This is a genomic window from Ensifer sp. ENS02 (assembly GCF_014851885.1).
GTDB lineage: Bacteria > Pseudomonadota > Alphaproteobacteria > Rhizobiales > Rhizobiaceae > Ensifer > Ensifer adhaerens.
Genome location: NZ_JACVAO010000005.1, coordinates 57672 through 115342, shown reverse-complemented (window position 1 = coordinate 115342; position 57671 = coordinate 57672). Strand labels below are relative to the sequence as shown.

44 protein-coding genes and 2 pseudogenes (2 of these 46 cut by a window edge) are annotated in these 57671 nt (G+C 60.8%); 21 read left to right on the top strand and 25 right to left on the bottom strand.

The genetic code is table 11. The annotated features are described in order from the left end of the window. Together IB262_RS12225 and IB262_RS12220 are read left to right on the top strand one after the other, a co-directional pair. A protein-coding gene (locus tag IB262_RS12225; RefSeq protein ID WP_192493608.1) for an ornithine cyclodeaminase crosses the window boundary here: on the top strand, positions 1–37 show its end. 1040 nt of this gene lie to the left of the window's left edge; 37 of the gene's 1077 nt are visible here — the last part of the coding sequence; the start codon falls outside the window, past its left edge; the stop codon is at positions 35–37. A 33-nt stretch (positions 38–70) separates the two neighbouring features. Then, the gene (locus IB262_RS12220) at positions 71–1420 is read left to right on the top strand and encodes an MmgE/PrpD family protein (RefSeq protein ID WP_192339712.1); all 1350 of its coding nucleotides are present in this window, start codon (positions 71–73) and stop codon (positions 1418–1420) included. Between the two features lie 71 nt (positions 1421–1491). Here the strand turns inward: IB262_RS12220 and IB262_RS12215 are convergent, their stop codons facing one another. Genes IB262_RS12215 through traI form a run of 3 tightly spaced genes read right to left on the bottom strand, consistent with a single transcriptional unit; the run spans position 1492 to position 4384 of the window. Then, positions 1492–2838, bottom strand: a complete 1347-nt coding sequence (locus IB262_RS12215; RefSeq protein WP_113136164.1) for an amidohydrolase family protein — start codon at positions 2836–2838, stop codon at positions 1492–1494. Between the two features lie 34 nt (positions 2839–2872). Next, a complete protein-coding gene (locus IB262_RS12210) occupies positions 2873–3634 on the bottom strand; it encodes a response regulator transcription factor (protein ID WP_177235740.1) in 762 nt (253 codons plus the stop codon). A 24-nt stretch (positions 3635–3658) separates the two neighbouring features. Beyond that, the gene (gene traI / locus IB262_RS12205) at positions 3659–4384 is read right to left on the bottom strand and encodes an acyl-homoserine-lactone synthase TraI (protein WP_082572933.1); all 726 of its coding nucleotides are present in this window, start codon (positions 4382–4384) and stop codon (positions 3659–3661) included. Positions 4385–4628: 244 nt separating this feature from the next. Here traI and IB262_RS12200 point away from each other — a divergent pair, with 244 nt between their 5' ends. After that, on the top strand, positions 4629–4976 hold the full coding sequence (locus IB262_RS12200) for a hypothetical protein (protein ID WP_060529699.1): 348 nt from the start codon (positions 4629–4631) through the stop codon (positions 4974–4976). Between the two features lie 162 nt (positions 4977–5138). Here the strand turns inward: IB262_RS12200 and traA are convergent, their stop codons facing one another. After that, positions 5139–9758 carry a Ti-type conjugative transfer relaxase TraA gene (traA, locus tag IB262_RS12195; protein WP_192493607.1) on the bottom strand — a complete coding sequence of 1540 codons (4620 nt, stop codon included), beginning with the start codon at positions 9756–9758 and terminating at the stop codon, positions 5139–5141. A gap of 219 nt (positions 9759–9977) precedes the next feature. On the opposite strand from traA, the gene IB262_RS12190 reads away from it, so the two are divergent. The 3 genes from IB262_RS12190 to traG are packed head-to-tail and all read left to right on the top strand — an operon-like array spanning position 9978 to position 12398. Further along, a complete protein-coding gene (locus tag IB262_RS12190) occupies positions 9978–10265 on the top strand; it encodes a TraC family protein (RefSeq protein ID WP_192493606.1) in 288 nt (95 codons plus the stop codon). Further along, on the top strand, positions 10255–10494 hold the full coding sequence (locus IB262_RS12185; protein WP_192493605.1) for a conjugal transfer protein TraD: 240 nt from the start codon (positions 10255–10257) through the stop codon (positions 10492–10494). The genes IB262_RS12190 and IB262_RS12185 overlap by 11 nt, the downstream gene beginning before the upstream one ends. Beyond that, on the top strand, positions 10485–12398 hold the full coding sequence (gene traG / locus IB262_RS12180) for a Ti-type conjugative transfer system protein TraG (RefSeq protein ID WP_192493604.1): 1914 nt from the start codon (positions 10485–10487) through the stop codon (positions 12396–12398). Before IB262_RS12185 ends, traG begins: the two co-directional genes overlap by 10 nt. Positions 12399–12820: 422 nt before the next feature. Here traG and IB262_RS35910 read toward each other — a convergent pair. The 3 genes and pseudogenes from IB262_RS35910 to IB262_RS12170 all read right to left on the bottom strand — a co-directional run. Then, a pseudogene (locus IB262_RS35910) lies at positions 12821–13056 on the bottom strand (prevent-host-death family protein); the annotation flags it as partial. 49 nt (positions 13057–13105) lie between these two features. After that, positions 13106–13273 (bottom strand): hypothetical protein, encoded by a 168-nt coding sequence (locus tag IB262_RS12175; protein WP_167550717.1) that lies wholly within the window; start codon positions 13271–13273, stop codon positions 13106–13108. A gap of 340 nt (positions 13274–13613) precedes the next feature. Continuing rightward, the gene (locus tag IB262_RS12170) at positions 13614–13937 is read right to left on the bottom strand and encodes a DUF736 family protein (RefSeq protein ID WP_034800240.1); all 324 of its coding nucleotides are present in this window, start codon (positions 13935–13937) and stop codon (positions 13614–13616) included. Between the two features lie 1318 nt (positions 13938–15255). Between IB262_RS12170 and IB262_RS12165 the strand changes: the two genes are divergently transcribed. Further along, positions 15256–16446, top strand: coding sequence for a DUF1173 domain-containing protein (locus IB262_RS12165; RefSeq protein WP_112772579.1), 1191 nt, complete (start codon positions 15256–15258; stop codon positions 16444–16446). Positions 16447–16854: 408 nt separating this feature from the next. Here the strand turns inward: IB262_RS12165 and IB262_RS12160 are convergent, their stop codons facing one another. Together IB262_RS12160 and IB262_RS12155 are read right to left on the bottom strand one after the other, a co-directional pair. Continuing rightward, positions 16855–17769, bottom strand: a complete 915-nt coding sequence (locus tag IB262_RS12160) for a zincin-like metallopeptidase domain-containing protein (RefSeq protein WP_192493603.1) — start codon at positions 17767–17769, stop codon at positions 16855–16857. A gap of 1385 nt (positions 17770–19154) precedes the next feature. Further along, a complete protein-coding gene (locus IB262_RS12155; RefSeq protein ID WP_034800249.1) occupies positions 19155–20255 on the bottom strand; it encodes a DUF475 domain-containing protein in 1101 nt (366 codons plus the stop codon). A 456-nt stretch (positions 20256–20711) separates the two neighbouring features. On the opposite strand from IB262_RS12155, the gene IB262_RS12150 reads away from it, so the two are divergent. The 3 genes from IB262_RS12150 to IB262_RS12140 all read left to right on the top strand — a co-directional run bounded on the left by IB262_RS12150 (position 20712) and on the right by IB262_RS12140 (position 22998). After that, on the top strand, positions 20712–21620 hold the full coding sequence (locus IB262_RS12150; protein WP_192493602.1) for a DMT family transporter: 909 nt from the start codon (positions 20712–20714) through the stop codon (positions 21618–21620). 75 nt (positions 21621–21695) lie between these two features. Continuing rightward, positions 21696–22091 carry a VOC family protein gene (locus IB262_RS12145; RefSeq protein WP_192493601.1) on the top strand — a complete coding sequence of 132 codons (396 nt, stop codon included), beginning with the start codon at positions 21696–21698 and terminating at the stop codon, positions 22089–22091. Between the two features lie 127 nt (positions 22092–22218). Then, positions 22219–22998: an ABC transporter substrate-binding protein gene (locus IB262_RS12140; protein ID WP_192493600.1), complete on the top strand. Its 780-nt coding sequence runs from the start codon at positions 22219–22221 to the stop codon at positions 22996–22998. 73 nt (positions 22999–23071) lie between these two features. On the opposite strand, the pseudogene IB262_RS12135 reads toward IB262_RS12140, so the two are convergent. Both IB262_RS12135 and IB262_RS12130 read right to left on the bottom strand, forming a co-directional pair. After that, a pseudogene (locus tag IB262_RS12135) lies at positions 23072–23650 on the bottom strand (GNAT family N-acetyltransferase); the annotation flags it as partial. A 15-nt stretch (positions 23651–23665) separates the two neighbouring features. Beyond that, positions 23666–24130: a hypothetical protein gene (locus IB262_RS12130; RefSeq protein WP_113136156.1), complete on the bottom strand. Its 465-nt coding sequence runs from the start codon at positions 24128–24130 to the stop codon at positions 23666–23668. 350 nt (positions 24131–24480) lie between these two features. Between IB262_RS12130 and IB262_RS12125 the strand changes: the two genes are divergently transcribed. Then, complete coding sequence (locus IB262_RS12125) at positions 24481–25230, top strand: SDR family oxidoreductase (protein WP_127890610.1); 750 nt, start codon at positions 24481–24483, stop codon at positions 25228–25230. Between the two features lie 125 nt (positions 25231–25355). On the opposite strand, the gene IB262_RS12120 is transcribed toward IB262_RS12125, so the two are convergent. Then, entirely contained in the window at positions 25356–26219 is an 864-nt protein-coding gene (locus IB262_RS12120; protein WP_192493598.1) for a LysR substrate-binding domain-containing protein, read from the bottom strand. A 110-nt stretch (positions 26220–26329) separates the two neighbouring features. On the opposite strand from IB262_RS12120, the gene IB262_RS12115 reads away from it, so the two are divergent. Next, on the top strand, positions 26330–26740 hold the full coding sequence (locus IB262_RS12115) for a 4-oxalocrotonate tautomerase family protein (protein ID WP_060610274.1): 411 nt from the start codon (positions 26330–26332) through the stop codon (positions 26738–26740). Positions 26741–26972: 232 nt separating this feature from the next. Here the strand turns inward: IB262_RS12115 and IB262_RS12110 are convergent, their stop codons facing one another. After that, the gene (locus IB262_RS12110; RefSeq protein ID WP_192493597.1) at positions 26973–33488 is read right to left on the bottom strand and encodes a putative Ig domain-containing protein; all 6516 of its coding nucleotides are present in this window, start codon (positions 33486–33488) and stop codon (positions 26973–26975) included. Positions 33489–33729: 241 nt separating this feature from the next. On the opposite strand from IB262_RS12110, the gene IB262_RS12105 reads away from it, so the two are divergent. From IB262_RS12105 to IB262_RS12090, 4 genes are all read left to right on the top strand, one after another. After that, positions 33730–34251, top strand: coding sequence for a tail fiber protein (locus IB262_RS12105; RefSeq protein ID WP_060643771.1), 522 nt, complete (start codon positions 33730–33732; stop codon positions 34249–34251). Positions 34252–34272: 21 nt separating this feature from the next. Continuing rightward, on the top strand, positions 34273–34803 hold the full coding sequence (locus IB262_RS12100) for a tail fiber protein (RefSeq protein WP_192493596.1): 531 nt from the start codon (positions 34273–34275) through the stop codon (positions 34801–34803). A 33-nt stretch (positions 34804–34836) separates the two neighbouring features. Next, complete coding sequence (locus IB262_RS12095) at positions 34837–35373, top strand: tail fiber protein (RefSeq protein ID WP_192493595.1); 537 nt, start codon at positions 34837–34839, stop codon at positions 35371–35373. 62 nt (positions 35374–35435) lie between these two features. After that, positions 35436–35936 (top strand): GNAT family N-acetyltransferase, encoded by a 501-nt coding sequence (locus tag IB262_RS12090; RefSeq protein ID WP_162728859.1) that lies wholly within the window; start codon positions 35436–35438, stop codon positions 35934–35936. 15 nt (positions 35937–35951) lie between these two features. On the opposite strand, the gene IB262_RS12085 is transcribed toward IB262_RS12090, so the two are convergent. From IB262_RS12085 to IB262_RS12050, 8 genes are all read right to left on the bottom strand, one after another. Then, a complete protein-coding gene (locus IB262_RS12085; RefSeq protein WP_112976856.1) occupies positions 35952–36245 on the bottom strand; it encodes a hypothetical protein in 294 nt (97 codons plus the stop codon). Between the two features lie 184 nt (positions 36246–36429). Then, on the bottom strand, positions 36430–37341 hold the full coding sequence (locus tag IB262_RS12080; RefSeq protein ID WP_112976855.1) for an NAD-dependent epimerase/dehydratase family protein: 912 nt from the start codon (positions 37339–37341) through the stop codon (positions 36430–36432). Positions 37342–37598: 257 nt separating this feature from the next. Then, positions 37599–38450, bottom strand: a complete 852-nt coding sequence (locus IB262_RS12075) for an ATP-binding protein (RefSeq protein ID WP_112976854.1) — start codon at positions 38448–38450, stop codon at positions 37599–37601. Positions 38451–38793: 343 nt separating this feature from the next. Continuing rightward, positions 38794–39924 carry a glycosyltransferase gene (locus IB262_RS12070; RefSeq protein ID WP_192372676.1) on the bottom strand — a complete coding sequence of 377 codons (1131 nt, stop codon included), beginning with the start codon at positions 39922–39924 and terminating at the stop codon, positions 38794–38796. A 215-nt stretch (positions 39925–40139) separates the two neighbouring features. Then, complete coding sequence (locus IB262_RS12065) at positions 40140–41363, bottom strand: glycosyltransferase family 4 protein (protein ID WP_192493594.1); 1224 nt, start codon at positions 41361–41363, stop codon at positions 40140–40142. A gap of 40 nt (positions 41364–41403) precedes the next feature. Then, positions 41404–43422 (bottom strand): nucleoside-diphosphate sugar epimerase/dehydratase, encoded by a 2019-nt coding sequence (locus IB262_RS12060; protein ID WP_234824586.1) that lies wholly within the window; start codon positions 43420–43422, stop codon positions 41404–41406. A gap of 892 nt (positions 43423–44314) precedes the next feature. Next, positions 44315–45595 carry an HlyD family type I secretion periplasmic adaptor subunit gene (locus IB262_RS12055; RefSeq protein WP_226020765.1) on the bottom strand — a complete coding sequence of 427 codons (1281 nt, stop codon included), beginning with the start codon at positions 45593–45595 and terminating at the stop codon, positions 44315–44317. Positions 45596–45633: 38 nt separating this feature from the next. Then, positions 45634–47415, bottom strand: coding sequence for a type I secretion system permease/ATPase (locus IB262_RS12050; protein ID WP_113080380.1), 1782 nt, complete (start codon positions 47413–47415; stop codon positions 45634–45636). Positions 47416–47666: 251 nt separating this feature from the next. Between IB262_RS12050 and IB262_RS12045 the strand changes: the two genes are divergently transcribed. Next, positions 47667–48857, top strand: a complete 1191-nt coding sequence (locus tag IB262_RS12045; RefSeq protein ID WP_112976851.1) for a calcium-binding protein — start codon at positions 47667–47669, stop codon at positions 48855–48857. Between the two features lie 90 nt (positions 48858–48947). Here the strand turns inward: IB262_RS12045 and IB262_RS12040 are convergent, their stop codons facing one another. The 3 genes from IB262_RS12040 to IB262_RS12030 form a co-directional block, all read right to left on the bottom strand. Further along, positions 48948–49646 (bottom strand): HAD family hydrolase, encoded by a 699-nt coding sequence (locus IB262_RS12040; RefSeq protein ID WP_112976850.1) that lies wholly within the window; start codon positions 49644–49646, stop codon positions 48948–48950. A gap of 4 nt (positions 49647–49650) precedes the next feature. Continuing rightward, a complete protein-coding gene (locus IB262_RS12035) occupies positions 49651–50622 on the bottom strand; it encodes an ATP-grasp domain-containing protein (RefSeq protein WP_192441873.1) in 972 nt (323 codons plus the stop codon). Between the two features lie 86 nt (positions 50623–50708). Then, positions 50709–51614: a formyltransferase family protein gene (locus IB262_RS12030; RefSeq protein WP_192493593.1), complete on the bottom strand. Its 906-nt coding sequence runs from the start codon at positions 51612–51614 to the stop codon at positions 50709–50711. 426 nt (positions 51615–52040) lie between these two features. Here IB262_RS12030 and IB262_RS12025 point away from each other — a divergent pair, with 426 nt between their 5' ends. The 3 genes from IB262_RS12025 to IB262_RS12015 all read left to right on the top strand — a co-directional run bounded on the left by IB262_RS12025 (position 52041) and on the right by IB262_RS12015 (position 55088). After that, positions 52041–53126 (top strand): glycosyltransferase, encoded by a 1086-nt coding sequence (locus IB262_RS12025; RefSeq protein WP_090427483.1) that lies wholly within the window; start codon positions 52041–52043, stop codon positions 53124–53126. Positions 53127–53255: 129 nt separating this feature from the next. Next, complete coding sequence (locus tag IB262_RS12020; protein WP_090427330.1) at positions 53256–53915, top strand: response regulator transcription factor; 660 nt, start codon at positions 53256–53258, stop codon at positions 53913–53915. A gap of 69 nt (positions 53916–53984) precedes the next feature. Further along, positions 53985–55088, top strand: a complete 1104-nt coding sequence (locus IB262_RS12015; protein WP_348646913.1) for a glycosyltransferase family 4 protein — start codon at positions 53985–53987, stop codon at positions 55086–55088. A gap of 38 nt (positions 55089–55126) precedes the next feature. Here IB262_RS12015 and IB262_RS12010 read toward each other — a convergent pair whose 3' ends face one another. Next, entirely contained in the window at positions 55127–56764 is a 1638-nt protein-coding gene (locus IB262_RS12010) for a glycosyltransferase family 39 protein (protein WP_192493591.1), read from the bottom strand. A 403-nt stretch (positions 56765–57167) separates the two neighbouring features. Between IB262_RS12010 and rfbF the strand changes: the two genes are divergently transcribed. Beyond that, on the top strand, positions 57168–57671 hold the 5' portion of the coding sequence (gene rfbF / locus IB262_RS12005) for a glucose-1-phosphate cytidylyltransferase (RefSeq protein ID WP_051659417.1). 321 nt of this gene lie beyond the right edge of the window; the window shows 504 of its 825 coding nt (coding positions 1–504); the start codon lies at positions 57168–57170; the stop codon falls past the right edge of the window.

The following is a 57671-nucleotide window of genomic DNA, read 5'->3' as shown; positions in this document are numbered from 1 at the left end:
CGCGGGGTCATCCGTCCACTCATCTAGCAGGAACTGACGCCAGGCAGCCGAAGCTTTACGGAGAAGGCTGATGTATGTCACCGAGATCCTTGCAGATTATCTGGCGAATTATCCTTCCGATGCTCTGCCGCCCGAACTGAGGCTAGGTGCCGCCTGCTGTATTGTGGATGCAGTCACCGCTTACGTCGTCGGCTGCGATGTTCCGAGTGCCCGCGCAATGCGCGCGGTCGCCCGGCAAGATTTTGGAAGCGGCCGGGCTTCAGTCTGGTTTACGGGTGAATGTCTCGGGGTCACTGCTGCGGCAGTCTGTAACGCCGCGTCAGCCTCCGCACTCGATTTCGACGACGGCCATCGCGCCGCGCGCGGTCATCCCGGTGCGGCTGTGATACCCGTAGCACTCTCCGTGGCATCTACGAATGGTTCATCCGCCGATGATCTCCTGACCGCAATCGCTCTCGGATACGAGACCGGAATTCGCATCGCGGTGGCGCAGAACCCGCAAGCTATCAAAAGCCGACAATCGGGACGTTGGACCGGCTATGCTGCCGCGGCCACGGCCGGCCGCCTCTACAGAACCGATCCCCCGGCACTCGCACACGCACTCGCTGTAGCCGGGGTCCTCGCGCCAAACCAGGAGGCAAACGGCAGCTCCGGCTATGCCAATCTCACCGGGAACGACGTCAAGGAGGGTATTCCCTGGAGTGTCCTGACGGGCCTGACCGCCTTGCGTCTTGCGGAGCGGGGATTTACCGGGCCGCAGGATCTGCTCGATCATGCGTCGCACTTCGACCGGCCGAGCATCATAGCGGACTTGGGTGATCCAACTGAGATCTCGAGGGTCTATTTCAAACCCTATTCCTGCTGCCGCTACATCCATCCCGCTCTTGATGCCTTCGCGGCGCTTTCGTCAGGTGCTGACATCAGGACCGAACAAATCGCATCAATCGAAGTACAGACCTTTCAATGGGCTCTCCGACTTTCAAACACCGTGTCTCCCAATACATTGACGGAGATCCAATACAGTCTGCCTTATTGCATAGCGATTGCTGTTGTCGATGGAGCTGCGGCGCTGGCGCCGGTCGGTGGTGCGCAGCTGGGCAGGCCGGACCTCATCGAATTCGCCCGCAAGGTTCGTCTCTCGGTTAATCCTGAGATCGACGCCCGTTTTCCGGGTGAGACCCTTGCGCAGATATGCCTGCGAATGACCGATGGCAAATCGATCACATCCAAGGTGACCTCGCCACGCGGGGACAAGGCGCGTCCCTTAGACTGGGAGGATCTCATCAATAAGTTCTCGGCAGCGACGCGGGGCAAGCTTTCTCCCAGGGCGCAAAATACTGTCCTGGAGGCTTTTGAGACGCTTAAGAATGGAGATGCGGTCCCCCTCCTCCAGCGCCTAAGGATGCGATTGATCGACTGACCTCGACCACTACTGCACTTTGTGTCAATCGGATCGTATCCGGCGCCGACATCTCGCAACTGCAGCCGCGGTCAGATAAGCCGGCCATTCCTGACGACTATACGGCCTGCGATCACGACATGCCTGACCCGGCTCAGATTAACGTGGTCGACAACGATCAGGTCTGCGCGCTTGCCTTTTTCAATCAGTCCGCGGTCACCGGCCATTTGAGTGAAGACACGCGCGACATTCCCGGTCGCAAGGGCCACCGCTTCGGCCGCAGACAATTGCTTCTTTCTGACCATTCGCTGGATCGCTTCAAGAATTCCATCCCAATGCCCGCCGGCAAAATCGGTCGAAATCGTATCGACACAGCCCGCATCGATCAGTGCGTCAAGGTTGGATGGATCGTTGCGCCAGCGCGTCCCTATACAATCCAGTGTCGAAACATCGATGATGGCCCCTTTCCCTCTCAGGTTCTGGGCGTTCGAGACTGCCTCCTCCGGGAGAAAGCTCGGGTGATTGCTATGACCGGCGACGAGACGTGCTTTCGGGTGCTTCTCGACCGCGGCAATCAGACGCTTCGCAGATGGTGCCGCATTGTGGAAGATCGCGGGATATCCTAACCGCTCGGCTTCGCGTGCGATTTCATCGAATCCGGCCAACGAGAGGGCAACCGAAGGCATCACCGATCGCGTAATGATATCGCGAACGCGATCCGCATCGGCGAGCCCGGAAAGACCGCAACACTCCAACTCGTTAGTCAGCTTTAAATTCGACAGGCCTTCCGCCGGATCGAGATAGCGGCCAAGAACCGCGTTCTTCAAGCGCCTCGCGGCTGCGGGTGTCACTTCGACCCCGAACTCTTGCAGAAAGGCTTGCGGGATGAACCTGTATTCTTGCGCGCCGCCACCCAGTGTCTGCCCACCACCTGCCTCGCCAAGGGCGACCGCGCCGCAGGCCAACAGGTCATCTGTCGTCGCGCTCAGGTGTCGTGCTGAAAGTCCCTTGCCGTCGACCACAAGCGCCGCCGCGATGTTTTTCGGAGTGTGAGCCGTGGAAACGCGGATATCCATGGCATGACGTTCTACGTTGTCGACATCTATTTCGTCGGCCATGGCCAGACCGCAGACGTTCAAAAGGGTGGTTGTTCCCTGAAGAAGATGACGGTTCCGGAAATAGGCAACATCATCGCCTGCAAATGGCTTCGAGCCGCTCGGCATGGAAGGCCCCCGAATACAGCCGTGCGCATGTGCATTGATGAGACCTGGCATAACGATGCCGCCGGCCGCATCGATGGTTTCTCGCGCCGCGATTTCAGCGCCTGCGGCGGCGTCGACACCTATGATCCGTCCCTTCCGGACATATACGGCAGCCCGCTTGTGAAACGTCTTGCCGTCGCCAGTGATGAGACCTCCATTTCGGATTACCAGATCCATGACAGCTGTTCCTTTCGTCAACCAGGGGGCTGTCCTAGTCGCCAGTCCCTTCGCCCGGCCGAGCCGGGTTGTACTGCGATCGTTCCTGACTGGAACCATCGAGCATGTAGCCGGACGATCGAACCGTGCGGATGAGATCAGGGCCGCAGGTCACGCTCAGCGCCTTGCGCAGTCGACCGATATGAACATTCACCGTCTTGACGTCGACGAAACGGCGCTCCGGCCAACCAGCTTCAATGAGTTGTGCGCGACTGCACGCCTGCTCGTGGTTCTCCATCAGAAACTGCAGCAGCCGGAATTCGATCGGTCCCAAGTGGACGTTGATGCCGAGACGCCTGACGCTGTGCCTGTTGGTATTCAGTTCAATCCCTGCATAGACGAGGATATGACCGTCGTTCGCCATCGGATCCGACACTTGCGGAAGGAGGATACGGTCGCGCAGGAAGCTGAGCAGCTTAGAGGGAGTGATCGGTCTTACGAAATTCTCGTCAATCCCGGCTTTCAGCAGATCGATAAACCGACTTTCCGCACCGGGGCCAATCAACCCGACCGTCGTAATCCCGAATGTCCGCGGCTCCTGCTTCAGCTTTACACAGGCTGCGGGAGCCCAATTTTCTCCCGATCGACAATCAAGAAGAATGGCTGCGACATCGTACTCGCCTGCAAAATGGACGATCTCCTCGACCCCGGAACCAAGAATGACCTGATATCCCTCGGATTCCAGGATGTGGACGAGTAGCAGATAGTAATCCGCATCGGTCGAACCGATCAGGATCTGCGGTCGCGCGGAATTCAAAGACCTCTCCTCTATTGCGCAGCGTCAGTTGTGATCTGATCCCTCGTGAGGACCTGCATCATCCTCTGTGGGTGTGGCCGCTTGCGCTAAATCGGCAGAAGGCGCCGTTCCACGCCGTGCCACCTCAAGCAGCGAAGTTGTGGTGCACATGTGTTCCTGGCGACAGGCAGCAGCGCGAATCCGATTAAGGCTCGCGGCGTCGGCAGGAAGCACGCCTGCTACGGCCATCGTGCTGCCGATGGGACACGGCTGACCAAGACGTTGCATCGGCCAGCCGGCGCGTTTCAAAATGCGCTCGAACCGCAGGTCCGTTGCCGTGACGATTTCATAATAGCCGTTCGCCATCGACCACTCGATGATGCCGGCGAACATCTCAAGCGTCATCCCATGGAGAACTCCCCCTGTCCTGCCCTCGTCGAGCACCGTGTCAACGCAAAAGCGCGAGCTTTCGACCATGCCTGCATGGGCGTCGAGCCGTCGCGATGAGAGGAGCTGCGGAAACGTATTGGCGAGCATCGTCGGCCCGGTAGCGGGGAGAAGCCTCGCGCAGCCCGCCACTGCACCTGTGGTAGAAACGGCCAAGATATAGGTGGGATTGAGTTGATCGTAAGCATCGGCCTCACGATCGTCCCTTATGTCTACATCCCAGTCCAGTCTGTCGCCAAAGACTCGCGCACGCAGCCGATGCATCGAGTCGATCAAGTCAGCAAATTCTCCGCGCGCTGCAGCCGGCACAGCTAGTATCTCCATCTCCATTCTCCGAAGAAAACCTGCTTCAGACCACTGGACACGAGTTTCCGCCCTTAGGCGACTAATAGAATTAGTAGTCGAGCGCTCGACCAAGGCGTGCATGAATATGACACGCATGAGTTGTCATACATCAGCGATCTGTATCGAAAACCGTGCCACGAGCGTGCAGGACCAAGGTGGCGAAGCAGCCGAGAGCCGAAATTGATAATTCAATGCACGCGAGGATTTGCAGCAAGGAGTGCCGATGTACAAGCATACCGCAGAAGCGTTCGTAGCAGTCCAGAATGCGGAACAGGGCGTAAGCGAGGTCTTCGCCCGTTACCGCGAATACTGGAGCCCGATCGGCGCCACGGGGGTCGATCGGTCGCTGGACTTTGGTGACGCACGCGTGACGCTGAGGCCGACGGACGAGGGCTTGCATTTTCGGATAGACGCGCAGGACACCCTCGCCTTTTACGGTATCTGGACGCTTTTGCAGGTAGCCTTGGCCGCGCTACCGGAATTTACAGGTAAAGACGTTGGGTGGCACCCGGCCGACCGGTTCCCGTGTCTGTCAAAGGTTTTTTTTCGTAGAATTCTATCGCCTGATTGATAAACCGGAGCGTGTACTTGCACCGGATTGATGCCAAAGGAGAAACGTCATCGGATTCCAACCCCGTTCTTCGGTTCGGTCTGCGGAGCAACTCGCTGCCGCGCCGTGCAGCAAGGACCGGCTGCCGAGACACCTGAGTGAATGAAGCTCTTTGAATTGCCTCTACCGCTCGACACCAGGACCCCGATTGACCGCCTGTCGTTGGCGCTCGGAAACGATCTTCTGGCCGCTATCTGCCCGCACGATCTGCTGAAGAAGCTTCAACTTCTCCTGCATTGCCTCGAATGCATTCCGTTGCGCTGTCGACACAAAGTTGAAAACGTCCCTGTTCCCACGCAGGAACGCGTTGCGGCCGAAGCGCTCGTCGAGCGCCCGGCTGACGGCGACGAATTCTTGGGCGACGGTCGGATCGGTCAAACCCGCAGCAACGTCGAGCCCGCCACTCTTCTTCTTCATTCTTGCCGTCAACTGCCGCAGCGTATCCTCAGCCTTCCGCGATAGGCCGGGAATGGCGACCCCCATACGCCGGCGCTCTGCGGCGATAGCCTTGGTCTCGGCCTCAAACGCCGCGGCATAAGACGCTCCGAGAGAACGGACACAGCTTGCTGCTTCCGACACGCCCTGAAGCGCAGCCTTCCGCTCCCGGCCGGGAGCAAGCAACTTGTCCATTAGGCGACCGGAGCCGCGCAGCCCCCCATAGGCGGCCGGATCGTTGGTGACCGCTGCGGCAATCCGCTCGCCGGCAAAACCCTTTGCGACAAGCTCCTCGATCTTGGCGACCGCGCCGGCCGGATCGCGCCAAATGCGTGTCGCCGCATCCATGAGCGCGGCGCGATGATGATTGTAATGGGGAACGGCAAGCGCTCTTTCCCGCGCTTCATCGGCGACAGGTGTCTTGAACTCAGTGACGGCGGCAAGCATGGGCAACACGGGCACTGCTTCATTTCCGAACTCGATGCTTGCGCCGGCAACGATTTTCGAGCGATCCTGCTTTTCTGCGAGATGCTGCTCGTCGCTAAAACGCCTGATCACCTCGAACAGGCGCACCAGTTTTTGACGGTGCTCAGGGGCGAGATTTTCCGGCATCCGCTCTTCAACATTTCGCTCGGCGATCGGATCGGTCCTGGCGGTGAATGCAGACCAGCCGAAGCGCGAGGTCACCGCCTCGTTGACCGCCTTTACCTCCTGCACCAGCAAACGGTCCTCAGCGGCATAGGCGAAGGCCGTCTTGTAGGCATCAACCCCGCCGCGCTCCCGGACCGCCTCGACTTCGACGAGACGCGCCATCGCCTTTTTCGAAAGCGCGGGAATGGACAATGCCATATGGACGCGCCGCTGTTGCTCGCGGCTGGCGAAGCGCTCCGCCTGCCTGCGGAACGCGGTTGCTTGCGCGCGCGCCAAAGTCAGCAGCTCCGATAATGTGGCCACAGCTTCGTTGCGCTCGTTTCGAGCGGCGCGGCCATCGACCATGCGGTCAGAGCCGCGCAATCGGCCAAGGCGTTCGGGTGCAAGGCCAAGATCTTCGGCAATCTTGCGCGGCTCGACGTCTGCGCCTGATACCAGAGCGTTGAGCGCCGACAGCGCGCCACTCGGGTCGCGATAGATTTTCTGCAGCACCGGCCGGAGTATTTCCTCGCGCTCCTTCCACGGTTGCGAGGCGAGCTGCGCGAGACGCGCATCCTCTTCAACGCTGTGGGCGAACTCAGTGGCCGGTGGAATCAAATAGTTTCCGCCCAACGGGATGCCGGCAACCAAGGATACTCTGCGCTCCTCGCTGTACGAGACGCTCCGCTCCCGATCGATCGCAAAATCGAGCGCTATGCTCGCTCGCTCCCAGAGCTTCGCCAACCGCGACCGCTTCTCCGCAAGCCACGCCAGCCGCCGCGCCGCGCCCTCCTCCAATTCCGCAGCGGCCCGGGCGAGCGTGTCGATGCCACGCCGCTGGGCAAAATCAAGGACATGCTCCCGATAGCCTTCCTTGCTTTCGAAATCGAGCGTCGTTGTCTTGGCGCCGGATCGTCCGAGGCGCTCAACAAGCTGTTTGAACACAGGCGGCCGCCGGCTTTCCCGTTCGATCCTCGCCTTGCGCGCATCGACAGTTTCGATTTGGGTTGCAGTCCAAACGTTGCGTTCGACCTGACGTTCCTCGAGACGCTTCTTGCCGGTCTTTTCATCAGTGACGGGCACCCTTACCGTGACCGTTTCGACGCCATCCTTGCGGAGCCTCACAGTATCGCCTGTCGAGATTCCACCCTCCTCAAGTGCCTTTGGCAGGCTCACGCCCCAAAGTCGATGAATGGTACCGTGGTCCGTCCTCACATCGGCGTAGGGGCTGTGTTTGGCATTTTCATCTTGCGGCCGGAACTTGGCCGACCCGGTCTCCACCAATTCACCGGTGACGCCGGCTGCATGATCGACACGTGCGCTACGCCCCCATTGCGGCTTCGGTTCAAAGTTCTCGCGCGCCACGTAGAGATCGGCGCGGTTACGATGCCTGGTCATCGCCACATAGGTCAGATGCTGGTCCATCATCCCGGTGGCGAGCACGAAGGTTCGGTCGATGGTCGAGCCTTGACATTTGTGGATGGTCGCGGCGTAGCCGTGATCGACATTGCTGTAGCTATCCTCACTGAACACGACGTCCCGGCCATTGTCGAGATGTACCGTCAACAGCGCGTCTGCGCGTTTGTCGCCGGATGAAACAACCGTGCCAAGCATGCCGTTCTTGACATATTGGGGAGCAAGCCGCTTTGCTCGTGGTTCAAGGAAGCGGGCGTTTTCGAGGAAGATCACCCGGTCGCCCGCGGCAAACTCACGAAGCCCACGTGCCGTCCGGAATTGGCGCGCACCTGTCAGCGCGCCCTCGTCGATCATGACCTTGCGCAAGGCCTCATTCAGCTTTCTGACGTCATCGTTGGTGTGAGCAAGCACAAGCAGTTCGTCGCCGCGAAGACGTCCCGGATGCTCGCCCACGGCAGATTTCTGAAGCAGGTCCCGGCGGGCGTCGGCCCAATCGGCAACGAGGCGGTCTATGATCTCGGCCCTGGTTTCGGTCTCGACAATGCAGCCCCTCTGCGCGTAGGCATCAAGGCCCTCTTCGACCTTGCCGCGCGCAAGGAGACGGGAAGCATCGCGCGCCCAGACATCACGCTGCCGCCGCACGCCGGCAAGTTCCGCGAAGCCGATCCGTTCGGTGATTGCCCGGAACGCCGCACCCGCCTGGATCGGCTGCAGTTGCATCGCGTCGCCGACCAGCACGGCTTTTGCGCCTGCGTCCTCCACAGCCCTGAGGATACGCGCCATCTGCTGCGATGACACCATGCCGGCCTCATCGATGACGAGCACATCGCCGCGCTCCATTGTTTCGCGCCCCCCGGCCCAAGCAAGCTCCCAGGACGCCAGCGTGCGCGACCGGATCCCGGAACTGTCCTCCAGCCCTTCCGCAGCCTTGCCGGCTAGGGCCGCGCCGATCACCCGTCGGCCGTCGCTTTCCCATGCGACGCGGGCCGCCGAAAGCAGTGTCGACTTACCGGCGCCGGCAAGCCCCACGACCGCCGCAATGGCATTATCGCGCGTGACATGACGTACCGCATCGACCTGTTCCGCATCGAGCCTGAAGGATTTTTTCGGATCGGCCGTTTCGACGCTTCGGACGGCGGCGGCGGCCTTGGCACCGGAGACGCCGAAGCCCTTTCGCATCGACAGAACCTCGGCTGACTGCGCCATGTCATATTCGATGCGCAGGATCCCCCGCGTTGTGAACACCGCCGGCTCTGTCACCTTGCCCGTTTGGGTGTCGATCTGCTGCGCCTTCAGCAGCACGAGGTCGTCCGAAGCCATGAGCCGCGCGCGGATATTGGCGAAGTCCACTGGATCATCGACATAGCGGTGCAGCGTCTTGGCGATTTCGCGCTCGTCAAAGGTGGAACGTTCGTTGCCGAGCTGCTTGAGGAGAAGCGCAGGATCCGCGAGTAGCCGGTCGGCCATCGCCTGCCGCCGCGCTAGATCGGCGGGCGCGAAATACATCTCGACACCCTTGCGCGAGAGCGCCGCCTTCTCCGGGCCGAGGTGTTTCTGCGCGATCCCATCGAGGCCTTGCTCAGCATAGGAGCGGCCGTCGAGACGGAGCTCATGGCCGGCCAGCGCCAGGTGGCGGTTGACCGTTTCCGCCCACGCGACCTTCCATGCCTTCATGGTTTCTTTGTCGCCGGCCCAGAGCTTGTAAACGATTTTGCCGTTCGGCCTGTTCGGCGTAACGACACGCAACGGCTCTCCGTCATCGCCCAGGACTGGGACCTTCTTCGGCCCAAACCTCTCCTCCGTAATAGGCCTGAGCGTCGTCATCAGGTGGATATGCGGATTGCCGTCCTTGTCGTGATAGACCCAGTCAGCGACCATGCCCTTCGACGTCAAATTGTCTCGGACGAACTCGCGCACCAGCGCGATATTCTCCGCCCGCGTCAGCTCCTCGGGCAGCGCGATGATCAACTCCCGCGCAAGCTGCGCGTCCAACCGCGTCTCGAACGCATCTACCGCATTCCAGAACACCTCGCTGGCCTCCGCGACGGTCTTGTCGTCGACTGTTCTCTTCAGCCAGAGAGGTATCTGGTCCGGCAGCGCCAGCTCCTCATGCACCAGCTCCGACGCGCCGCCACGGTAGCTGAAGGACGTCCCGGCCTGCTCGTCCGTCATCCGGGCGCGGTGGCGGTAGGCGGCGGCCGAGACGATGCTGCGCCCCGCTCCCCTGCTGATCACCTGCGCTCTAACGAACATGATCGCCACGAGTGTCTCCGAAGCTTTCAAGCACGTCGCGCCAGCGACGTATATTGCGCCCTCAAACCGATCGGACCGGAGGGCCGATGCCGCTCTTCCGTAAAGACGGCCGATGCCGAAATTCCGGCTGCGGCTTTTTCGGGGTGATGCAACCTATCCTATTTTACTATCACTAAATAGATAGTATAACTATCGCCGTGAGATTGCTCCGACACGAGGGACGCTGGAATGGCCGTAAAATCATCGCTCTCTGATATCGATGCCCAGATCGAGAAGCTGCGCGAGCGCAGACGAACGCTAATCGTAAAATCCGCCGAGCGGTTTGCGCGCGCCGCGACAAAAACGGGATTGGCGGAAATGGAGATCACGGAGGAAGTACTCGACGCGATCTTCGAACAGATTGCCGCGCGATTTCGCAAAGAGGAGAAGAAGGGGACTGCTGGCGCAACAGCTTCGTCGCGTCGACAGCCAGGTGGCGGGTCTGGAACGACGGCGGAGGTTTCTCATGACGAATGATCGCAAACGAGAGGCCCGCCAGAAATTCCTGCTCGGTGGCATCGTCGTCAGAGCGGGTCTCGCGGGGGCCGACCGAGCGTTTCTGCTTGGTGGCCTAACGGAACTGGCAAGCGTCGTGCCCGGCACCGACGAGCATCGGCGGCTGTGCGATATCGGTGAGCAAGCCTTCAAGGCGACTTCGCATGATAGAGGATCATCTCACATCGAGGAGGCGGCGAAGTGGCACTAAAGGAAAGACTGCATCCCAGCCTGCTTCTCGTTCTGGCGCCAATTGCCGTCACCGCCTTTGCCGTCTACATCGTCGGCTGGCACTGGCCGAAGCTTGCCGGCGAGCTATCTGGAAAAACATCATACTGGTTCCTACGAGCCTCGCCCCTGCCCGCGTTGTTGCTTGGGCCGGTCGTCGGATCATTGACCGTTTGTGCGTTGCCGCTGCACCGGCGAAGGTCGATCGCGATAGTGAACCTTGTCTGCTTTCTGTTCGTGGCCGGCTTCTATGTCCTGCGCGAGTTCGATCGGCTCGCGCCGTACGTGGCGAGCGGTGCGGTCTCGTGGGACCGGGCACTCTCCTATCTCGACATCGTCGCCGTCATTGGCTTGGTGGCCGGCTTCCTGGCGGTGGCGGTGGGCGCGCGCATCTCCACGGTTGTTCCAGAACCGGTGAAGCGAGCCAAGCGCGGGATCTTCGGGGACGCGAACTGGCTGTCGATGACCGCGGCGGGAAAGCTGTTTCCGCCAGATGGCGAGCTCGTCGTTGGCGAGCGTTACCGGGTCGACAAGGAAGTCGTTCATCAATTACCTTTCGATCCGAACGATCCAGCAACATGGGGCCAGGGCGGCAAGGCATCATTGCTGACCTACAAACAGGATTTCGATTCAACGCACGTGCTCTTCTTTGCCGGGTCAGGTGGATACAAGACCACCAGCAACGTCGTGCCCACGGCGCTGCGTTACACCGGGCCGCTGATTTGCCTCGATCCATCGACCGAGGTCGCGCCAATGGTGGTCGAGCATAGAACCCGCGCGCTCGGCCGCGAGGTGATGGTGCTCGATCCGACGAGCCCGATCATGGGCTTCAACGTACTCGACGGCATCGAGACATCGAAGCACAAGGAAGAGGACATCGTCGGCATTGCTCACATGCTTTTGTCGGAGAGCGTGCGCTTTGAAAGTTCGACTGGCTCCTACTTTCAGAACCAGGCACACAATCTGCTGACCGGTCTGCTCGCCCATGTCATGCTGTCGCCCGAATATGATGGGCGACGGAACTTACGCAGTCTCCGGCAGATCGTATCCGAGCCAGAACCCTCTGTGCTCGCCATGCTGCGCGACATCCAGGACCATTCGGGATCGGCCTTCATCCGCGAAACGCTGGGCGTCTTTACCAACATGACTGAGCAGACCTTCAGCGGCGTCTATTCCACGGCCTCTAAGGACACGCAATGGCTGTCGCTCGACAGCTACGCGGCGCTTGTCTGCGGGAACGCGTTCAGGTCGAGCGACATCGTAGCGGGCAAGAATGACGTGTTCATCAATATTCCGGCATCGATCCTGCGCTCCTATCCGGGTATCGCCCGCGTGATCATCGGCTCGCTGATCAACGCAATGGTGCAGGCCGATGGCACCTTCAAGCGCCGTGCGCTGTTCATGCTCGATGAGGTCGATCTGCTCGGCTACATGCGGGTGCTGGAAGAGGCGCGTGATCGCGGCCGAAAGTACGGAATCTCCATGATGCTTATGTACCAGTCGGTCGGACAACTGGAGCGGCATTTCGGGAGGGATGGCGCGACGTCGTGGATCGACGGCTGCGCCTTTGCCAGCTATGCCGCGATTAAAGCGCTCGACACGGCCCGCAGCGTCTCGGCCCAATGCGGCGAGATGACGGTCGAGGTGAAGAGAGGCTCACGCGTCATTGGCTGGGGCCCAAAAAACGCAGGATCGCGCCTATCCGAAAGCGTCAATCTCCAGCGCCGACCGCTGATCATGACGCACGAGATCACGCAGTCGATGCGCAAAGACGAGCAGATCATTATCGTGCAAGGTCATAGCCCAATCCGCTGCGGGCGCGCGATATATTTTCGGCGGAAGGACATGGATCAGGCAGCCAAGGCAAACCGCTTTGTCCGGATTTAACCTTCCCCGCCAAGGCAACCATTACCCGTGCTTATTGCCCCGTCCGACATCCGGCTTGAGTGACGTCAGCGCCGCCGATACGAGCCCAAGTTGTCTTCGTGACGCGAGCGGTAATGTCCTTGCCGACCCCGCGCCCTTGGCAAGGATCTTAAGGTCGACCCACAAGTTCCTCATCTGGGAATGGTCCAAATCGGGTTCGAGCGCGGTGGAAAAATCGATCGGGATCTAGCTTAAAGCAATCGCAGTGAGGTGTGTGCTGCGCTTGAACGCGCTTGCTCTACCCGATGCTCTCGAAGCCGTTCACCAACCCGGAACGTCCGATCTTTCGGCAACTGGTGTGCGGACCTGTTTGGTCTGAAGAGCGAACCATCGGCAAGGTTTGCCTGCGTCGGATTATTCAGGCAAGCGCTCGTCCTCGACCAAAAGACGTCGACGGCACTTACGAAGTCCGCAAAGAGGCTGTTGGAAATGGTTTCGATGGTTCCGACCGAGCGCGCTTCGGACGCGCATCAGGGCTCATAGTCGTTAATGTTGAGGAGGACCAAGCGCGGCTTGTCGCCCTGGGTGATCGTTACTGACCAAGACAGGGGGCGATGATGTCCCCGGATTTCCGGGAAAAATCGCTCGTCGCATAGGAACCCGAGCGCGGGTTGGCGATCTGCTATATTCTTGGATTTGCCGTAAATGCGAGCCTGGCGAAAGCCTCCCTAGAAGGGAGGCTCGCTGCTGACGCGGCCCTCGAGCTCGGCTACGATGACCTCAAGCTCCGCATAGGCCTGTTCCAGTTCGGCCTGGATCTGGGCGCGTTCAGCCGGGTCGCAGCAGTTCAGCTCGCGGCGCAATTCCTCGATGTGGGCTTCCAGTGCAACCGTCATTTTCGTCATCTCCTTGGCTGTTGGGAAAGATGACGCCGCCGGCCGCGAGAATTGGGCCGGGTCAAGGATCGCGAATGCGACCGGCCGAGCCGGCGAGTGGGGGAGCCGGAATGCGGAGCATTTCGGGGGGACCGCTCGTCCTTTAGGCGGCACGATTCCTCGCGGCAGACTTGGCGATCTGAGCAGATAGTTTTTCATCTCGTGTGGCAGGGTAAAAGAACAGGTGCGGGCTCGATGCCCGTCCTGTTTCTGGGTACAAACGTGGGCATCCCGCTCGGGATCGGTCGCATTCAGAACGAGCGGGTGCCGGTCCCGATTGATCGGGACCGGCGCTGGTGGCTCAGTTTGGGTTATTCCAGATGATCACCTTGCGGTTCGGATCGCCGCCGGGAGCCTGTGCGAGGTTGCCGAAGATCACGCCGATCTCTGGAGCCTCCAGTTTCACGGAGAGGTACTCTTCTCCGGTCTGGCGGGCGATACGGTTCCACGCCGCGCCGATTTCGAACCCGGTCTTTCGGTGGATGACGCGATAGTCAGGGGCCTCTTCGCTCGTTTTGTTGGCGTTGGGGACGATAGCGATCGGCGCGTTCACTCGGATGGTGGCGAAAACGCCTTCGAGAGTGCCATCGGTCTTCTGCGTGAGAGCTGCGATCGTGGTGGCCATGGTATTGTCTCCTTCGGTTGCTCGGGACCATTCCCGATAGCGCGCGAGGAGACGGCCGATCTGCTGCGGTCATCTCGCACAAATATTCTGCTAAATTCCATGTTCTGCTCAAAAAAACGCGTGCGCGTTTGTCATGCTTGCTGGAGGAAAGCATCCGGTGCCCAGCAGTGATCCAAAAATGGAATTTTGCAGAATATTTGGGTGAGACGTACCCCTTCAGGGGTTGACCGGAAAGGCAGGCGGTCGGCTAAAGGGCGATGTAGAAGAGGGAATGATCTAGTGCAACCGACGCCGGCGACAGACCGTTCCGGCCACCCGCCGGCACCTCATAAGACCGCGGCACATTTCAACTGGGCACGCCGCCCTACGATAACGCGCGTCCCGGTCTCTGCCATTGCAAGCAGCGAGCAGCATGGACTGCCGCCAGATCTCTCGGATGCACATTGCGCGGTCGCGGTGACCACAACGCCCGCAAACTGGATTGCAAGTCCCCGCCCCGGCCATCGCCGAGATCGACAAGCGAACTTCAACGATGCTGCCCCTAGCTGCGTTGCCGCGTCAGACGCGCGCCAATTGCCATCCATCGTCCTGAGCGACCGACGTCGTGCCGCGCGGCCAGGAGTTACGGCTCGAGGTCACGCCCCTCGCGTTCGCCAGGCAGCCGATCGCTCCGGCGAAAAATTTCTCCTTGTTCTTTTGACACGTGAGGAAACCATCTTTGCGTCGAGGTTGCTCATCGAGCCATGTTCGCTCGCAACCTCGAAATCAACACGAAGCGGGATAGCCCACGTCGACTGAGCCAGATGGATTCGCTGCCGGCCGCGGTGACATCGCCGATTGCCCATTTCTGTGGTTGCTTCCCCGATTATGTCCCGGAGCTGGAGCGACTTCGGCCCGGCCCAATCTCATCGATTCGCAAAGGTCGCTATGCGCTCCGGTTGCAGCGCGTTTGAAGAGCGTTACCGCGATCTAGCAAGCACGGGCCCTCGGCGACCCGGCAAGTCGCCGAACCTCCGATAGCGCTAGAAACCGTTGTGTTTTCAGTAGCGACGAAAGCTTTCCTTACAATTATCATGCTCCAGGGAATGGGATGAAAGCCAACGCCACGTGAAGGTGGATCGACGTCGCATCCATGAAGACGCTTGCCAATGCTGCGGCGAGAAATTTACTTTTGGCACCGCCTTCATCTCCGTGGCGACAGCATGTGGCGCCATCCCATCCATTGTATACTATCGTTTTTAATATAGTATAACCGAAAAATCCATGCTACATCGTCATTGACCCTTAGGGCCCATTGAATGGGAAGCGGAGGCTCAATGTGCGGCGGTTTCTGATCGGCGACAGGCTATTCGAGGAGGAATCGAGCGAATTCCGGGCAATTCTTGCACCTGCTTATGAACAGGGGCTTCGGCCATATTGCCAGTGTAACGAACCGCCGGTTGCGATGTACATCGCGCGGCTCGATGAGCAACACCTCGTCAAACGCATGCCGCTTACCGGGCGCAATCATGACCCGGCTTGCCCATCCTTTGAACCTCCCTATGATTTATCCGGCCTCGGGCCTTTGATCGGCAATGCAATCCAGGTCGATGCGAACGGGCGAGCAAGCTTGAAGATCGATTTTTCGCTGACGAAGAAAGGTCCACGAGCGGCCGCATCTCGATCGGCGGGTCCGCAAGAGTCCGCCATTCGCAATGAGCCAGAGAAGCTCTCGTTGCGCGCAACGCTGCACTATCTGTGGGAAGTGGGAGAATTGACCGAATGGCATACCTCCTGGGCTGGAAAGCGCGGCTGGGGTCGGGTTCGCACGAGCCTCATGAATGCCGCGTCGCAGATGACGACCCGCGGCGGACAGCTCAGCGATGTGCTGTTTGTGCCGGAGACGTTCCATCAGGAGGACAAGGAAGCAATTGCCGCACGCCGAGCAACCGCGCTTCGCGGTGCGCAAGCGTCCGGGACAGGACCGCGCAAACTGATGATCGCTGTTGCGGAAGTAAAGGAGTTCATCCCCGCACGCGTCGGACACCGGATCGCGGTTCGGCATCTGCCCTTTCCCTTCATGCTTGAAGACCAAGCATGGAAGCGGTTGAACGCCAGATACGACACGGAACTTGAATTGTGGCGTTCGAACGATGAATTGCACCTCGTCATGATCGCGACGTTTGGGATTTCGGCATCCGGGGTTGCAGCCGTCGAAGAAGTCGCGATGATGGTCGTGAACGAGAACTGGATCCCACTCGAAAACGTCCATGAGCGCCATCTTCTGAACAGACTGGCAGGGCTGCGACGCAAGTTCGTCAAAGGCTTACGCTTCAACCTCTCACACGAGCAACCAATCGTGTCGGTCACCCTGCCGGAACAGCGACCCTGCCCGGTTGCGATGTTTATCGTGTTGGCCGGTGCAGGTGGGAACTACCAGCGGGCATTGACGGAAATGATCGAGGCACGACCGGAGATGACGCCTTGGATTTGGTACATTGCCGAGGGAGACATGCCGCAGTTGCCGTGATCGTCAGAATGCCGGCTGCGTTGCCTTTGCTCGGACAAAGGTGGCAAGCTTTTAGATGATGAAGGAAGGCGCAAAGGGAAACGGACGGTTCGCAGAGTTCACGAACAAATCCAGATTCTGCGGACAGCGTAAGCGCACTTCGCCATGGGCCACAGCTCCCTCTGTTGTCGGCAACTTTTTATTCGGTAGAGCGTGCTAAGCGACAGAGATGCCGTCATGCGGCGAGCCAGCATAACTTCATTTGCCGACGCCCTTTCTTCAGAAAATTCAAGGGACCGATTGCCGCGGCGTCGGCAACCGGCCATTCCAAACACCGCGCCCTGCCACCGCCTTCGGCGCACCCATTCATCACCTCGCATTTTCACTTGCGAGGTGATGATCCATGGCATTTTCTCTTGAAAGGGACGCCTAGTCGGCGCCCCTTGCCTCAATTTGCTTGGCCTGTTGTGCATGCATCCAGTCGGCAATCTCCTGCGCTTTGCTGGCAGCAGTGAAGATGGCGCGCTTGTCGGAATGCATCACGTCGACCCAGGACCGAATGTAGCGAGCATGGTCCGGACGCGGCTCGACACTGAGACCTAGGTCGGCGCAAATCATAGCACTCAGAAGCTCGACCGTGCATTCCTCCATCGCATAGGCGGCCGAGCCGAAGCGTCCAGAGAGATCGCGGCCGAGACGGTGGCTGGCGCCAGAAGCGTGGCCGCATTCGTGGAGCAGCACCGCATAGTAGGCGACCGCATCGCGGAAACACGCGAACCTTGGGATCTGCACCTGGTCCATAGCCGGGCGGTAATAGGCTTGCGAGCCGCCGTGGCAGATGTCAATCCCTAGAGCTGCGCAAAACCGTTCGGCCCGATCGATCCGCTTCGCCTCCGGCAACACCGGGCTCTCGGGCGGTGTGTAGCCGTCAACCTGGGCGCAGTTAAAAACCGAGTAGCCACGAGCAAACATGGACCGGGCGGGTTCGTCACGATTTGCGTCGTCGGCTTGGTCCTCCGTTTTGTCGCGATCGTGGGTCTTCCAGAACACGACAAGGTGACCGTGCTCGCCCTTACGAACCTGAGCGCCGAGCGCTTGCCATTGGTGGTAAGTGCCCCAGATCCCGGTGGGATAGCCGGCCGCGTGGGCCGCAGCCCAGAGTGAGAGGATGTTGACGCCGCGATAAGTCCTGCTTGAGGCGATGTTGACGGGCGTGGTGATGGCCGATCCGTCGTGATGCCAGGGCATCCGGTAATCACCGGCGGCCTCGATGGCGGCGATAATCTGGTTAGTGACGCGCTCGTAGATATCGACTTGTGTTTGGCGTCTGCGATCTTTGGTCATTGGTGCCTCCTTTAGCTCGCCCCCTCCGTCGAGGGCGAGGCGGCAGGGGCAGGCGCGGGAGGCCGGCCCGTCACACCCTGTTCTCGGTGCTTGTGCGGAACAGGGTTGATGGGCTGGCAGCGTCTGCCACAACCGAGCCATGTCTCGACGGGCGTGCTGAAGGAGAGGCCGATCATGATCGACGCCCGAAAAGTCCGGGCTCTTGCGCCACATCAACTGGCCTCGTCTGGCGGAGAGTGCTTGAGGAGACACCCCTGGCGACAAGATCGGGTCGGGCCTGTCGAAAGTCCTCGATGACGATAGTCCCCTACGCGACCTCCAACGTCAGCACATGGATGTGTTTACAAGCGTGCGGTGATGCCGCATTTTCGAACGTCTTGGCACCGTGCAGGGGCGGCTTTGGTTCGGCTTCTAAGGCACGGATTCACTCTCTACGGGTTCTCCGAAAGGACCGTCGCTGACGAACTAAGACAGCCTGGAAACGTGGCGTTCCCCCTCACCGGACCGTTCGATGTCACCCGGTGGGCACCGACCTCGCTGCATGAGCGCCGGTTCGTTTTGAGGGTACTCGAGGGGCGCGACGGCCACGCGCAACGCCGTGTCGCTCTCCGGCTAGAGCGCGCTCATCACGCCGTCAGCGGTACTGATGAACCGGTGTACGCGCCGCTTGTCGCGCACAATGGCTTCGCCCATTCATGGGCGTGGGTCGATCGAACACGGGCCTTCATCCTCGGCGACTGGGATACACCTCAGTTCGCAGGGCGGTTTTTCTGGCTATCGGTGGGCGGTTAGGACTTGTGATCTCGGAAGCGGGAATGAGCACACTTGATGATCCCGCCTCTGGGTTTAGACGGCGCTTACCGTTGCCGGCGCCCTCGCCAACGGAAGAGACATCGGCGGCAGCCAAAGGTAGCCGGCGTGGGAAATAAGCCGCCGCAAGGCTGACCTTGGAAGGACACAGCACGCTTTGTACGGGCTCGATCCGGCAGATTGATCTACGGTGCTTTTATTTAACCTTGGGCCGGCCAGGCGTAGAACCCGCGCACCGCTTCAGATGGCCTTCGTGGGGAGACGGCAGGATTAGGCGGCATACTGGGACGGCGATCAGGATTTCCGATTTGCTTAAATTGCGATCGACGGCTGAATTGAGAGCACAGGTACCCTTTGCCGTTGACCACGGATGTACTGGCATCGGCATGGTGCGATCAGGAAAGGTCGGGTTTAACCCGGCCTTTTTGTTGGATGACGCTTTTCTTGGTCCTGTGCCAGCCGTCATTTTGCCATTTCAAAGCAAAACCACCGATCCCCCTCGAGAAGTTGCTCTCGATAAAGAATAGGCCCGGCGGACATGCCCGCCGGGCTCATTATCAAGTCAAGAGATCCGATCAGGCTCGCAGTTGCTCCTGCGAATCCCGCGTTTGCACCTCTTCCATTTCGCGTTCGCGCCTATTGTGGCGAATGGACGACCAGAGCGAGATACCGATGAGCGCGGCACCTCCAAGGCCGGTGATGACTTCCGGAATGTGGACCAGCGTCTGAAAGTACATGACCACCGACAGGACCAGGATCGCGTAGAACGCGCCGTGCTCGAGGTAACGATACTCGTTGAGCGTTCCCTTCTCAACCAGCATGATCGTCATCGAGCGCACATACATGGCGCCGATGCCGAGGCCAATCGCAATGACGAAGAGGTTCTGCGTCAACGCAAAGGCGCCGATGACGCCGTCAAACGAGAAGCTGGCATCGAGAACTTCGAGGTAGAGGAAGGCGCCGAAACCGCCCTTTGCCGCCGCATTCATGGTCTGCTGCGAGGCATCAAGCAGACCGCCGACCACCTCAACCACGAGGAACGTCAAGAGGCCGTAGATCGCCGAATACACGAATGTGTGGACCTCTGCCGGTTCGAGCAGCGTCGAAAAGCTGAGAATGAGGGCGAGAACGAACGCAATCTCGATACCCTTGATGGTCGCAAAGCGCGCCATCTTGGTTTCGATCCACTTGATCCAGTGCACGTCCTTTTCATGGTCGAAGAAGTAGGTCAGGCCCACCATCATCAGGAAGGTGCCGCCGAAGGCCGCTATCGGCAGATGCGCGTCGTTCATGATGCGCGCATATTCCTCAGGCTTGCTTGCCGCCAGAACGATCGCTTCGATCGGGCCGATCTTCGCCGCGATGACGACGATCAGGAGCGGAAAGACAATACGCATGCCGAAGACGGCGATGATGATGCCCCAGGTCAAAAAGCGATGCTGCCACTCGGGCGTCATGTCCTTGAGCTTGTTGGCATTGACGATGGCGTTATCGAACGACAGCGAGATTTCAAGCACCGCAAGCACGGTGCAGATGAAGAAGACGGAGGCCATGCCACCGATGGTGCCGGTCGACTGCCAGCCGAGCCAGGCGCCGAGCACAAGGCCGACCACCGTGACGATGAAGGCCCAGGTGAAATAGCCGAGCGCGCTCGAATGCGATTGAGGCTGGTTCATCGACGTGCCTCCTTCGCGCGGACGACGCCGGATTCGGTGAAAAGATGGGGTTTCAAAACAGAAATGCGCACGGCCAAAGGGGCACATGCGTGAGGCATGAGATCAGTTTTCATGAGAGCTAATCCGCCGGCTAATTTGCTGGCGGTACCGACATCACGAGAGCGCCGTAAAAACTCTCGCCAGAGGGGCCCGGCACCAGTGTTCGACCCGCGATCCGATGTCTGGACGGCGGGCACGCTTGACTAATTAGCAGTGTCGGGCGGAACGTCAAGGGGGCCGCCACTCGCTTTGCTGGTGGATCGCCAAACGGTTGTTACCAAGCCCTGTCTTAGTTCGGCTGCCGCGCCAAGCGTCGCCACCGATTCATTCGCAAAACTTATGGTTCCATATGCACTCGGCAATGGATCGGCCGCGATGAATGTGGCATGGCGTGGGCAACTTATCGAAGGCACTTACATGACCGTGATCACCGCTCCCATAACCGCCCCGAACGCCGCTCGTACCGGCGTGCTCATCATGCTCTTGGGCATGCTGATGTTTTCGCTAAACGACGTTATGGGCAAATGGCTGGTGGCGACCTACTCGGTCAGCCAGTTGATGGTGATCCGAAGCGTTGCGGCACTTCTGTTCCTGTCGCCCTTCATTTTCAGGCGCGGCCTGCGCTCTATGTTCCAGGTCGAACGGCCCGGCCTCCAGGCCCTTCGCTCGCTGCTCTTTGCCATCGACGCTTCCGCCTTTTATTTCGCGGTCGCCTACATGCCGCTCGCCGATACCATGACCTACTGGCTGGCCGCGCCGATCTATGTGGCGGCGGCCTCGCCGTTCCTGCTTGGCGAAAAGGTTGGCTGGCGGCGCTGGACGGCGATCCTCATCGGCTTTGCCGGCGTCTTGATCGCGCTCGAGCCCTCCAAGGAAAGCCTCGGCCTTCCGGCCTTGATTGCGCTTGCCGGCAGCACCGCCTTCGCCTTTGCCCTCATGCTCGGTCGCACGCTCCGCTCCACGCCTGACACGACGCTGGTCTTCTGGCAGATCGTCGGCGCGCTCATCTTCTCGCTCGTCGGCGTTGCCGCCAATCCCTCCGGCTGGGCGCCGGTCGATGGCGAAGCGCTATTGCAGCTCGGCGCGCTCGGCATCGTCGCGATGCTTGCGCATATCCTCGTCAATCGGTCGCTCAAGCTCGCCGATGCCGCCACCGTCGTCCCGCTGCAATACACGCTGCTCTTCTGGGCCGTCGTCTTCGGCTGGTTCTTTTTTGGCGACACCCCTCGCCCGACCGTGCTCGTCGGCGCAGGATTGATCGTCGCCTCGGGCCTCTTCATCTTCTTCCGCGAACAGCAGTTGAAGAAGCGAAACGCAAAAGCCTGATCTCCCGCCCGGCGGGGTTCCCTCATCGGCGACACTCTGCTACGCCGCCGAGGTCCAAGCTTGAAGGAGATGTCCGTGGCCAAAGCGATCCATTCGATGATCCGCGTTCTCGAGGAGAAGCGATCGATCGATTTTTATCGTGTGGCCTTCGGGCTCGAAATCGCTGAGCGGCTGGAGTTCGAAACCTTCGTGCTGATCTACCTCAGCAACGGGGAAAGCGAATTCGAGCTGGAGCTGACGGTCAACAAGGACCGGACCGAGCCCTATGCGATCGGTGATGGCTATGGTCATCTGGCGTTGTCGGTCGACGACCTCGACGCCGAACATCAGCGGCTCACGGAAGCCGGCCTCAACCCGGGAAAGATCGTCGACTTCAACCGAGACGGCGCGCTGCTTGCCCGGTTTTTCTTCGTGGTCGACCCCGACGGTTACAAGGTCGAAGTGCTGCAGCGCCACGGTCGCTACAAGTAGGACCTGGCCGCCAGACAGATCAACCAAAACAATACCGATTATCGCGCCTATCTATTTCGCTTATAGACAAGCGCGACTTAGTCTTCCCCGGAAGCATCAAGAATGATGCGCAACAAGGGGAACGCGAATGAAGAAGCGGATTGCAGCAGCAGTGCTCGCCATCATGGCGGCAACGGCCGTTTCGGCCCAGGCCGCCGAAAAGATCAAGATCGGCACGGAAGGAGCCTACCCTCCCTTCAACTTCATCGACCCCGCCGGCAAGATCGGCGGCTTCGACGTCGACATCGGATTAGCACTTTGCGAGCGCATGAAGGTCGAATGCGAAGTCGTCGCCCAGGACTGGGACGGCATCATTCCCGGTTTGGTCGCCAAGAAATACGACCTGATCATCGCTTCGATGTTCATCACCGAGGAACGCAAGAAGCAGGTCGCCTTCACCAATCCCTACTACCTCGCAGCCATGACGCATGCGGCCCCGAAGGGTGCAGGCTTTACCGAGTTCACCAATGAGGCGCTCAAGGGCAAGGTGATCGGCGCACAGTCAGGCACGACCCAGGCCGAATACATCACCGCCACATACCCCGATGCGGAGATCAAGCTCTACCCGACCCAGGACGAGGCGAACCTCGACATGGTCAATGGCCGCCTCGACCTTCAGGTTGGCGACATGCTGCCGCTGCTCGACTGGGTGACGAAGAATGCCGACGGAAAGGCATGTTGCGAACTGATCGGCGAGCCGATCACCGACAAGAAATTCGTCGGCGAAGGTGTCGGCATTGCTGTGCGCCAGGAGGACAACGACCTGCGCGAACGGCTGAACAAGGCGCTGGACGAAATCCGCGCCGAGGGCACCTACAAGAAGATCAACGACAAGTACTTCACTATCGACGTCTATACGATGAAGTGACGCGTGAAGGCGGGCGGAACAGCCCAATTTGAGATCCGGCCGCGCCCCAAGGGCGCGGCCGGATCCTCTTTTCTTACTCTTCTCTTATCGCGCGCTGCTTCGCCACGATCGCCTTGAATTCGGGATCGTCGACGAGCGACTGCACGGCCCAGTAGCCTTCGAGCCAGTCGGCCTCGCCTTCCCAACCGCCATCAACAAGCTGGCGGAGATTGGCAAGCGCCCGAGTGCGGTCGCCGGCAAGCATCCAGGCTCCGGTTGCGTGGAAGCGATACCAGTTGATGTGATCGCTTGCCCGCTCCAAATGCAGCCCCCATTCCCGGCAAGTGGCGAGATCGAGATCGCCGACGTTCTCTGCCGGTAGGTTACCGCTATAGGCAAGGTGCCGGTCGCGTTCGATGAGGCCGATGCTCCTGGCAATCGCGATCGATCCCTTGTTCGAGGCGTGCGTATGCCACTCGATATCGGGACGTCCGCGCTTGATGCACTCGGCGATCGTCACAGCCGCTACCGCTTTGCCAAGCCCAAGGCGCCGGTAGGCAGGCTCGGTCCCGACGCCCACTTCGCAACGAGTACCGCTGACGCTGTCGGTTGCGCAATGGCTGACGACGGATCCGTCGTAAAGCACACAGAAGCCGATGGCGTTTTCCACGAAGAGTTCGGGAGAAGCTCAGCCTTCCATGAGATCGGTTACCGTCTCGATATTGCCGGGTTCCAGATCCAGCAGGCGCTGGTCGATCGGCACGAGACGGAAGCCGTCAGGCAACATCGTCGCAGCAAGACCATGACTTGCTCCCGGCAAACCCATTCTGACGCGCGGATGCGGCCGGGCGAAGCCATTGGACCAGATATCGCCGAGACGATCGGACCAGCGGTCTTCGACGAAGAAATAGGCCCAGTCGGGGATCAGTTCCTTCAGGTCGGCAAAGCTATCGCCCGCCTCGTCGGGCAGGCCCGCGAGATAATAGGCATCGCCATTGGCGAGCAGCGCGACGCGTGGTTCGACTGGACGATCGACCCAGACTTCACCGTCTATGGTGCCGTCGAGTACGGCAGCAATGGCTACGTGGGTGGAAGAAAAGTCTTTTAAGAGGGCGTGAGCAGCCGGATAGGCCGCTTGTTCGAGTAGAAACATGAAAATGCAATCCTGTTGCGGCGGGATATCCCATCCCTGCCGCCAGAAGAACGAGTAGAGACGAGCAGGTCGTCCCGTTTCAGACCGGCTTCAGCCGACCGGCGCACGGCGTTGGAGACTGTCATCTTGCACCCTCTCTCTTCCTGCGCGCCCCGGATCGGGCGCCATTGCATTCGACGAACTAGACAGCCGGGCCGGACGGAACAAGCGCTTTACGGTAACCGCTTCAGGACGGCCCTGCGGTCCGTGCGCTTGCGCCATTGGCGGCTGCAATGACAGGCGCTAAAGCTCTCCTGCCGGGATTTGGTGTAGCGTCAGCCCGGAATCGGCGGAATGCATCGGAGACCGACATGTTCGACCTCAGCGGAATGACGGCATTGGTAACGGGTGGCGGCCGCGGTCTCGGCTTTGAAATGGCAAAGGCGCTCGCACGGGCAGGAGCAGCCGTCGCGATCAACGGTCGCAGTTCCGCCGCACTCGAAACGGCCCGTACCCAGGCTGCCTCGGAAGGCACCGCACTCGACATCGTTCCCGGCGACGTTTCGACGGATGCGGAAAAGATCGTCGCTGCCGCCGCCGGCAGGACCGGCCAACTCGACATCCTCATTCACGCCGTCGGCGAGCGCGACCGGCGCGGCACCGACGTCATGGATCCCGCCGCCTTTGCCACCCTCGTCAACACGGACCTGACGGCAGCCTATGCAATGGCGCGGGCAGCACTTCCTTATTTCCGCCGCTCCTCATCCGCCCGGCTGATCTTCGTCACCTCGATCGCCGCCTCCGTCGCGCGGCCCGGCGACCCCGCCTATACCGCGGCAAAGGGCGGTCTTGATGCCCTCACCCGTTCACTGGCCGTGGAACTTGGATCGGCGACGCTGACGGTCAACGCGATTGCGCCCGGCTGGTTTGCAACCGAGACCAATGCCGCACTCGCCTCCGATCCGGCACTGCAGTCCTTCGTCGATATCCGAATTCCCTTGAAACGCTGGGGCCGACCGGAGGAGATCGCACCGGCCGCCGTGTTCCTGGCCTCGCCTGGCGCCAGCTTCGTCAATGGCATCACCTTGACGGTGGACGGCGGCATGACCGCGCAGATGTGAACGTCATCCTAGACAGTTTTTCCGGTGCTGCGGCTGCTTTCGGAATTCGCCTTGGCGCTGTGTGCTTGGATCCGGAATGCCCGTAGATCGGCGCGGCAGCGCCGCAGTCTTCCTGGTGATCGTTTTCACCACCGCTCGGAACCGGCCGCCAAGCCTTCGGCAAGCAGTGTAGCGAGGTTCGACGCCGGCTTGTCGGCTTTTACCTTCAGCCGCAAGCTGAATTCCGCATTCGGCAATGCCGGGAGCGAAAGTGCCGGGGGTGCGACCGCGATCCCTTCTCCGAGGAAGCGTGCTGTGCGCGGCGTAACGGCAATCCCGCTTCGCACGGCTGCGCGCAGACCGGAAAGGCTGGGGCTTGTCGCCGCGATGCGGTAGCGACGACCGGTCTCATCGAGGGCTGCCGTCGCGGCGGCGCGAAAACCGCAGGGCGGATCCAGCACCGCGATCGGCAACTCGCTGTCAGCCGTGGGCGGAGCATCCGATGACGATAGCCACAGCATCGGTTCGCGCAGAATGGCAAGTTCGTCGGGCGTCGGCCCCTCCCGCATGACGATCAGTACTTCGATCAGCCCCTGATCGTAGGCCGAAGTCAGTTCACGGGATCTGCCGACCCTCAAGTCCAACCGCACACGCGGGTGGGTGCGCCCGAAGCGGCGCAAGAGATCCGGCAGATTGCTGTCGGCAAAATCCTGGGTGCAGCCGAGCGCCAGACGGCCGTCGGTGCTGGCACCCTTGAGGCTCAGCCATGCATCCCGGTGAACTTCGAGAATCCGGCGTGCATGAACGACCAATTCCTCCCCGGCCGGCGTGAGAATTCGCCCCCGGCCTGAGGGCGCGAGAAGTGGCTCGCCGATCATCGTTTCCAGGCGCTGCATCTGGGCGGTCACAGCCGAAGGCGTCCGCCCAACGGCCGTGGCCGCATTCGCAAGAGAGCCGCTCTCAGCGAAAGCAAGAAAAGTACGAAGCAGATCGGGATCGAAGGCTTGCATTACTTCAATGTAATCGAAGTTATAATATTAAACAATTCGATTTTTCCGAAGATAGAGACGTGACAGATTGGGCTCACACACGAAACAGGAAACCCGAAAGGAACCACCCAATGCCCATCATCAACGTCACCGTCAGCGGCAAGCCGGACACCGCACTCTCGTCACGGATCGCCGCTTCGGTCAGCGAATTGACGGCAGCGCACCTGCGCAAGGATCCGACGATCACGGCAATCGTCGTCACCTATGCGGATCCGGAACACTGGTTCGCTGGCGGAAAGTCGCTTGCCGAACAGGATATCAACAGCTTCTGGCTCGACATCAAGGTCGTCGACGGCACCAACACCAAGCAGGAAATGGCTGCTTATCTCGAAGCCATCTTCGGGCGCTTTGAACAATTGCTCGGACGGGTACACCACGAGAGCTACGTTCTCGTCCACGAGGTTGCGGCTGCCGCCTATGGTTATGGTGGCAAGACGCAGGAATTCCGCTACATCAGTGGCAAGCTCAAATCCGGCATCTGAAGCATTTCACCAAGCATTCCGCAGCCTCCAACGTTCGCGAAGGCGGAGCCCTAAAGGTGCGGAAAGATGGCTGCCGGAAACGCTAGAAGCAAACCGGTGTCGCAGAGCCAATGATGGCCGGTGTACCGCCGGCAGCCTCGTGAACTGGAACGGAAGTATCGGTCCAGCGCCGTCTCATCTATCGGTATCGCGTCGATCGCAACGCGATACCTCCGTATAGACCTCGTGGGCGTCAGAACCGGACGCGCGCACCGACTTTCGCACCAGCCGCCTGCGAACCGTCGCCCTCGATGTTGAAGAGCAGCGAGATGTCGAGGTCCCAGTTGTCGTTGTTGCTGAGCGCGAGCCCGGCCGAGACCCGACCAAACAGGCCTTCGCCATCGAGCGACGCAAAGCCGACATCCGCTCCGACCGTCGGCGACAGGATCAGGCCGTTTTCCAGTTCCAGCGTCCTCTCGACATCAAGACCGATGCTGAAGCGGGCTTGCTCCTCGATGAACCCCTTGAGGTCGATCGTCTCTCCGAGCGCGTTCCTGGCGGTGTAATCGTCGACCTCTTCGTTGAAGTAGACGGCCCTGAGCTTCGGGGTGAGCACCGTGATCTCGTCGAGCTGCCACTCGCCGGTCAGCTTGACGTCCGCCATCCAGCGGGTCGTGTCAAAGGTGCCGGTGAAGATACCGGTATCGATGTCGTTCGAGGAGCCGCCATAGAGCAGGTTGGCATCGAGGAACACACCTTGTCCGATTTCGAACGACGCATAGGGACCGGCAAGCCAGCCATTGCCGGTCAGTTCGGCGTCCTCGTCGGTCGGGTCGCTCGTGTAGTCGTAGTGGAACGACAGGCCGACCAGCGCCCGCTCGCTGATCAGGTAATCGGCGCCGATCGAAAACAGGGCGAAGTTGCCCCACTTGTCACTGTCGTCATCCTTGTCCTTGTGGAACAGGAAGCTGCCATCCATCCAGACGTCGAAGGGCTGATCGGTCTTCACGAAGGTTTGGCCGGCAGCCGCCGCGTCGGCTGCGTCGCGCGCCGCCTGGATCTGCGTGAGGCTGCTGGAAAACCCAAGGCGCGCGCCATTCTCCGATGGTGTGACCGCCGTCGTCACCGGATCGGTGCTCATCGCCGCCCGTCGCCGCTCGATCAGCCCCGGGACCTTGACCGTCGACGACAGCAGGCTCTGCCGGTTGCGCACGAAATCGCGCACCAGGCCGTCGATCTCTTCCCCGGCTGCGACACGGTCCAGTGCGATCTTGTAGGTGACAGTTCCAGCACCCGACGTACCGAGTGCGCTTCTCAAGGTGTAGCTAACCACCGCCGAACCGGAATAGGACGGATTGGGCGTGAACTTCAGATAATAGCCGACCGGCGTAAAGCTGCCGGCGGCTGCAAGCTCGCCCTCGATGATTTCGGCTGTGCCAGCGATCGGCGGCGAGACCGAGGCGACGGCGGCACTGGTGAACGGACCGCCGGTGGCACCGGCGTTGAGATAGACGTTGTTCGGTGTCGTGCCCGCGGGCACGTCGACGACGATGCTGGGCGCCGTCACCGCACGCGGGTTGAGTTTGAGCGTATAGGCCGCCGAACCGCTGGCGCCACGGCTGTCGACGACGCCAATGGTGAAGCGGTAGGTGTCGGGCACCGCATCCGCGGCCAGCGGCCCGGTCAGTTCGCCGGTCGAGACATTGAGCACCATGCCCTTTGGCAAAGTGCCGCTCTTGACGCTGTAAATCAGGGCGCCGGTGCCGCCGCTTGCGGAAATCGGCGCAGAATAGGCCTCACCGACCATGGCATCCGGAAGGCTGCCGGCCGCCGGGCTGAAGACGATGTTGGCCGAGACGACGGCAATGCGATAGCTCGCCTGCCCCGTCGCCCCGTTGGCGTCCGTCGCCGTCACCGTGAAGGCGAAGTCGCCGTCGGCGCCCGGTCGCCCGGAGATCGCGCCGCTGACTGGATCGAGCGTCAGCCCGCCCGGCAATATCCCGGATGTAACCTGATACAGATAGGGTGCCGTGCCGGCGCTGGCCGTCAGGCTCTGGCTATAGGAAACCCCGGCGACGGCGGCCGCAAGCGTGCCACCGGTCGGAGAAAGGACGAGCACCGGCGGCGAGACCGTCACCGTGACGGTTGCCGGCGTGGATGTGCCAGTCGCATTCGTCGCCGTGTAGGTGAAGCTGTCGGTGCCGGAATAGCCGGGTTGGGGTGTATAGAGGATCTGCAAGCCGGACACCGACGCATTGCCGCGCGACGGCGGGCTTGCGATCGCGAGCGATGCGGCTGCACCGCCCGAAATGCTGGGCGAGATGACGTTTGCCGTCGAGTTTGCGGCAACCGTAAGCGCAACCGCACCGGCCGACGGCGCCTCAACCGCCACTGCCAAGCTATAGGTGACAGAGCCGGTCGCGCCGTTCGCGTCGGTCGCCTCGATCGTGAAGTTGAAGTTGCCGTCCACCGTCGGTGTGCCCGACAGGCGGCCGTTGGCCGCGAGCGTCAGGCCAGGCGGCTGCGAACCGGTGATCGCGTAGCTGTAAGGCCCGGTTCCACTGGTCGCCGAAATCGTCTGATCGTAGGGCTGGGCAACTGTCGCCCCGGGAAGCGGTCCCGGAAGGGGCGAAAAGGCGAAGATCGGTGGAGACACCGTCACCGTGACTGTCGCCGGCGCCGATGTCCCGGTCGCGTTCGTTGCGGTGTAGCTGAAGGTGTCAGTACCGGAGAAACCCGCGGCGGGCGTATAGTTGAACGACGTTCCAGCCACCGTGGCAGTGCCGTGTGATGGCGCGGTAGTGACGGTTACGGAAGCCGCAGCGCCACCGGAAAGATTGGGCGCAATGACATTCGCCGTCGAGTTGGCGGCAACCGTCTTCGTCGTTGCTCCGGCAATCGGCGCTTGCACCCGAATAATCAGGCTGTAGCTGCCGCTGGTCCCGGTCGCACCATAGGCATCGGTGGCCGCGATCGTGAAGGTGAAGGTACCGTCCTCGTTCGGCGTGCCCGAAAGAACGCCCGACGACGCCAGCGAAAGCCCGCCCGGCAAGGCGCCACTCGCGATCGCGAAGCTATAGGGCGATGTGCCATCCGTGGCCGTGAAGCTCACGCTATAGGCGGTCGCCACGGTTGCAACCGGCAGTGAGCCCGCAGCCGGTGAAAAGGCAAAGATCGGCGCCGAGACCGCGAACGACTGGCTGACACTGGGTGCCGCCAGATAGGCGCCGTCGCCGGCCTGTGAGACCTCGATGGTGCAGGTGCCGCCGTTGCGGAAGGTTGCCGCACCGCTTGAAGTGACGACGCAGACGCTGGGCGTCATGGATTGCCAGGCCACAGGGAGCCCGGAACTGGCGCTCGCAATCAGGTTCACCGGCGTCGTATAGTTCTGAGGTCCGGGATTGGAAAAGATGATCGTTTGCGGCCCCTTCGGGGTGACAGAATTGGAGGCGCCGGACGCGAGCCCCGTACCAGTGCTGTTGGCAGCCGTCACCGTGAACGTGTAGCCGGTGCCATTCGTCAGGCCGGCCACCGTGAGCGGGCTCGCGGGGCCTGTCTCGGTCAGGCCGCCGGGGCTGGCTGTGACGGTGTAGCCGGTGATCGGCGCACCACCAGTATTGACCGGCGCGGCAAAGGAGACCTCGGCCGAGGCGTTGCCGGCCGTGGCTACAACGCCGGTCGGCGCGCCCGGCGCAATCGCGTTGACCACGAACGATCGGCTAACCTGCGTTGCCGGCAGATAGGTACTGTCGCCGGGCTGGTCGGCGTTGATGGTACAGGTGCCGATCGATACGAAGGTCAGAAGTCCAGCGGGACTGATCGTGCAGACCGCCGTCGTCGACGAGGTGAAGTTCACTGTCAGGCTTGAGTCCGAACTCGCCGTCAGGGTCGGCGTCGTGCCGAAGTTCTGGGCACCCGGATTGGCAAAGGTGATCGTCTGGATCGTGCGCGGCGTCACCGCGTTGGAGGCGGCCGACGCAGGGCCAGGACCGGCGTTGTTTTCAGCGACGACCGTGAACGTATAGCTCGTGCCGTTCGTCAGCCCGGTGATGACCACCGGACTGGAGGTGCCGTCTCCCGTCAAACCGTCCGGGCTCGATGTGACAACGTAGCGCGAGATCAGCGCCCCGCCGTTGCTCGAGGGCGCAACAAAGGCAACCATAGCCTGGCTGTCGCCAGCCGTCGCAACAACTCCCGTCGGTGCCGCCGGAGCAACCGCATTCACTATGAAGCTCTGGCTTACCCGTGGCGCAGCCTCAGTGGCCGCGTCACCGGTTTGATCTGCGTGAATTGTGCAAGTACCCATGGATTGGAAGGCCAATTTACCGCCAGGATCGATTGTGCACACACCTGCTGTCGCGGAGGTGAAGCTGACGGGCAAGCTGGAACTCGCAGTTGCCGTCAAGGTGGGCGTCGTACCAAAAGTTTGGGAACCGGGGTTGGCAAACGTTATCGTCTGCGGCGCTTTCGGCGTCACGGCGTTGGAAGCACCGGAAGCGACACCCGTCCCGGCAAGGTTGGTTGCTGCGACCGTAAACGTGTAACTCAGGCCGTTGGTCAAGCCAGTGACGTCGATCGGGCTTGACGGTCCCGTCGCGGTTACGCCGCCTGGGCTCGCTGTAACTGTGTAGCCTGTAATCGAGCTGCCACCGTTAAAGGCAGGCGCAGAGAAACTCACACGTGCGCTAGCATCATTCGCCATCGCCGCGGGCCCAGTCGGAGCATCAGGAGCGATGGCAACGACATTGATGCTGTAACTTTCGCTGGCCGTCCGGCTATGCATGTCGGTGGCCGTGATGGTGAAGCTGAAGGCTCCCGCAACCGTTGGCGTCCCGGTGATTGCGCCGCTTGCAGACGCAAGGCCGAGACCGGGCGGCAGTGTGCCCGATGCTAAGGAGTAGGTTACCGTCCCGAGCCCGTTTACGGCGGCAATCGACGTGTCGGAGTAAGCCGTCCCCGCCGTCGCTGCCGTCAACGCGCCGCCCGCGGGCGTGAGCGTCATCGGTGGCGCGGAAATCGCGATGCTGTAGGCGGCCGACGCCGAACCGGCGGTCGAGCCTGTCGCTGTGATCGTGAAATTTTTGGTACCGTATCCGGCCGCCGTCGGCGTACCGGCAATCGCCCCAGCCGAACTCAGACTGAGGCCGTCTGGAAGCGAGCCCGCCGTCACCGTATAGGTGAACGTCCCCAATCCGCCGCTAGCAGAGATCGACGCACCCGGGTAGACGACGTTCACGTCGCCACCGACAAGGGCCCCACCCGCCGGCGTCAGCACCACCGGTGGGGCCGCGATGGTGATCGAATAGGCCTTGGAATCGGTGCCGACGTTCGCAGCCGTGGCCGTCACCGTGAAAGGCGCGGAACCATAGGCGTCAGGAAGCGGCGTTCCGGTGATCGCGCCCGTCGAGGGATTGATGGTGAGCCCTGCCGGTAAGGCACCTGCCGACACCGAATAGGTGATCGCACCGACACCCCCGGTCGCCGAAATCGAGCTGTTTGAGTAGGCAACGCCCACCGTTCCCCCTGACAAGGCGGTGTTGTTTGCCGGCGTCAGCACTACGGGGGGCGCACTGACGGCAATGGAGTAGTTCGCGGTGGCCGAGCCAGAGGTCGCCGCCGTCGCCGTGACGGTAAAGTTTGCAGTCCCGATCGCGGCAGCGGTGGGCGTCCCGCTGATTGCGCCCGTCGTCGTGTTTAAGGCGAGACCTGCGGGAAGCGAACCCGCGGTCACCGCGTAACTGATTGCCCCGGCCCCCCCGCTCGCCGAGATCCCTTGCGAATAGGCGCTGCCAACCGTTGCGGCAGGAAGCGCGCCGCTCGCCGGGCTGAGCGCCACTGGCGGGAAGGAATTGATGGTGGTGGTAAAATTCTGCGCCACGAAATGGACGCCACCGGTCGAGATCGTCGTGCTATCCTGGATTTTTATCTTGAAGTTGAAGCTTCCTGCCGTCGTTGGTGCGCCAGACAGTTGCCCGCTCGTTGAAAGGCTTAATCCGGTCGGCAAGGTGCCTACGTCCAGAGTATATGTATACGGCGGCGTACCGCCGGACGCAGAAAAATGGACGCTGTAGGCGGCCCCTACTCCGCCGTCCGGTAGACTATCCGGGGTAACGTCAATCACGGGTGCCGCGATCGTCGGATTGTAGCTTTTGTCGTAGGTATGCGCCGTCGGCGTGGTGGAATCGGTCACTCGTACTATGAAGTTATAGGGGCCCGAGCCGGTCGGCGTTCCGGATATGACCCCGGCAGCCGAAAGCGTCAGGCCAGGTGGCAGCGTCGTCCCACCGCTGAGCGCATAAGTATAGGGACCAGTGCCGCCGGTGGTGTTGAGTGTCTGAATGTAAGCCGCACCAATGACAGGTGTCGGCATATTTGCCGGCGTCACGGTCAACGGTGAGCTCGATGGCGCAACCGTCACGTTAAATGTGACTGGCGATGAGGGGCTTTCATCATAGACGACGAAGCTGTCAGAGGTCGCCCCGTCTCCGTTGTTGGTGTAAATAAGGGCGTTCGTATTGGTGGGCATACCGAAGGTTAGACTGCCGTGGGACGGGTTGGTCACAGCCGGCTGGATAAAGCCCCACTCCGAGCAGGTGATGACACTTGTCCCGCCGGACTGCACTGTCACGTTCTGGGTTGTTCCGCAAAGACCAGCCTGCGCCGAAGACACAGGCACCATCGCCACCAGGAAAAGGAACGTGAGGAAAAAAAAGAACAGCGCAATGTAACCGCGCCTGGCGCCTGCCCGACCAAAGATCTCTTGAAACATGTCCTGCCCCTGTACGCACTGCGCGCTTCATGGACGCGGGTCCATCGCCACGATCAGTCCTTCCCAACCCCAGCCACTGCTTGACACGAAAATTCGAGTCATACAACCCTGACTAGTGCGACTTCTGCGGGAATTTGGACAAGAAAGAGTCCGCACACCCCCCTTTCCAAGTTACGCGTTATGAGGGAGAGTGCGAAGAAGGCGCAAACTAGAGTCGTTGAGATTATCGGAAGGGGCAGCGATGACCGAGGTCTATGTCGGGCAGATCATGATGACCGGATTTGGTTTTGCGCCGAAGGGTTTTGCTCTCTGCAACGGTCAGGTGATGGCAATCGCCCAGAATCAGGCCTTGTTTTCCCTGCTGGGCACTTTCTACGGTGGCAACGGCACGACAAACTTTATGCTTCCAAATTTGCAAGGCCGCACGCCTGTGTCCTACGGCAATTCTCTCGATCCAAGCTGGCAACCTACCACCGCGATGGCGGAGATTGGCGGCGTGGAGACCGTGACATTAAATACGCAGCAGATCCCCTCGCATCTTCATCAGGGCAATGGAACGACGGCCATTGGAGATCAACGTGCGCCGTCGCTCTTCGGTACGACGACCCTGCCGATCTATGCGCAACCCGGTGGATCTCAGGTGCCTTTATCGTCCCAGACCATCGCGCCTGCGGGCGGTGGGCAGCCGCACGCGAATGTGCAACCCTTCAACGTCATCAACTTCTGCATCGCGCTTTCGGGCGTCTACCCATCGCGCAACTGAACTCAGCCACCGGAGGTAAGCATGAGCACTCCCTATGTCGGGGAAATACGAATGTTCGGGTTCCCCCGGGTGCCCACCGGTTGGCAAGCCTGCGACGGTTCGCTGCTTTCGATCGCGGAATACGAGATGCTCTACACGCTGCTCGGGACCACCTACGGCGGAGACGGCCAGTCAACATTTCGTGTGCCTGACCTACGCGGCCGCGTGCCGATGCACTGGGGCACGGGTCAGGGCCTGACGACGCGGGTGCTCGGTCAGATTGCTGGCACCGAAAACGTGACACTGGTCAGTACCCAACTCCCACCGCATGGCCACCCGATAGTCGCAACGACGGCCACTGCCGACGCCACGGCGGTCGGGCCGACTGTCATGTTAGGAGCGGTTGCCAGCGACACACTTTACGCAACGGACGTGAGCGGCCTGACCGGGCGCGGAACGTCGCCGCACTCGACCAGCCTCACAGGCGGCAGTCAGCCTCATGACAACACGATGCCGACGCTGACGACGCAATTCTGCATTGCATTATACGGCGTCTTTCCGCAGCAAAATTGATTCAGGCCTGTACTTCACAATAAGGGGATAAGAATGACAGAGCCTTTCATTGGCGAGATCCAGCTCTTCAGTTTTAATTACGCACCCTATGGCTGGGCGTTCTGCAACGGACCGTTGATTCCCATCCAACAAAATACTGCGTTGTTCTCGCTCATCGGCACGTCGTATGGCGGCAATGGTCAGAGCAATTTCCAGTTGCCGAACTTTGCCGGACGCGCCGCCTGCAACCAGGGCACGGGTCCAGGTCTTACGTCCCGGACGATCGGAGAGGTCTTCGGGGCACAGAATGTTACCCTGCTTTCAACTGAAATGCCCGCACATGCGCATTCATTGACCATCTACAATCAGACAGACGGGACGAAAAGAGCGAGTACGCCGTCTTCCGGAAACTCGCTCAGTCTGCCAACGGAGCACACGGTCATGGCGGCGAGCACTGCCCAACCGGATGCCCAGTTTGCTCCTTCCATGATCGGTCTGTCGGGTGGAAACCTCCCGCACGAAAACCGACAGCCTTACCTGGCGGTAAATTTCTGCATTGCGCTTAACGGCAACTTTCCGTCGTTCGGGTGAAGCCGCACACTGACATTGCCGCGGTCAATTTTCCGATCCGGTCTAATCCACCGCGATTGGAGGTGCAGGGCACTTCCCTGCGCCATGCCTGCACGAACGACATTGCGTTCCTGCTCCAGCTTTACTCGTCATTTCGGGCGGACGAACTGGCGGCCGTGCCATGGTCGCCCGAGCAGAAGCAAGTTTTTCTCGAACTACAATTTATCGCCCAGCACCGCCACTACCGGTCGGTCTATCCGGACGCGGACTATCTCGTTGTCGATATCGGAGACAAGCCGGTCGGCCGGCTCTATCTGGACTCCGAAAAGGAGCGCTGGCTCATCGTCGACATCGGATTCCTGCCTGAGTGGCGCCGACAGGGCAAAGGCACAGCCTTACTGACGGCTATTCAGCGTGAGGCCACAACCTCAAAGGCGCGCGTTCTAACCTTGCATGTCGAGCAACGAAACTTTCGAGCCCAAGCGCTCTATCAGCGCCTTGGGTTTCGCGCCATCAACGACCTCGGCTCGCATATCAAGATGAAGTGGTCACCCGGCGATTTCGACGAAGCGGAGCGCCGCTGACCGCCCATTTCTACGTCAATTGAAAACGGCCTGGTAGACGATACCCTGCTTGTCGCGGGCAACCGGCACGAGAAAAATGTCCAGTGCGCCGAGCGACGCATTTTTAAGCCGGTAGATCTGTTGCGGCAGCACGATCGCTGAACCGCTGCGGAAGATCAGCGAAAAGGGCGCGCGAATCATGCCCGGCAAGATCGGCGTCGTACCGGGCGTGGCCTCCGCCAGTGTCAACGGCACCGTGCTCTCGCCAAGGGTTAGATCGAACGCCTGACCAACGCAACCCGCGAAATGTTGAAGCGTCAGCAGTTCCATGCGCGGATCCCTTCGTGATTCCCGTTTGGGTCGTTTCCGGCGTTTCTACACCATGGAAGTTGAACACAAAAGTCTCAAGGGCGTGGAATGGCACGCACCATGCTTTGAACAGCAAGAGGACGCCAATAGCGCGATCGCCCCCACTCCGCAGCTTGCGAGCATCGCGCCCGCTCTGCCATCGAGATCACTGCAGCAGTCGCGCGAGTCCGGCTCGAAGGTCGGTCACGCAGCGATAGGCCAGTTTTGCGTGGAGCGCTTCGACGCACCCCCGCGAGCGCCTGACTTCACCCGAAAGGCCGTCGATATAGGTGATATCCGAGCGGCTGCCGGTTTCCTCGATCATGATCCGCGCAAGGTCGCTGATTGATGTCTCGACGCCGCTGCAAACATTGACGATGCGCGCGCCCGTGTCCCAGCGGCCAAGCGCGTGCAGCACAGCCTCCACAACGTCGTCCACATGGACGAAATCGCGGGTCTGACGACCATCCCCATGGATGGTGATGTTTTCACCGCGCTCCAGCCGTTCGGCGAACTTCGCGATCACGCCGGAATAAGGAGACGATGGATCCTGCCCCGGCCCATACACGTTGAAGAAACGCAGTCCCAGGCTCGCTATGCCATAGACCTCATAGGCAGACCGCGCGTGAAGTTCGCAGGAAAGCTTGTCCGCACCGTAAGGCGACAATGGAATGCAACGTCCGGCTTCCGAAAGCGGCAGTTCTTGGCTCGCCCCGTAAACCGCGGCCGAAGAGGCGTAGACAAGCGGAAGATGAGCGCGGGAGTGGGCAAGTTCCTCGATGATCGTGAGGAACCCCGTTATGTTGATTGCGTGCGATGACGTCAGTTGCCGCTTGCATCGCTCGACCGAGGAGATCGCCGCCAAATGGATGCAGGCGTCCACATTGGCGAGCGCGCGGCGCACGGCGTCACGGTCGAGCACCGACCCTTCGATGAAGGTCGAGGGCTGCGGGACGTTTTCTCGTTTTCCCGAACTCAGATCATCAAGCACGGTCACGTCATGGCCGGCCTTTACCAGGCGACGGGCGAGGTGTGCGCCAATGAAGCCAGCTCCACCGGTAACCAGTATCCTTTTCAAGCCGTTTTCCCTCGCGACACCTCATCGCGATCGGAGGCGCCTGGATCTTAAGTGTAGGTGGATTCCTGAGCCGCCGAGCCGACCGTGGAGCGCGACCGGCACTCGGCCAGTGCGTCCGCGACCGGACCTTCCGTCTGGGTTGCAATCTTCCTTGTCGCTTAGGCGGCGTCAAGGCTCCCGCAGCCAGGTTTACCGTTTCGCAGAGACTTGATGAGAGAAAAGGCTAGCTTGCCCTCGAGAAGACGGTCGGGAGAGCGTCAGGGCGCCGGACAGCCGAGGATCAGGTCTTCAACCTCGGATCCGGAGCCGACGCGCATCAGCACCGTGAACGTGCCCTCGGCGCCCACTTCGAAAAGCGTGCCCCCGTTTTCACCCTTCTCGTTCGTCCGGGTCACAATCAGCAGGCTTCCGGCGCCGCTCAGATAGGATCGAATGTTGGACACTGCCGACCGGATCTGCGCGGCAGAGAAGTAATTCCTGTTGAGAATGTTTGCGGCTCTGACGAGATCGAAGCGGCCGGCGAAATCCGGTGAGCGCCGCATGATGTCATCCTCGACAAACGCGATGGAATCGTCACGCGATAACGACCGGGTGATCATCTGGACCGGCTCGCTCCTTCCGCTGCGGATCAGCGCGCGCAGGCGCGGCTGCAGCATGGATTTCGCCAGATGCCGCGGGATGAAGGCAAGGGAGACATAGTCGAGCCGTCGGATCCAGGGCCGGATCGCAAGACCGGCGACATCATATTGCAGTGGCCAGCCTTCCGGATCGGCAAGAACGCGAACCCCCGGCGCGACCTCGACGATGTGCGCGTCGATGAAGAGATCGGTGGCGGTGATCTTCGGCTTCGCCCCGCAGACCTCCAGGTATCGCAACAGCTCGACTGTTGTCACGCCGGTGGAAACCCCGACATCGAGCACCTCCCGCAACTGCGTCGCCCGCTGCGAAAGCAAGGGCCTGAATGCGGTTTCCAGCTCGCGAAAGCGCGACGGCTGCGTGAGTTTGAAGGTGCCGTTTCGCATCTTCAGTTTTGCGAAGAACTCCGACTCCCGGACCCAGTCCGTCGAGCCGTCGTTTCCAGAATAAAATTGCCGGGCGCTCATCACCATAGTCGGACAACCTGTAAAAATTGCCTGCGGCTCTCGAACCCAGAGGGCATCTTGCAGCGACCGAATATTTTGCCGCCTGCCTTTCCAGACAGGGGCTCAGCGCCCGCTACAGTGATCCCGAGGGTAGATTGGCCGACATCGGCTCCCAAAACATGAAAACGACAACAGTTGATTTCAGTATATTCGAAAACAATGGGGGGATAATACCAACTCCCCCGGAGATTCCAAGTTACATTTCAGCAGTTGCTTTTAAATGAGCCGCTACGTCATGCCTTGCCCCTGTTCGCCAGATCTTGCCGCCTTCTGTCTTCTCTGCTTCCCTCCGGCCGGACGCCACGACTGCTCAGCGCAGATCCTGTGAAGGGCGCGAGGAACGGCGGAGCCGAGGGGCGCCAGCATCTGCGCCGGCCGCCGTCAATGTCAGCGGACCGGACTTGATCAGATCGTAAAGGTCCTCGTAGCACGAGACGGTCCGGTCGATCGAAAACCCTTGCGCACGGCGGCGCGCATAGGCCGTCGCATTGCGATACTTCTCATCATCGCTGGTAAGTTCGCGAATGCGGTCGGCGAGTTGCCCGTGGTTCTTCGCCGGGAACCGGTAGTCGTCGTTGTCAACGACCACGGCCAGCCCGCCGACATCGCTGACCAGGACCGGCAGGTCCGACGCCATCGCCTCGACCACCGCCACCCCGAAGCCTTCCCAATGGGAGGATTGCACATAGAGATCAATGTGGCTGAGGAACGCCGGGATATCCCGGACCAGCCCGGAAAAGTGGACGCGCTCGCGCAGACCCAGAGCTCCGGCCAGTTCTTCCACGATCGGTCGGCGGTCCCCCACACCGGCAAAGACCGCATGGACCTTGTCCGGAAGCCGCTGCAGGGCCCGCACGATGGTTTCCTGGTCCTTCTTCTCCGTGAAGCTTCCGACCATGCCTATGTAAAAGAGGCCATCCTCTCTCGCCTTGCGGTCGCGCGCCGACGCAAACCGGTCCAGGCTGACACCGTTTTCGACGATGTGGATTTTCGCGGCCATGGGCGCCAGCCATTCGGAGAGGTGGTCACGGACAGGTGCGCTGATTGCCGCAACGCCGTCGTAACGGCCATAGACCCACCTTTCGATACCCCGCAGCCACCGCCTCGCCCTTCGGCGGTTCCAAGTGTTGTGTTCGGTGTAGATTTTCCGAAAAGGCAGGAGAGCGCAAAAATAGAGGGAGGGAAACAGGTGGACGTGCACGACGTCCGCGGCCCGCATCGCGCGCCATGCTCTGGCAATCGAACTGGGGCTCGTCAGCTTGACCGCGATGATCGTCACGGCAGCGAAAGCCTTGTCCTCCAGGAGCTCGTGATTTGCCCCCTTCCACACGATCACCGTTGCCGAAAACCGCGCCTGCCGCTGCGCCAGTTCCACGACCAGGCGCTCGGCGCCGCCGTTTCCGTTAAGGTCGTTGATGATGTGAACGACGCTGCCTGCCATCGTAAGAAAATCGCCTCAAAATATTCCGCAAAGGCGATTATGCATAGCAAAGATCAATTCAACAACAATTAGCAATGTATAGATGAAAAAATATGAATCTGTCATTGGCGTGCTTGAAACGCACGCACCCGGGAAGCTGCTGACAGAGCATCGTCGCGGATCTTTTTTCTTGTCGAACACTCGCGACTATTTTTGAAATAGGTGAAATATTCCTGTCAGATCAACGCCATGCGCTCGAGAAGCAGCTTGTTCACGGCATGCACATCAAACTTTGATTGGGCCAGTTCACGGGACCTGAGCCCCATGTCTGTGATCAGCGAAGGCGCCCTGAGAAAACGGCACATGGCTTCGGCCAATTGCTTGGCGTTGCGCGGCTCAACCAGGTAACCATTGAGCCCGTCGATCACAGTCTCGTCGCAGCCCGGCAGATCGGTTGTGACGATCGCGCGCCCCGTCGACATCGCCTCAAGAATGCTCCGCGGTATGCCCTCGCGATAGTAGGACGGAAGGACGAAGACGCTGCAATCGCTGAGATGCGGGCGCACATCCGTGGTTTCGCCGAGATAGTTCAGGCTGCCGTCCTTGACCCATCCATCAATGGTTTCCGCGGCAATCGCGGCCGGACTGGGATCGAACTGCCCCAGAAGACGAAATTCGGCCTCCGGGAATTGCTGGCGGACGAGGCGCGCGGCCTCGGCATACTCGCCAATCCCTTTGTCCTTCAGCAGGCGGGCGATGAGCAGAAAAACCGGGCGCCCGCTGGGCGGGCTCGAAAAAGCATAGTGGTCGAGGTCGACGCCAGAGCCCGGCACGAGCGTCAAGTCGCGCTGATCGGAAATCAGCCTACAGCTCTCGATATCAGCCGAATCCGCGCGATTATAGGCAAAGACCCCGCCTGCCCCCTTGAGCGCCAGTCGGTAGAGCAACACGCTCAGTTGCTTGATGCGGCGCCCGACCCACCGCTTTCCTGCGGCGTCCGAATAGACGTGGCCAAGGCCGGTCACGAGAAAATACCGCCGCTTGACGCCGGCCAGGCGAGCGGCAATGCCGCCATAGACAATCGGCTTCATCGTATAAGGGATCACGACATCGATCTGCCGCGAACGAAACAGCCTCCAGTAAGACCAGAGCGTCGCAAGATCCGTCAGAGGATTGAGCCCAGTGCGCGCCATCGGCGAGCGGACGAACTCCACGCCGATTGCGGCAAGCTGCCGGACGACATCCTCGTCCTGCTCCGGCCCAACTGCCAAGACGGAATGGCCCGCCTCCACCAGGCGCCGCAGCAACTCCAGGCGAAAATTGGTGAGAGAGCGACTGTAGCTCGAAAGTACCGCGATCCGTTGTTTCGGAACCACGCCAGCAACCGCCGATCCCGCGGCGGCAGCCGCCCGCCGTGGCGGCAGGCTGGCCGGAGAATAGTCGCTCGCGTCAATCAACATCAGGGCGCTCTCCATACAAACGTTCGAAAGATCGCACAGATCATGTCGGCATCGGCGTCGAAGGCGGGCCCCGCCTAAAGTTCGCCAGCGCTGCTTGCAGGACATCGTCGGTGAGATGCGCGTCATCGGCGTCGGCAGCCATTTCCTCCCCGTCGTCCGACGAGGGCGCGCCAGCCGTGCCTTCAGCCGGATGTTTGTCGAAGCCGGGAATGAGACTGTTCATGATCGCAAAGACCATCGCCTGATCCCCGAGTTCAGCAAAGAGCTTCAGGCGCGCAAACATCTCCTTGAGCGTCGCCAGGGGCACGGCGTTCGGCATCGCGCCGAGCACACCGGGAATAGGTGAACTGATGCGTTGCTCGCCGCTGTCGAACAGCTCCTCATAGAGCTTTTCGCCGGGCCTGAGACCGATGATCTCGATATCGATGTCCTTGCCCGGCGTAAGGCCGGCAAGCCGGATCATCCGCTTGGCGATGTCGATGATCTTGATCGGCTCATTCATGTCCAGAACGAAAATCTCGCCTTTGCCGATTTCGCCTTCCAGACCATAGGCCGAAGCCTGCAGCGTCAGTTCGACGGCTTCGCGAATGGTCATGAAGAAGCGAGTCATGCGCGGATCGGTTACCGTCAGCGGGCCACCCTTGGCGATCTGCCGCTTAAACAGCGGGATCAGCGAGCCGCTCGATCCGAGCACGTTGCCGAAGCGAACCGTCATGAAGCGCGGGCCGGAACCCTTCTTCAGGCAATGAAGGTCAAGCGCCTGGCAATAGAGTTCGGCCAGCCGCTTGGTCCCGCCCATCACGCTGGTCGGGTTGACGACCTTGTCGGTCGACACCTGCACCATCGCCTGCACCTTGAAGCGGCGGGCGGCATTCGCCACGTTCATCGTGCCGATCACATTGGTCAGTACGCCCTCGCAAGGGTTAAGCTCCACCATCGGCACATGCTTGAGTGCGGCAGCATGGAAGACGAGTTCTGGCCGGTACTTGGCAAAGACATCGTTGACGCGATTGGCCCGGCGGACGTTGCAAAGGTTTGCCGTCCGCTTGACGGCCGGATAGCGCTCCCCGAGCTCCATGTCGATCGCATAGAGATTGTATTCGCAGTTCTCAACCAGGATGAGTTCGGCCGGTTCACGCGCCGCCACCTGCAAGGTGAGCTCGCTGCCGATCGAACCACCGGCGCCGGTGATCAGGACGCGCCGACCGCGGACGAGGCGAAGAATTGCCTCGTTGTCGAGGGCTGCCTGCGGGCGCTCCAGAAGATCCGTCAGCTCGATCGAGCGGAGTTCGAAACGGCTTTCCTGCTTGGCGCTCTTGAGTTCGGTGATCTGCGTCAGGCGCGATACGGTCATGCCACGCGCTTCGGCGCGCCGCATCACATCCTCAGCGGCTTCCCCGAATGCCGAAAGCGCTTCGGTAAAGACAACATGGCGCGGCAACTGTCCACTTTCTGCGAGCGCGCAAACCACAGTCTCGAAATCGGTGAGCGCGCCAAGGATCGGAATGCCGCGCAAGGTCATGTCCGTATGCTCCGGCGTCACTTCCAAACAGCCGACCGGCTTGTGGCTGCAATGCGGATCGCGGCGGAGCGCTCTCAGATAGAGATCTGCCGCATGGCCGCTGCCGACGAGCAAGGTCGGGATTTGGTCGGCATTGCCCTCGGCGACCGGCTGCCGTCGCGTTGGGCGCAGCGCCAGTTCGTCGAGCCGGAAGCTCAGCCGCGAAGCCGAAAGGAATGCGGTCAGAAGAAGCGCCTCGAGTGGCACAACGCTTCGCGGCATATCCTGGAGGCGGTTCGCAAAGAACGACATCAACACCAGCGCCGCTGAACTGATCAAGACGGCCTGAAGGATTGAGCGCAGGTCAGAGACGGAGCAGTAGCGCCAGTCGCGAGCGTACAATCCCGCGATCGGAAAGGCGATCGCACAGGCCAGAAGATATTGCGGCCCGGTGGCTAGCAGCGCCCAGATAAGCTCCGGTCGCGTCGACATGGCGTCGAAGCCATAGCGCAGGAAAAAGGCGGCCACGAGCGCCAGGGCTGCAGACGCTATGTCCATCGCGTAGAGCACGCGCGATCGACGAACCTGCTTGACCGACGATACGGCCGTTCTTGCTGCCAGGCGCAAAAGCGCACGGGCGACGGCGGCAAACCAGGTGAACAGATTAAGGAACCTTGCCCAGTATCTCGCCATAGACGGCGGAGACGGGGCGACGGCTTGCGTTGGCTGGGCAGCGGCCTCGTTGCGATGCATGCGACACCCTTCGATCCATAGAACGCCATTCAACCGCCGCGCCGAGAACGGACGGACGAATGATGCGCCTTGAGACGTCATGTCTCGTTGAATTTGTTTGGAATAAACTTCTGATACCGATCAGCTCATACAAATTTGCCTGAAATCTATTTTATCTATGCACTGATACAAACTTTGGTCTTCGCAATAAAATACGCCAACTTCGCCAAAACTCTCGCACGCCAAAACCTGTATGTAAATTATCTTTTCGTTCTATCGGAAGCAATTTACCTAATTATATTAGAACTCAATAGTATTACTACAATTTAATCCATAACCCTTTGGGGTTAGCAAGCGACCGCTACAGTTCCCAAGGGGCGGAATGGACCGCCCAAAAGAAATAAATAAAGATTCACTTCCGGAACATTGCCACACAATTTTATGTATAATTTGGAATATATTTGCATGTCCAAAATACATAACAGAGAAAAATGAAGCATACCTGCAGATACAAATCGACTAAATCTTAGCGCGACTGAAAAATGCGCCCCGATATCAGCAGCGCGCATCCCGGAACTGCTCTCGGGTGAAGATCGAGGAACTTCGACAGGACCTCTCCGACCGCCGGAAAACGAACCAGCCGGCCGACCAGGCCAGCCTGCGACATCAGCGTACACCTCGGCCCAGTGCAATTCTGCGCGGGAAGGACCTTGTGGGCTCATTCCCCCGCGAAGGCGCGTCGATAGGAGTCGGAAATCGGCCGGATCAGATACTCAAGGAAGGTGCGGTCGCCGAGTTCGATAAAGGCGTCGATCGGCATCCCCGGATGCAGCTGCTCCATGCGCACGCCGGGCGGCAGCGGCGTATCCAGGCGCAACACGGCCCTGTAATAGGGCTCGCGCGTCGCCGGATCGGTGAGGCGGTCGGCCGAGACATGGGCAACCGTCGCAGAAACCTCTGGCGTCAAGCTGGTATTGAGCGCCGAGAGGCGGACCCTTGCCGGCTGACCGACATGGACGACGTCGATGTCCTGCGGATGAATACGCGCATCGACGACCAAGTCCCCTGTCGGCAGGATCTCCATGATCTTCTCGCCGGGACCGACGACACTGCCGACGGCATTGTAGACCGAGGCGACGACAACGCCGTCTACCGGCGCTTTGACGACGGTGCGCTCGAGTACACGGCGCGCGGCTTCGACTTGTTCTTCCACGTCGGCAAGCCCGGTCTTCACCTCGTTCATCGCGGTCACCGCCTGCTCGACGCGCTGGGTCTTCAGCCGTTCGATCTGCTCACGCGCTTCTGCGACTTGGGTGCGGCTCGATGAGGATTCTGCCTGCAGCATGCCGACCTGGCCGAGCAGGTCCGCTTCGACGCGAAGAAGCTGCGTGTACTCCGTGCGGTTCGTCAGCCCCTTTTCCAGGAGATTGAACTTTCGCTCGGCTTCACTGCGCACGATCTGCGTCTGCTTCTCGACGGCCGCCTTCTGCGCGGCCAAGCCATCGAGCGCATCGTTGATGCTTTCGACCCGTTGCTGCAGAATAACGGTCTCGGAGGTGAAGCGGGCAAGCCGGGTCTGAAACTCCTTCACCTGTTCTTCCGTCAGGTCGCGGCTTGCGGCCGACATCGTGGCCGGTGCGTTGCCGATCGCGATCGTCAGATCCCGCCGCCCGTCACGTTCGGCGGCAAGGCGCGCCTCCCGCGCTTTTAGAGCCACCCATTGCTTGGCAAGGCGGTTGAGCTGGGTGCGGGCGACGGTGTCGTCGAGGACCACGAGCGTCTGCCCCCGTGCGACCGCATCGCCCTCGCGAACCGCGATTTCGCTGACGATCCCACCTTCCAGATGCTGCACGAGAACATTACGGCCCGTGGCCGTGATCGTGCCGGAAGCGACTGCGGCACCGGAGAGCGGCGCCGTTGCCGCCCAATAGCCGAAACCGGCAAGGATGAGGACAAGCGTTCCATAGCCGAGCCGGGCGACCAACCCGGTATCGGTCACAATCGTCTCCCGCCAGGAGCGCCGAGTACCCGTCGCCGTCATGGCCGATCCCCGGTTCTGCCAGGTAGGAAGGTGGAAATGTTCGCCGTCGGCAGGGTCGCCGGCCGCTTGGCGGTCGCTGACTTCGCGGCCCGGTCCGCCCGGTCGGACTGCGCGCGGCGCGCCACCTCCTCCGTCGGGCCGAAGTCATCAATCCTGCCATTCTTCATCACCAGGATCCGGTCACACGTCGTGGCGATCGAAATGCGGTGCGTGACAATGACGACCGTGACGCCGCGCGCTTTCGCGTCTCTGAGCGCCCGTCCGAGTGCCGCTTCCCCTTCGCTGTCGAGGTTGGCGTTCGGCTCGTCGAGAACAAGAAGACGCGGAGAGCCGTAGAAGGCGCGCGCAAGCCCGATGCGCTGCCGCTCGCCGCCGGAGAGATTGTTGGAACCGGGCCCAATCGGGGTCTGATAGCCTTTCGTCTGCGACAGGATGAGATCGTTGGCATGAGCCGCCCGCGCGGCCGCAACCACCGCCTCGTCGGCTGCATCCGGCTCGAATCGGGAGATATTGGCGGCGATCGTGCCCGGCAGCAGCTGCACGTCCTGTGCGAGATAGCCGATGAGGCTGCCGAGCTGCGTCACGTCCCAGGTTCTCAGGTCCGCACCATCAATGGTGATCGAGCCCGCTGTCGGGGCAACGGCGCCGGTTAGAAGTCGCGCGAGCGTCGACTTGCCCGCCCGGCTAGGGCCGACCACTGCAACGCTTTCGCCGGCAGCGATCGTGAAATTCAGCCGCTTCAGGATCGGCTCAGGGTCGGCTCCAGCGTCGGGCGAAACATAGAGCAAATCACGCACGGCGATATCGCCGGCGGGGTTCGGCAACAGAAGCTTGCGGCTATCGACACTGCCGGCCTCGATCACCTTTTCGAACCGCGACCAGGCGCTGCGCGCATCCATTGCCTGCTTCCAGATCCCCACCAGCTGATCGAGCGGTTGCAGCGCGCGGCCCGATAGGATCGACGACGCGAAAATCATGCCGGCAGTCATCTGCCCCTTTAAGACAAGGGTCGCGCCAACAGCAAGGATCGCCATCTGCAGGATCATTCTGATCGATCGCGATATGCCGCCGAAGATTGCGTTGACGACGAGGCTTCCGTCGGCTGCCGCGGTCGCGGCAGCAAACTGGCGGCCCCAGACCTCACCGACATTGTTCGTCATGCCCATCGCACGCACAGTCTCGGCATTGCGGCTGAACATCTGCGCCGTGAGATTAGCGCTGGTGATACGCTCCTGCGCGAACTGCGACGCCTTCTTGTTCATGTACTGATTGAGGAAAACCATAAGCAGGATCACGATCGCGCCGATCGTCGTCATCAGAAAGAGCAGCGGATGCAGGAGATAAAGGAGTGCGGCGAACACCGGCGAGAACGGCAGGTCAAAGAGGACCGGCGTGCCGCGTGAAGCGACGAAGCCTCTAACGGTCGCAAGATCGCGCAAAGGCTGGATATCGCCCGGTTCCCGGCCCGCTGCCGCGACCACGTTCGCAAAGGCGGCCGCCCCGAGCTCGCTGTCGAGCTTGGCCGCCATGCGCACCGCATAGATCGCCCTGATCACATCAAGCAGGCCGAGGAACGCGAAGGCAAGGAACGCGATAATCGTGAGATAGACGAGCGTTTCGATGCTCGAAGAGGGCAAAACCCGATCATAAACCTGGATCAGGAACAGCGGCGAGGTCAGCGCCAACACGTTGACGACCGTCGAGAACAAGCCGAGATCTATGACGCTGCGCCGGAACGCAGATCGTAAACTGCCGCTTGTGATTCTGTTGTCTACCATGCTGCAACGACACCGTTTCCAGGAATTTGAGTGGGGCCGTATCGATGGAAGTGTTCCCCGATGTCAACGTGCCGGAGGTTGAGTAGGTACTATACATCTGTTGTAGCGGTTGCTTATAGATGCTATTTTAGACCCCCACCATTTAACACGACAGATCACAGTTTTCACACGCTAAGGTCGCTTGCTGTCTTTGCGCGGCGGTCGGTAAAAGCAACGGCGCGTATTCTGCCACACTAATAAAGGATGGAAACATGATCGTTAAGGGAAGACCCGTAGCTGACACGCTTTATGGCACGAACGTAGCTGACACAATTTATGGATATGGCGGCGACGATAGCCTTTGGGGCTATGCCGGAGACGACTATCTCGACGGTGGCGACGGCAACGACCGGATGTACGGTGGCGACGGCAACGACTTCTTCAAGGCCGGTCCAGGCGACGATTATGCTGAAGGCGGTGTCGGCAACGACTCCTTCGATGGCGGCCTTGGCAACGACCGCTTCATGGGTGGCCTGGGCAACGACATCTTCGACGGCGAGGACGGCGACGACACACTCGACGGCGGCGATGGCCACGACACCATGCTCGGCGGTGCTGGCAACGATACCTTCTACGGCGGTGCCGGCGAGGAATATATCGACGGTGGCGCGGGCAATGACATCATCTATGCCGGCGACGGCAATGACGGTTTCGTCAATCGCATCAATCCGGCGACCGGCAAGGTTACGACGCAGGCCGTCGGCGGCGGCGCCGGCGACGACTACATCTATGGCGAAGGCGGCAACGACGCGCTCAAGGGCCAGTCCGGCAATGACCACGTCTATGGCGGCATCGGCGATGACCGGGTCGATGGCGGCGACGGCGACAACTATCTCGACGGCGGCGACGGCAACGACATTCTCGATTCTGAGAACGGTCGTGATGAGGCCCATGGCGGTGCTGGCGTCGACAAGATCAGCGTCGGCGCAGGCGACGACCTCGTCTATGGTGATGGCGGCAACGACAGCATCAGCGGCGAAGACGGCAACGACACGCTGAATGGCGGCGATGGCGATGACCTGTTCTACGGCGGCTCGGGCAACGACACGATCCGCGGCGACGCTGGCAGGGACACCCTGATCGGCGAGACCGGCTCAGACTTTCTCTGGGGCGGCGCCGACGCCGACCGCTTCGTGCTCAAGGGCGCTGGCGCACTCAACGGCCAGGATACCATCATGGACTATCAGGATGGTCTCGATCGCATCGTCCTCGAAAAGCTCGGCATCACCCGCTATGCCAACACCGGCGGCCCCGGCACGGTTTATGCTTATGACGACCCGAGCGGCGACGTGATCCTGAAGGCGCAGGATTCGGCCGGCCACGCGTTCCAGATCGTCGTCGACGATCCGAACGGTACCCTGTCTGCGGCCAACTTCAGCGCGGCAGACTTCACCTTCGCGTAAAATACCGGCGGCCGCGGGTTTGAATACGCGCTCCGCGGCCGCCACTACCGCCCGTTCCTGCCTGTATTGGCAGTCCAGTTCGCGAAAAGCTCACCGAGAGACCGCTTCACCAGCGGCGAGTGATCGCAATGCCTCGTCCAGTTCGTCTAGATCGCTGATCCGCCTATCGGCTTGGTGTGCATCATCCGGCGCCGCCGTGCGGTGAACCCGCGCTTCGCGCGCGACCATCACCGTTTGCCATCCGCGCCGGCGCGGCGTGACGAAATCCTTCACCGGATTGTCGGCGATGTAGATGAGATTGTCCCGCTTGACGTCCGCCCAGGTCTCGATCGCCTCATAGGCCCGAGCATGCGGCTTCCAGAATTCTCTCCCCCAAAGATCAGTGAAGATCACCCGGTCCACCAAGGCTTCGAGCCCCAGCGCTTTGACCTTGGCCTGTTGCGTGGCCGCAGGCCCGTCGGTAATGATCGCTCTTCGGCCGACGCGCGCACGCTCCAGATAGCGGCGAGCATCGTCGGCGAGAGCTATTTCCGGCTGGTGTCCGCGGTAGACGGCAACCAACTGGCCGACCAACGCTTCGTCGACGGCAATGCCCATCGCTGCCAGCGCCGTATCGAAAACGCGTCCGCTGGGCCCGCTCGCAGCAGCTGCCTCGCAGTGCCCGGCAAAGCCTTCCGCGCCCAGATGGTTCGCCAGCCAGGCATCAACGGCCCTGAATCCGCTTAGGGCGAAATCCCGCTCCAGATAAAGTGTATCGTCGAGATCGAAGACAAGCACCTGCCCGCCCATCCGCTTATCCCCTGAAGACCGCCGCGTCGTATCGCAGCATCAACACACCTTCTCGCCAATCGTCATGCGCCGTTCTCGGCAAGCCCGCCACTTCCTCCAGCAGCCATCGGGCAAAGGTCGCGCCGGCATGATCCACAAGCGGATAGCCGCCGCCGAAACGGGCGTTGATTTCGATCACCCGAGCGCCCGTCAGGCGATCGTCCATGACCTGGAAACAGAACGCACCGCGCAAGTCGGGCAACGCCCGCAAGATACCCTCAGCCATCGCCCGATGCGCCTTATGGCGCTCGGTGACGCCCTTTTCGACTTCGCCTGCCCTTATGCGCAAGCGCCGATGCGAAATGACCGACTGCAATGTGCCGCCGTCGTCGACGAACGCATTGACCGTGTGCTCCGGGCCGTCAAGATATTGCTGCAGGATCATCGGCTCTGCAGTCGTTTCAGGCAGATCGGCCATTGAGCGCACCATGCTGATCGAGCGGCTTGCGCTCCCGGCATTGGGCTTGAGGAACAGCGGCCAGTCCCAGCGGGAGAGCTCGCCGCGAACCTCCTCCAGCATGCCGGTCCGCGGGACCGGCACCCCGGCCGCGTCGAGCACGCGCATGGTTTCGAGCTTGTCGCGCACGACGTCGATGACCGGCGGAGTGCTCACATGCACGCGGCAATCGAAGCGGTCGAAATCCCCCGCTGCTGCCGCAAGCGGCACCAGTTCGGGATCGATCGTTGGTACGAGCAGCCGCACATCATGCGCCCGCGCGATCTCCGCCAGGCGGCCCGTGAACTCCGGGTGATTGTAGGCGGGCACGGCGAAAGCCCGGTCTGCGACGGCGCAGGCGGCGCTCAGGTCAGGATCAAGATCGCAGGCCAGGATCTGGATATCGATGTCCAGCGCGCGCGCTGCCCGGCGAAAGCACTCGATCAGGCCAACACGTCTTCCCGCGGAAGAGACAAGGATCTTGAACGACCGGTACGCCATACACGCCTTCTCCTTGACTGTTAGGACGACGGCCAAGGCAATCACCGTGGCCCCGCCTGACTGAATCCAATGCTATTCCCGCGCGATTACGCTCCCAACTTGCTGTGCACAGCGGGGCGCCGGCCGTCAGCCGTGCGCCACGCGGTTACCTCGATGCACTGCCGGTCTCCGCACATGACGGTAAACCCATCCGCCGTATGGGTCTGAACTTGCGCGGCAAGGCCGATGTAACGGAAGGAGTCCGCGAAGGGCCGCGCCGCATCGATATGGACGACCTTTCCGTCCTGGCCCGAGAAGGCGCCGGGATAGGGCTCGCCGACCGCCCTGATCAGTCGCAGCACCTCCGCTGCCGGGCGCTGCCAATCGATCAAGCCATCCTCGGCGACACGCTTTGCACAATAGTTTGCCAGGCTGTGGTCCTGCTCGACCCGCGGCGCCTTGCCGGCTGCGGCCAATTCAACGGCCTCCGGCACCATCTCCGCCAGATTGCGCACATGCTTGCCGTAGAGACTACGCGCGGTCTCATCCGGCGCGATGGAAAACAGACGCTGCAGAATGATGGGGCCGGAATCCGTACCCTCGTCGATCCAGAAGAGCGACGAACCCGTCGTCTTTTCATCAAGCAGGATGGTCCAGGGGATAACACCCCTGCCTCTCAGACGTGGCAGCGCCGACGGGTGAAAACCGATCACGCCCAGCCGCGGGATGGCACGGAAGGCCTGGCGGCAGATCTGCGACCAGCCGAGGACCAGAACGAGATCCGGGGCGCTCGCGCGGATGGCTGCAAGCGTGTTTTCAGCGTTCACGTTGGTCGTATGGCAGACCGCGCTGCCTGCCGCGCGGGCCGGCGTCGTCAAGTCCGCGAAATCGGAATGGCGGTCCGCGGCCTCCGGCGGGAGCGTAACCACCATGGACGGCAGCATCCCCTTCGCCAACAGGGCATTGAGCGCAATTAGGGATCCTTCGACGGCACCAACCAGAACAAAACGCATTTTGGTTCTCAAATGCACAATGTGTCAGAGCGCAATATACAACTCGGATCACAACCAAGGGAAGAAATAACCCATCCGGGCGATATTAATGTATTTCAAGTATGATATGACGGGATGCTATTTCAGAGCCGGGCTATACTGCAAGAGAATAATTGCATGACAGTGTCTGCCGTTGTATCTTGAAACCACTGCTTTTCTGGGGTGCGCCCTGGAAGACCAATTTAGAGTACCAACCTATTTCAGAAATAATCGCGTCCGACATGTCCATAATCGAGGCAACAGGAAGTTAATGTCTTGGCGTGCACTGCGCGCGCCCAGGAATTTAATGCTTGTGACCCCGCGGGGGAGCACGCAAGTGTGCCCTGTCGTCAGGCTCAGGGAATGCGGAGGAAGGCCCAAACGGCGGCGCAACTTCGGATCCACGGTATGATATTGCATTTGATCACCAATTTCAGCGCAAGCGCCGGAGCTGAGACGATGCTCGCGCGCCTGCTCAAGGCGTCATCTGACGAACGCGTCATGGTCGTATCGCTGCTCGATGTCTCGGCGCGAAACCGTGACCTCGCGGACAATCCGCGCGTCGAGTATGTGGCGCTCGGCGCACACTCGCTCCCGGCCATTCTGCAGGGCACGATGCGGCTTGCCAACATCATCCGACAGGAAAAGCCGAGTGTCATGCTGTGCTGGATGTACCACGCCATGGTGGTCGGCACGGTGGCTGCCAAACTTGCGCGTCGCGCAACGCCGGTCATCTGGAATGTTCGCCAGTCGCTGGATGATGTCGCCTCGCTGTCGCGAAGCTCGCATATGGCGATCGCCGCTGCCCGGGCGCTATCCGGCTCCGCCTCCGGCATCATCTACAATTCGTCGCGCGCTCGCGAAATGCACCGCGCCTATGGCTACCGCAACCTGAATTCGGTCGTCATCCCGAACGGCTTTGAAATTCCGGCGGTTTCGGCAGGCCAGGAAGCATCGCCCCGACGGATAGGCATCGTCGCGCGTTTCCACCCGCAGAAGGATCATGCCACCTTCTTTCACGCCGCCGCTTCGGTGTTACGCACCCATCCCGACACGCGCTTTCTCGCCGCCGGACGGGGGCTAGCCTGGGACAATCCTGAAGTCGTCCGGCTGATTGCCGACGCAGGGTTGCCAAGCGAGGCCATCGACCTCAGGGGCGAAGTCGCGAACATGGAGGATTTCTACCGAAGCATCGACATCCTCGCTCTGTCCTCCAGAACCGAAGGCTTTCCGAACGTTGTTGCCGAGGCGATGAGCTACGCAAAAATGGTGGTGGCAACGGACGTCGGAGACGCGGCAGAGGTTGCCGGCAATGCCGGGATCGTCGTGCCTGCCCGTAATCCCGAGGCCTTTGCCGACGCCATGCGCAAGGTGCTCGACCTATCGCCGGAGGAATATGCCCGCTACGCGCATCTCGCCCGAGATCGTATCGAAAGCGAATACACGCTGCACCACATCGAACGGCGCTACTCCAATTTCCTGAGGAACTTCTAGCAGCCACCGCACGGCTAAAGCTGCGGAAAGAAAATTCGGAGAGGGGGACCGACACATGAACGACAACAACAAAGGGGCTCGACCTAAGCGAATGCCGGCGGGCTTGGCGCCGACAGTGAGGCGGGCATTATGACGACGCCGATACGCACAGTCATCATCGACGACCACCCGCTCGTCATCGTCGGCGCGCGCGCGACGATCGAGACGACCAACGATATCGTCTGCGTCGGCTCGGCCGGATCGGGTGCGGAAGCGCTGGCGCTGATCAAGGAAACCGGGCCGGACGTTTCGGTCATCGATATTGCCCTTCCCGACATGAGCGGCCTTACGCTCGCCGAACAAATCCTCAAGGAGCAGCTTTCGGCCTATGTGGTGATGATGACGATTTACCCAGAGCGCTCCTATGCACAGCAGGCGCTTCAGATCGGCGTCAAGGGCTTCATTCAGAAATGCTCTGCGCCCGAGCACCTGCTGCTTGCCGTTCGGTCCGTTACGCATGGTGGGCTCTATCTCGATCCGCCAACCGCCCAGGAACTGACCCGCTTGGCACCAAATCCAGGGTCGCGCGCGATGAAGACAGCCGGTGTGCCGGGGCTGACCCGTCGCGAGCAGGACGTTCTACGCCTCGTAGCCCTTGGGTACTCCAACAAGGAAATTGGCGCGCGCGCCAATGTCAGCGTCAAATCGATCGAAACATACAAGGCCCGCGCGACGGAGAAGCTGCAGCTCCACACGCGGGCGCAGATTGTCCATTTCGCCTTGACCCACGGCTGGATGAGCGCCGTCTAGGCCGTGGTCGGGGGTCGGGCGCAGGATGTCCGCCTGCCCCAATCGAGACAGGAGCCGCCATTGCGAATTGTGTTTGTGCTTTCGGGGCTTGGTGCCGGCGGCGCTGAAAAGGTCGTCAACATCCTCGCGCGCCATCGCTCGGCCCGAGGTGATGACGTGCACGTGCTCGCGCTCAATGCGGAAACCCCGGAGACCTACTTTGCCTATGACAGGTCCGTCCGCGTGGAGGCGCTCGGCGGCGGCTCGTCGGTGCCTGTCTTCAGGACGGCCGAGCGTGTCGCCCGATTGCGCGCGCGCCTGCGCGCCCTATCGCCGGACCTCGTCATCTCCTTTCTGACGAAGGTCAACATCATGGTCGTACTTGCCAGCCGCGGCCTCGACCTGAGGCTCGTCCTTTCCGAGCGAAACAACTTCAATACGCAAGACATGAACTGGCTGTGGCGATTGGCGCGGCCGCTGGCGGCTCGCCTGGCGGAGCGGCTGGTGATGCAGACGACGGAAGCGGTCAATTCGCTGCCGCCGCCCCTCAAAGCCAAGGCCGTGATCATCCCCAACCCGATCACGCTTCAGCATGTACGTGAAAAACAGTCAGGCACTGACACCCGCGTGCTAGCCGTCGGCCGCCTGAACAGGCAGAAGGGGTTCGATCTGTTGATAGACGCCTTTGCCGATATCGCGGGGGGCGCGCCGAACATGACGCTGACAATCTTCGGCGAAGGCCCGGAACGGCCCGTGCTCGAGGAACAGATCCGACGCCTCGGCCTTTCAAACCGCGTTCGTCTACCGGGCACGACGAAATCACCGGTTGAATGGATCAACGCCGGCGATATCTTCGTCCTCAGTTCGCGCTTCGAAGGCTTCCCAAATGTGCTGCTGGAGGCGATGTCCGCGGGCCTTGCCAGCATCGCCTTTGATTGCCCCTGGGGGCCGTCGGAAATCATCGACACGCCGGCGGTTGGCATGCTCGTTCCGAAGGAAGACACTCGCCGGCTGGCAGACGCGATGGGCCGCCTGGCGGCCGACGCAACACTCCGGCACCAGATCGGCGCCATGGGCGCACGCGCGGTTGCCGCGCGCTACGCGATTCAGTCGGTCCTTCAGCAATGGGACGACGTCATCGCCGCGCCGGAAGAGACCCAGGCGCTTTACCAGGCAGCGCGCGTATCGACCTGATACGGCACCGCCTTAGGAGGCGACGCCGCATCACCCGGTCAGGATCCGGAGGGCGCTGTTGGCCTCAGGTAGAGGGTCGGAACCCCATATCTGTCCTTGAAGCCGAGAGAGGCGGACTGCACGTAGCCGTGGCTTTCTGCAAAGGCACGCATCGGCTTTTCCAGTTCGTCTTCAAAGCCAAGCAGAAACGCTGCCGGCGGGTCTTTCTCGAACAGACCTTCGATCATCGATGGCGATGTCATCTTGTAGTACTTCGCCAACTCGGGGCTCGTCATGTCCGCGGTGCGGTAGGCAAACGGCCCGGTCGCCAACTCGGCATAGACATCGAGGCCGCCTTCCAGCGGATAGATGGGCGCGAGCGTCGCAACCTTGCCGGTGACGCCGGCAGCCTGCATTCTCTCAGCAATCGTCACGCCTCCCTCATGCACGCGCATCGTCGTCCACTGCTGCGGATGGGTCGCCTTGCCGAGGTATTGAGCAAGGCGCGGCGCGTTGACCGCAAGGACGACAAGCACGGCCGACAGCAGGATCGGCCGCACCATGGGGAGTGCGCGCGGACCAAGTGCCTCGAGCAAAAGGCCAAACCCCAGCGGAAGGCAGACGAGCGGCGGCGCAAAATACTGGGGGAATCCGGGCGTCGGAACGAAGCTCAGCACAAAGCTGCAGACAAGCACGCCCGCAAGCACCAGCACCTCCCCCATGCGAAGCTTCGGTTCGGCCGCCACGTTGTCGGGGCGCCGGGCAAGAACGATGAACGCGACGGCGATGATCGCCGCAAGCGCCACGGCCACGGCCGGCGCTAGCCATATATCCTGCGCCATGACCAGTTTCTGGGCGAGCGACATCGCCCCGCCCTCCCCGTCGCCGCTCATCAGCCGCCAGTATTGCGGATGCGGACCGGTATGGTAGCGCACCACATGAGCCAGGAAGAGCTGCGGATCCCTGACGAGATAAAAAAGGATCGGCGCCCCGCCGACAAGGCCGCCGACCAGCAGCGGCGCCGCGACGTTTACGATACGATCCTTCAGCGCCAGCGATCGCGGCAGAAGGAATGCGGCCACGGCCACGGCCGGGATGAAGGCGATGGCGCTCAGCTTGAAACACACGGCCAAGGCCAGCAGAAACCCGGCCAGCGCCACCAACGACGAACGATGCTGCTCGCTGCGCAGGGCAAGAAAAAAGAGGCTGAGGCCGAGAAAGGCGAACGGCCACGGCAGGAAATTGTTGGTGGCGCCGACACCCGTCTGCGTCAGGAACAACTCGTTCACCAGCGACAGGATGCCGACACAGACAGTTGCCCAAGCCGAACGCGTCAACACATACACCACGCCGCCGACAGCGACTGCCATAAGGATCCAGGCCAGGAAAACACCGAGGCGACCGCTGAAGAGCAGGTCGCTCGACCCTGTCAGCTTGCTGATCCCGTAGAAGTACCACGCGGAGGCCGGCGGATGATTGTAGAAGAAATCGGCGTAGAGCGCATGGTCGTTCAAGAGCCTGGCCGGCGGGACATACAGCTGCTCGTCTCTCCGCATCTCGAAATTCATGATCCGAAGAAACAGAAAATAGAAAACGAACAGGAAGAACAGGGCCGCGGCGACTTGATAGAAAATCCCGACCGATTTTCCTTCAACAGTTTCCTGTCTTTCCGAAGAAACACTTGCTGGATAGGTCATGCAAAAACTCCGAACAAAAATAGACGAAGTATAAAATACAGGCTGGCGACGGGAACGATGCAGTCGCACATGGCTTCAAATAGATCACACAGGATCGTAATGCGCAGCGGCGCATGGCCTAGCGGGACAACCCCGACAAGCGTGCAGGGATAAACCTGACACGTAAAAAGGCTTGCGGCCAAGCAGAATATAAGGTATTCCTTGTATATTAGTTACTTAACATAACGGAAACCCTGGGACTTATCCAGACATATTCCGTAGCGCGCAGGTAACCACCTGCTTTTATTGACGTGCATTTTAATCAGTTATTGAAAACGCTCAAATCGCGCATTGGATCGCGATTGCTCATGAATAAAACCTGAGACGTCAACACTATCCCAAACATATCTTCTTGGAGACCGCTATGAAAGTCGTTCTCTTTGCGGGAGGGCTTGGCTCGCGCCTGGCCGAGGAAACCACGCGTATTCCCAAGCCGATGGTCGAGATTGGTGGCAAACCCATCATTCTTCACGTCATGGACATTTACAGCCACTGGGGGCACCGCGACTTTGTCGTCGCCGGCGGCTATAAGTGCATGTCGATCAAGAGCTTCTTCCATAACTTCCATCTGTCGACCGCAGACTTTACCGTTGCGCTCGGAAGCGGCTCGATGGTGCTGCACCCCAATCATCCGCTCGACTGGAATGTCTCTGTCGTGGACACCGGCCTGTCGACGATGACTGGAGGGCGGCTCCTGCGGCTGCGCGAATGGCTCGACAACGAGCCTTTCATGGTGACCTATTCGGACGGCGTCGGAAACATCGACATAGAGGCGCTGCTGGCGTTTCACCGCTCGCACGGGCGCCTTGCGACAGTTACCGCCGTGCAGCCACCGGCCCGTTTCGGCAACCTCGAGATCGAAGGTGAC

Coding starts and splice junctions, on each gene's coding strand:
- IB262_RS12010 (WP_192493591.1), bottom strand. CDS start 56,764: ATGACCTATCCAGCAAGTGTTTCTTCGGAAAGACAGGAAACTGTTGAA.
- IB262_RS12020 (WP_090427330.1), top strand. CDS start 53,256: ATGACGACGCCGATACGCACAGTCATCATCGACGACCACCCGCTCGTC.
- IB262_RS12220 (WP_192339712.1), top strand. CDS start 71: ATGTATGTCACCGAGATCCTTGCAGATTATCTGGCGAATTATCCTTCC.
- IB262_RS12160 (WP_192493603.1), bottom strand. CDS start 17,769: ATGACCAAAGATCGCAGACGCCAAACACAAGTCGATATCTACGAGCGC.
- IB262_RS12115 (WP_060610274.1), top strand. CDS start 26,330: ATGCCCATCATCAACGTCACCGTCAGCGGCAAGCCGGACACCGCACTC.
- IB262_RS12185 (WP_192493605.1), top strand. CDS start 10,255: ATGACGAATGATCGCAAACGAGAGGCCCGCCAGAAATTCCTGCTCGGT.
- IB262_RS12040 (WP_112976850.1), bottom strand. CDS start 49,646: ATGGGCGGGCAGGTGCTTGTCTTCGATCTCGACGATACACTTTATCTG.
- IB262_RS12170 (WP_034800240.1), bottom strand. CDS start 13,937: ATGGCCACCACGATCGCAGCTCTCACGCAGAAGACCGATGGCACTCTC.
- IB262_RS12065 (WP_192493594.1), bottom strand. CDS start 41,363: ATGTTGATTGACGCGAGCGACTATTCTCCGGCCAGCCTGCCGCCACGG.
- IB262_RS12190 (WP_192493606.1), top strand. CDS start 9,978: ATGGCCGTAAAATCATCGCTCTCTGATATCGATGCCCAGATCGAGAAG.
- IB262_RS12140 (WP_192493600.1), top strand. CDS start 22,219: ATGAAGAAGCGGATTGCAGCAGCAGTGCTCGCCATCATGGCGGCAACG.
- IB262_RS12050 (WP_113080380.1), bottom strand. CDS start 47,415: ATGGTAGACAACAGAATCACAAGCGGCAGTTTACGATCTGCGTTCCGG.
- IB262_RS12150 (WP_192493602.1), top strand. CDS start 20,712: ATGACCGTGATCACCGCTCCCATAACCGCCCCGAACGCCGCTCGTACC.
- IB262_RS12130 (WP_113136156.1), bottom strand. CDS start 24,130: ATGTTTCTACTCGAACAAGCGGCCTATCCGGCTGCTCACGCCCTCTTA.
- IB262_RS12155 (WP_034800249.1), bottom strand. CDS start 20,255: ATGAACCAGCCTCAATCGCATTCGAGCGCGCTCGGCTATTTCACCTGG.
- traI (WP_082572933.1), bottom strand. CDS start 4,384: ATGGAGATACTAGCTGTGCCGGCTGCAGCGCGCGGAGAATTTGCTGAC.
- IB262_RS12100 (WP_192493596.1), top strand. CDS start 34,273: ATGAGCACTCCCTATGTCGGGGAAATACGAATGTTCGGGTTCCCCCGG.
- IB262_RS12045 (WP_112976851.1), top strand. CDS start 47,667: ATGATCGTTAAGGGAAGACCCGTAGCTGACACGCTTTATGGCACGAAC.
- IB262_RS12070 (WP_192372676.1), bottom strand. CDS start 39,924: ATGGCAGGCAGCGTCGTTCACATCATCAACGACCTTAACGGAAACGGC.
- IB262_RS12035 (WP_192441873.1), bottom strand. CDS start 50,622: ATGGCGTACCGGTCGTTCAAGATCCTTGTCTCTTCCGCGGGAAGACGT.
- IB262_RS12025 (WP_090427483.1), top strand. CDS start 52,041: ATGATATTGCATTTGATCACCAATTTCAGCGCAAGCGCCGGAGCTGAG.
- IB262_RS12075 (WP_112976854.1), bottom strand. CDS start 38,450: ATGGTGATGAGCGCCCGGCAATTTTATTCTGGAAACGACGGCTCGACG.
- IB262_RS12030 (WP_192493593.1), bottom strand. CDS start 51,614: ATGCGTTTTGTTCTGGTTGGTGCCGTCGAAGGATCCCTAATTGCGCTC.
- IB262_RS12175 (WP_167550717.1), bottom strand. CDS start 13,273: ATGACGGTTGCACTGGAAGCCCACATCGAGGAATTGCGCCGCGAGCTG.
- IB262_RS12105 (WP_060643771.1), top strand. CDS start 33,730: ATGACCGAGGTCTATGTCGGGCAGATCATGATGACCGGATTTGGTTTT.
- IB262_RS12215 (WP_113136164.1), bottom strand. CDS start 2,838: ATGGATCTGGTAATCCGAAATGGAGGTCTCATCACTGGCGACGGCAAG.
- IB262_RS12125 (WP_127890610.1), top strand. CDS start 24,481: ATGTTCGACCTCAGCGGAATGACGGCATTGGTAACGGGTGGCGGCCGC.
- IB262_RS12060 (WP_234824586.1), bottom strand. CDS start 43,422: ATGGACATAGCGTCTGCAGCCCTGGCGCTCGTGGCCGCCTTTTTCCTG.
- IB262_RS12085 (WP_112976856.1), bottom strand. CDS start 36,245: ATGGAACTGCTGACGCTTCAACATTTCGCGGGTTGCGTTGGTCAGGCG.
- IB262_RS12095 (WP_192493595.1), top strand. CDS start 34,837: ATGACAGAGCCTTTCATTGGCGAGATCCAGCTCTTCAGTTTTAATTAC.
- IB262_RS12110 (WP_192493597.1), bottom strand. CDS start 33,488: ATGTTTCAAGAGATCTTTGGTCGGGCAGGCGCCAGGCGCGGTTACATT.
- IB262_RS12120 (WP_192493598.1), bottom strand. CDS start 26,219: ATGCAAGCCTTCGATCCCGATCTGCTTCGTACTTTTCTTGCTTTCGCT.
- IB262_RS12200 (WP_060529699.1), top strand. CDS start 4,629: ATGTACAAGCATACCGCAGAAGCGTTCGTAGCAGTCCAGAATGCGGAA.